The 55,712-nt window shown below is 61.3% G+C and carries 56 protein-coding genes, 1 tRNA gene and 3 pseudogenes (1 of these 60 running past the window's edge); 43 read left to right on the plus strand and 17 right to left on the minus strand.

What is annotated here, in order from left to right; translation table 11 throughout:
- Positions 1-217: 217 nt before the first annotated feature.
- A tRNA-Pro gene (locus tag ACUXUR_RS00005) sits at positions 218-295 on the plus strand.
- A gap of 74 nt (positions 296-369) precedes the next feature.
- Here ACUXUR_RS00005 and ACUXUR_RS00010 read toward each other — a convergent pair.
- Positions 370-552 (minus strand): hypothetical protein, encoded by a 183-nt coding sequence (locus tag ACUXUR_RS00010; RefSeq protein ID WP_445500227.1) that lies wholly within the window; start codon positions 550-552, stop codon positions 370-372.
- A 166-nt stretch (positions 553-718) separates the two neighbouring features.
- Here ACUXUR_RS00010 and ACUXUR_RS00015 point away from each other — a divergent pair, with 166 nt between their 5' ends.
- From ACUXUR_RS00015 to ACUXUR_RS00060, 10 genes and pseudogenes are all read left to right on the plus strand, one after another.
- Positions 719-847, plus strand: a complete 129-nt coding sequence (locus tag ACUXUR_RS00015) for a hypothetical protein (protein WP_445500229.1) — start codon at positions 719-721, stop codon at positions 845-847.
- A gap of 30 nt (positions 848-877) precedes the next feature.
- On the plus strand, positions 878-1,285 hold the full coding sequence (locus ACUXUR_RS00020; RefSeq protein WP_445500230.1) for a CopD family protein: 408 nt from the start codon (positions 878-880) through the stop codon (positions 1,283-1,285).
- 513 nt (positions 1,286-1,798) lie between these two features.
- Complete coding sequence (locus tag ACUXUR_RS00025; protein ID WP_445500232.1) at positions 1,799-2,866, plus strand: ABC transporter ATP-binding protein; 1,068 nt, start codon at positions 1,799-1,801, stop codon at positions 2,864-2,866.
- 17 nt (positions 2,867-2,883) lie between these two features.
- Entirely contained in the window at positions 2,884-4,020 is a 1,137-nt protein-coding gene (locus ACUXUR_RS00030; RefSeq protein WP_445500233.1) for an ABC transporter substrate-binding protein, read from the plus strand.
- 98 nt (positions 4,021-4,118) lie between these two features.
- Positions 4,119-4,952 (plus strand): ABC transporter permease, encoded by an 834-nt coding sequence (locus ACUXUR_RS00035; RefSeq protein ID WP_445500234.1) that lies wholly within the window; start codon positions 4,119-4,121, stop codon positions 4,950-4,952.
- Positions 4,949-5,830, plus strand: a complete 882-nt coding sequence (locus ACUXUR_RS00040) for an ABC transporter permease (RefSeq protein ID WP_445500235.1) — start codon at positions 4,949-4,951, stop codon at positions 5,828-5,830. Before ACUXUR_RS00035 ends, ACUXUR_RS00040 begins: the two co-directional genes overlap by 4 nt.
- A gap of 15 nt (positions 5,831-5,845) precedes the next feature.
- Complete coding sequence (locus ACUXUR_RS00045; protein WP_445500236.1) at positions 5,846-6,688, plus strand: endonuclease/exonuclease/phosphatase family protein; 843 nt, start codon at positions 5,846-5,848, stop codon at positions 6,686-6,688.
- A 352-nt stretch (positions 6,689-7,040) separates the two neighbouring features.
- Positions 7,041-7,397: pseudogene (locus tag ACUXUR_RS00050) on the plus strand (transposase); the annotation flags it as partial.
- 1,003 nt (positions 7,398-8,400) lie between these two features.
- Positions 8,401-8,607, plus strand: a complete 207-nt coding sequence (locus ACUXUR_RS00055; RefSeq protein WP_445500237.1) for a hypothetical protein — start codon at positions 8,401-8,403, stop codon at positions 8,605-8,607.
- A 379-nt stretch (positions 8,608-8,986) separates the two neighbouring features.
- Positions 8,987-9,205 (plus strand): annotated as a pseudogene (locus tag ACUXUR_RS00060) (IS5/IS1182 family transposase); the annotation flags it as partial.
- Between the two features lie 116 nt (positions 9,206-9,321).
- On the opposite strand, the gene ACUXUR_RS00065 reads toward ACUXUR_RS00060, so the two are convergent.
- From ACUXUR_RS00065 to ACUXUR_RS00075, 3 genes are all read right to left on the minus strand, one after another.
- A complete protein-coding gene (locus tag ACUXUR_RS00065) occupies positions 9,322-10,332 on the minus strand; it encodes an inorganic phosphate transporter (RefSeq protein WP_445500238.1) in 1,011 nt (336 codons plus the stop codon).
- A 13-nt stretch (positions 10,333-10,345) separates the two neighbouring features.
- Positions 10,346-10,990: a DUF47 domain-containing protein gene (locus ACUXUR_RS00070; RefSeq protein WP_445500239.1), complete on the minus strand. Its 645-nt coding sequence runs from the start codon at positions 10,988-10,990 to the stop codon at positions 10,346-10,348.
- A gap of 112 nt (positions 10,991-11,102) precedes the next feature.
- Positions 11,103-11,519, minus strand: coding sequence for an MgtC/SapB family protein (locus ACUXUR_RS00075; RefSeq protein ID WP_445500240.1), 417 nt, complete (start codon positions 11,517-11,519; stop codon positions 11,103-11,105).
- A gap of 414 nt (positions 11,520-11,933) precedes the next feature.
- On the opposite strand from ACUXUR_RS00075, the gene ACUXUR_RS00080 reads away from it, so the two are divergent.
- Positions 11,934-12,392, plus strand: coding sequence for an inositol monophosphatase family protein (locus ACUXUR_RS00080; protein ID WP_445500241.1), 459 nt, complete (start codon positions 11,934-11,936; stop codon positions 12,390-12,392).
- Positions 12,393-12,480: 88 nt separating this feature from the next.
- Here the strand turns inward: ACUXUR_RS00080 and ACUXUR_RS00085 are convergent, their stop codons facing one another.
- Positions 12,481-14,133, minus strand: a complete 1,653-nt coding sequence (locus ACUXUR_RS00085; protein WP_445500242.1) for an ABC transporter permease — start codon at positions 14,131-14,133, stop codon at positions 12,481-12,483.
- On the minus strand, positions 14,130-15,206 hold the full coding sequence (locus ACUXUR_RS00090; protein WP_445500243.1) for an ABC transporter ATP-binding protein: 1,077 nt from the start codon (positions 15,204-15,206) through the stop codon (positions 14,130-14,132). The genes ACUXUR_RS00085 and ACUXUR_RS00090 overlap by 4 nt, the downstream gene beginning before the upstream one ends.
- A gap of 111 nt (positions 15,207-15,317) precedes the next feature.
- Between ACUXUR_RS00090 and ACUXUR_RS00095 the strand changes: the two genes are divergently transcribed.
- The 5 genes and pseudogenes from ACUXUR_RS00095 (at position 15,318) to ACUXUR_RS00115 (ending at position 20,180) form a co-directional block, all read left to right on the plus strand.
- Positions 15,318-16,289 (plus strand): extracellular solute-binding protein, encoded by a 972-nt coding sequence (locus ACUXUR_RS00095; protein WP_445500244.1) that lies wholly within the window; start codon positions 15,318-15,320, stop codon positions 16,287-16,289.
- 28 nt (positions 16,290-16,317) lie between these two features.
- Positions 16,318-17,310, plus strand: a complete 993-nt coding sequence (locus ACUXUR_RS00100) for a hypothetical protein (protein ID WP_445500245.1) — start codon at positions 16,318-16,320, stop codon at positions 17,308-17,310.
- A gap of 430 nt (positions 17,311-17,740) precedes the next feature.
- Positions 17,741-17,845: pseudogene (locus ACUXUR_RS00105) on the plus strand (sulfurtransferase); the annotation flags it as partial.
- A 119-nt stretch (positions 17,846-17,964) separates the two neighbouring features.
- Entirely contained in the window at positions 17,965-18,885 is a 921-nt protein-coding gene (locus ACUXUR_RS00110) for a DUF1259 domain-containing protein (protein ID WP_445500247.1), read from the plus strand.
- A gap of 29 nt (positions 18,886-18,914) precedes the next feature.
- Positions 18,915-20,180: an MFS transporter gene (locus ACUXUR_RS00115; RefSeq protein ID WP_445500248.1), complete on the plus strand. Its 1,266-nt coding sequence runs from the start codon at positions 18,915-18,917 to the stop codon at positions 20,178-20,180.
- 15 nt (positions 20,181-20,195) lie between these two features.
- On the opposite strand, the gene ACUXUR_RS00120 is transcribed toward ACUXUR_RS00115, so the two are convergent.
- The gene (locus ACUXUR_RS00120; protein ID WP_445500249.1) at positions 20,196-20,525 is read right to left on the minus strand and encodes a hypothetical protein; all 330 of its coding nucleotides are present in this window, start codon (positions 20,523-20,525) and stop codon (positions 20,196-20,198) included.
- A 179-nt stretch (positions 20,526-20,704) separates the two neighbouring features.
- Here ACUXUR_RS00120 and ACUXUR_RS00125 point away from each other — a divergent pair, with 179 nt between their 5' ends.
- The 3 genes from ACUXUR_RS00125 to ACUXUR_RS00135 all read left to right on the plus strand — a co-directional run bounded on the left by ACUXUR_RS00125 (position 20,705) and on the right by ACUXUR_RS00135 (position 22,737).
- On the plus strand, positions 20,705-21,388 hold the full coding sequence (locus ACUXUR_RS00125) for an RNA polymerase sigma factor (protein WP_445500250.1): 684 nt from the start codon (positions 20,705-20,707) through the stop codon (positions 21,386-21,388).
- A 34-nt stretch (positions 21,389-21,422) separates the two neighbouring features.
- The gene (locus ACUXUR_RS00130; protein WP_445500251.1) at positions 21,423-22,301 is read left to right on the plus strand and encodes a ferritin-like domain-containing protein; all 879 of its coding nucleotides are present in this window, start codon (positions 21,423-21,425) and stop codon (positions 22,299-22,301) included.
- Between the two features lie 79 nt (positions 22,302-22,380).
- On the plus strand, positions 22,381-22,737 hold the full coding sequence (locus ACUXUR_RS00135; RefSeq protein WP_445500252.1) for a twin-arginine translocation signal domain-containing protein: 357 nt from the start codon (positions 22,381-22,383) through the stop codon (positions 22,735-22,737).
- A 623-nt stretch (positions 22,738-23,360) separates the two neighbouring features.
- On the opposite strand, the gene ACUXUR_RS00140 is transcribed toward ACUXUR_RS00135, so the two are convergent.
- The 3 genes from ACUXUR_RS00140 to ACUXUR_RS00150 are packed head-to-tail and all read right to left on the minus strand — an operon-like array spanning position 23,361 to position 26,941.
- Complete coding sequence (locus ACUXUR_RS00140) at positions 23,361-24,929, minus strand: putative N-acetylmannosamine-6-phosphate 2-epimerase (protein ID WP_445500253.1); 1,569 nt, start codon at positions 24,927-24,929, stop codon at positions 23,361-23,363.
- A gap of 42 nt (positions 24,930-24,971) precedes the next feature.
- Positions 24,972-25,973: a Gfo/Idh/MocA family protein gene (locus ACUXUR_RS00145; RefSeq protein ID WP_445500254.1), complete on the minus strand. Its 1,002-nt coding sequence runs from the start codon at positions 25,971-25,973 to the stop codon at positions 24,972-24,974.
- The gene (locus ACUXUR_RS00150) at positions 25,970-26,941 is read right to left on the minus strand and encodes a Gfo/Idh/MocA family protein (RefSeq protein ID WP_445500256.1); all 972 of its coding nucleotides are present in this window, start codon (positions 26,939-26,941) and stop codon (positions 25,970-25,972) included. Before ACUXUR_RS00150 ends, ACUXUR_RS00145 begins: the two co-directional genes overlap by 4 nt.
- A 118-nt stretch (positions 26,942-27,059) precedes the next feature.
- On the opposite strand from ACUXUR_RS00150, the gene ACUXUR_RS00155 reads away from it, so the two are divergent.
- The 14 genes from ACUXUR_RS00155 to phnE (ACUXUR_RS00220) all read left to right on the plus strand — a co-directional run bounded on the left by ACUXUR_RS00155 (position 27,060) and on the right by phnE (ACUXUR_RS00220) (position 40,925).
- Positions 27,060-27,782, plus strand: a complete 723-nt coding sequence (locus tag ACUXUR_RS00155) for a FadR/GntR family transcriptional regulator (protein ID WP_445500257.1) — start codon at positions 27,060-27,062, stop codon at positions 27,780-27,782.
- A 12-nt stretch (positions 27,783-27,794) separates the two neighbouring features.
- A complete protein-coding gene (locus ACUXUR_RS00160) occupies positions 27,795-29,378 on the plus strand; it encodes an ABC transporter substrate-binding protein (RefSeq protein ID WP_445500258.1) in 1,584 nt (527 codons plus the stop codon).
- Positions 29,379-29,453: 75 nt separating this feature from the next.
- A complete protein-coding gene (locus tag ACUXUR_RS00165; RefSeq protein ID WP_445500259.1) occupies positions 29,454-30,413 on the plus strand; it encodes an ABC transporter permease in 960 nt (319 codons plus the stop codon).
- A 2-nt stretch (positions 30,414-30,415) separates the two neighbouring features.
- On the plus strand, positions 30,416-31,303 hold the full coding sequence (locus ACUXUR_RS00170; protein ID WP_445500260.1) for an ABC transporter permease: 888 nt from the start codon (positions 30,416-30,418) through the stop codon (positions 31,301-31,303).
- Positions 31,304-31,321: 18 nt separating this feature from the next.
- Positions 31,322-32,239 (plus strand): dihydrodipicolinate synthase family protein, encoded by a 918-nt coding sequence (locus tag ACUXUR_RS00175; RefSeq protein WP_445500261.1) that lies wholly within the window; start codon positions 31,322-31,324, stop codon positions 32,237-32,239.
- 4 nt (positions 32,240-32,243) lie between these two features.
- Positions 32,244-33,254, plus strand: coding sequence for an ABC transporter ATP-binding protein (locus tag ACUXUR_RS00180; RefSeq protein ID WP_445500262.1), 1,011 nt, complete (start codon positions 32,244-32,246; stop codon positions 33,252-33,254).
- Between the two features lies 1 nt (position 33,255).
- Entirely contained in the window at positions 33,256-34,224 is a 969-nt protein-coding gene (locus ACUXUR_RS00185) for an ABC transporter ATP-binding protein (RefSeq protein WP_445500264.1), read from the plus strand.
- Positions 34,225-34,444: 220 nt separating this feature from the next.
- Complete coding sequence (locus tag ACUXUR_RS00190) at positions 34,445-35,428, plus strand: dihydrodipicolinate synthase family protein (protein ID WP_445500265.1); 984 nt, start codon at positions 34,445-34,447, stop codon at positions 35,426-35,428.
- A gap of 490 nt (positions 35,429-35,918) precedes the next feature.
- A complete protein-coding gene (locus ACUXUR_RS00195) occupies positions 35,919-36,614 on the plus strand; it encodes a DUF1045 domain-containing protein (RefSeq protein WP_445500266.1) in 696 nt (231 codons plus the stop codon).
- Positions 36,614-37,237 carry an LbetaH domain-containing protein gene (locus ACUXUR_RS00200; protein ID WP_445500267.1) on the plus strand — a complete coding sequence of 208 codons (624 nt, stop codon included), beginning with the start codon at positions 36,614-36,616 and terminating at the stop codon, positions 37,235-37,237. The genes ACUXUR_RS00195 and ACUXUR_RS00200 overlap by 1 nt, the downstream gene beginning before the upstream one ends.
- A gap of 83 nt (positions 37,238-37,320) precedes the next feature.
- A complete protein-coding gene (phnC, locus tag ACUXUR_RS00205; protein WP_445500268.1) occupies positions 37,321-38,124 on the plus strand; it encodes a phosphonate ABC transporter ATP-binding protein in 804 nt (267 codons plus the stop codon).
- A gap of 71 nt (positions 38,125-38,195) precedes the next feature.
- Positions 38,196-39,098 carry a phosphonate ABC transporter substrate-binding protein gene (phnD, locus tag ACUXUR_RS00210; protein ID WP_445500269.1) on the plus strand — a complete coding sequence of 301 codons (903 nt, stop codon included), beginning with the start codon at positions 38,196-38,198 and terminating at the stop codon, positions 39,096-39,098.
- Between the two features lie 64 nt (positions 39,099-39,162).
- Positions 39,163-40,059: a phosphonate ABC transporter, permease protein PhnE gene (phnE, locus tag ACUXUR_RS00215; protein ID WP_445500270.1), complete on the plus strand. Its 897-nt coding sequence runs from the start codon at positions 39,163-39,165 to the stop codon at positions 40,057-40,059.
- Positions 40,056-40,925 (plus strand): phosphonate ABC transporter, permease protein PhnE, encoded by an 870-nt coding sequence (gene phnE / locus ACUXUR_RS00220; RefSeq protein ID WP_445500271.1) that lies wholly within the window; start codon positions 40,056-40,058, stop codon positions 40,923-40,925. The genes phnE (ACUXUR_RS00215) and phnE (ACUXUR_RS00220) overlap by 4 nt, the downstream gene beginning before the upstream one ends.
- A gap of 5 nt (positions 40,926-40,930) precedes the next feature.
- On the opposite strand, the gene phnF is transcribed toward phnE (ACUXUR_RS00220), so the two are convergent.
- Entirely contained in the window at positions 40,931-41,689 is a 759-nt protein-coding gene (gene phnF, locus ACUXUR_RS00225; RefSeq protein WP_445500272.1) for a phosphonate metabolism transcriptional regulator PhnF, read from the minus strand.
- Between the two features lie 74 nt (positions 41,690-41,763).
- Here phnF and phnG point away from each other — a divergent pair, with 74 nt between their 5' ends.
- From phnG to phnN, 8 genes are read left to right on the plus strand one after another with little or no spacing between them, the layout of a single operon-like run.
- Entirely contained in the window at positions 41,764-42,255 is a 492-nt protein-coding gene (gene phnG, locus ACUXUR_RS00230; protein ID WP_445500273.1) for a phosphonate C-P lyase system protein PhnG, read from the plus strand.
- A complete protein-coding gene (gene phnH, locus ACUXUR_RS00235; RefSeq protein ID WP_445500274.1) occupies positions 42,252-42,848 on the plus strand; it encodes a phosphonate C-P lyase system protein PhnH in 597 nt (198 codons plus the stop codon). The genes phnG and phnH overlap by 4 nt, the downstream gene beginning before the upstream one ends.
- A 2-nt stretch (positions 42,849-42,850) precedes the next feature.
- Complete coding sequence (locus ACUXUR_RS00240; protein WP_445500275.1) at positions 42,851-43,963, plus strand: carbon-phosphorus lyase complex subunit; 1,113 nt, start codon at positions 42,851-42,853, stop codon at positions 43,961-43,963.
- A gap of 23 nt (positions 43,964-43,986) precedes the next feature.
- Complete coding sequence (locus tag ACUXUR_RS00245; protein WP_445500848.1) at positions 43,987-44,883, plus strand: alpha-D-ribose 1-methylphosphonate 5-phosphate C-P-lyase PhnJ; 897 nt, start codon at positions 43,987-43,989, stop codon at positions 44,881-44,883.
- The gene (phnK, locus tag ACUXUR_RS00250; RefSeq protein WP_445500276.1) at positions 44,876-45,652 is read left to right on the plus strand and encodes a phosphonate C-P lyase system protein PhnK; all 777 of its coding nucleotides are present in this window, start codon (positions 44,876-44,878) and stop codon (positions 45,650-45,652) included. Before ACUXUR_RS00245 ends, phnK begins: the two co-directional genes overlap by 8 nt.
- Positions 45,653-45,654: 2 nt before the next feature.
- Entirely contained in the window at positions 45,655-46,356 is a 702-nt protein-coding gene (phnL, locus tag ACUXUR_RS00255; RefSeq protein WP_445500277.1) for a phosphonate C-P lyase system protein PhnL, read from the plus strand.
- Positions 46,357-46,376: 20 nt separating this feature from the next.
- The gene (locus tag ACUXUR_RS00260) at positions 46,377-47,519 is read left to right on the plus strand and encodes an alpha-D-ribose 1-methylphosphonate 5-triphosphate diphosphatase (RefSeq protein WP_445500278.1); all 1,143 of its coding nucleotides are present in this window, start codon (positions 46,377-46,379) and stop codon (positions 47,517-47,519) included.
- A gap of 2 nt (positions 47,520-47,521) precedes the next feature.
- Positions 47,522-48,085, plus strand: coding sequence for a phosphonate metabolism protein/1,5-bisphosphokinase (PRPP-forming) PhnN (phnN, locus tag ACUXUR_RS00265; RefSeq protein WP_445500280.1), 564 nt, complete (start codon positions 47,522-47,524; stop codon positions 48,083-48,085).
- Positions 48,086-48,539: 454 nt separating this feature from the next.
- Here phnN and ACUXUR_RS00270 read toward each other — a convergent pair whose 3' ends face one another.
- From ACUXUR_RS00270 to ACUXUR_RS00290, 5 genes are read right to left on the minus strand one after another with little or no spacing between them, the layout of a single operon-like run.
- Positions 48,540-49,718, minus strand: coding sequence for a M20 aminoacylase family protein (locus ACUXUR_RS00270; RefSeq protein WP_445500281.1), 1,179 nt, complete (start codon positions 49,716-49,718; stop codon positions 48,540-48,542).
- Between the two features lie 59 nt (positions 49,719-49,777).
- The gene (locus tag ACUXUR_RS00275) at positions 49,778-50,539 is read right to left on the minus strand and encodes an amino acid ABC transporter ATP-binding protein (protein ID WP_445500849.1); all 762 of its coding nucleotides are present in this window, start codon (positions 50,537-50,539) and stop codon (positions 49,778-49,780) included.
- Between the two features lie 14 nt (positions 50,540-50,553).
- Positions 50,554-51,489, minus strand: a complete 936-nt coding sequence (locus ACUXUR_RS00280) for an amino acid ABC transporter permease (protein WP_445500282.1) — start codon at positions 51,487-51,489, stop codon at positions 50,554-50,556.
- Positions 51,486-52,376, minus strand: coding sequence for an ABC transporter substrate-binding protein (locus tag ACUXUR_RS00285; RefSeq protein ID WP_445500283.1), 891 nt, complete (start codon positions 52,374-52,376; stop codon positions 51,486-51,488). Before ACUXUR_RS00285 ends, ACUXUR_RS00280 begins: the two co-directional genes overlap by 4 nt.
- Positions 52,377-52,429: 53 nt before the next feature.
- Complete coding sequence (locus tag ACUXUR_RS00290; RefSeq protein ID WP_445500284.1) at positions 52,430-53,404, minus strand: substrate-binding domain-containing protein; 975 nt, start codon at positions 53,402-53,404, stop codon at positions 52,430-52,432.
- A gap of 100 nt (positions 53,405-53,504) precedes the next feature.
- Here ACUXUR_RS00290 and ACUXUR_RS00295 point away from each other — a divergent pair, with 100 nt between their 5' ends.
- Positions 53,505-54,830, plus strand: coding sequence for an aminotransferase-like domain-containing protein (locus tag ACUXUR_RS00295; RefSeq protein ID WP_445500285.1), 1,326 nt, complete (start codon positions 53,505-53,507; stop codon positions 54,828-54,830).
- A gap of 361 nt (positions 54,831-55,191) precedes the next feature.
- Here the strand turns inward: ACUXUR_RS00295 and ACUXUR_RS00300 are convergent, their stop codons facing one another.
- On the minus strand, positions 55,192-55,712 hold the end of the coding sequence (locus tag ACUXUR_RS00300) for an aspartate aminotransferase family protein (RefSeq protein WP_445500286.1). Its footprint extends 871 nt past the window's final position; only the last 521 of its 1,392 coding nucleotides appear in the window; the start codon falls outside the window, past its right edge — the gene reads right to left on this strand; its stop codon occupies positions 55,192-55,194.

Genomic DNA, 55,712 nt, shown 5'->3' on the forward strand with positions numbered 1-55,712 from the left:
GGCCGCGCCGGCGCGGAGAGGAGCCCGCTCGGCAGGCGACTGGTCCTGATCGGCAATCGCGTTGACGTCACCTTGACACAACCTTGAATTTGCATGTGAACGTGGGGCTTTCGATCCCATCGCACTCCACCGGCTCCGATTTGTTCCGATTTGTAGAAAATGGGGGTTGCGCCGTCAGGGTCGATTCTGTAGGTGAAACGGACCCTTTGGGGAGAGTCGGAGCGTAGCGCAGCCCGGTTAGCGCACTAGTCTGGGGGACTAGGGGTCGTGGGTTCAAATCCCGCCGCTCCGACCATTGATCTTATTGAGTGTTTTGCCTCTAAACCCCTCCGGGCCAGGGTCATTCTGCAAAATGGAAGCGGAATGGATTCACCTCCTGTTCCGGCGCTGCTCATCCAGCTTTGCAATCGCCGATTCGGTCGGCGCCGCCCGCGTGCGGGCCAGATAGCGGTCCAAAATCTTCTGCGCATGGGCCTGGGTGTGGCCGGTGATGGTCGCAATCTCCGGCGCGGTGCAGCCGGCCTCCGCCAGCATCGGAGTCGCCGCTGCCATTCTGTCGGTCGGCCTCCAAGGACTCGATGCCCTGGGTGAGCCGCTCTCCGCAATCCCGTTGCCGCACCCCTGACATGAGGGGATCGGGACATCCTATGGCCTCACGGCTGGAACAGCCATCCTCGCGCTGACTTGCGCCAGGATCGCCCTGCGCGCCGACATAAAGTTGGTTGCCTTGATAGGCCTCGGCGGAACCGGTCTTGCCCTGGCGCTGAGCGGGCATGCCAGCGCAGCCCCGCCGCAATGGCTCACCCGCCCGTCGGTGTTCGTCCACGGCATGGCCGCCGCATTCTGAGTCGGCTCACTGGTGCCGCTCGCGCTCGTCGTGCGGGACCTTCGCGGCGCGTCGCGGCCCGTCGTCCGGCGGTTCTCTGCGATCGCCGTTCCGGCCGTTGGCTTGATGGTGCTGGCGGGGCTGGTCCTGAGCATCGTGCAACTCGGAAGCCCCGCGGCGTTGCGGACCTTGGCCTATGGCCGGATCTTCGCGGCCAGGATGGTGGCGGTCGCCCGCCTGCTCGCCTTGGCGACACTCAATCGGCAGCTCCTAACCTCGATGCTGACCAAGGAAGCTGGCGCCCGCCATCTGGTGCGCTCCATCGTGATCCTCGGGCTGGTGGCAACCTGGCGCTTCATCCCGCGGTGGCTAAGATCCGCCTCCATCCACACGTTAGCCGGGGCTGTCTCGCTGCCTAGAGCATCGGACCCAAAAGTGGACTTGCACTTTTGGGCTTGATCCGATGCTCATTCTTGAGAGCAGCGCATCGTTTGGAGCGGAAAACCGGGTCCACTTTTCGCTGACGCGGCCCTTCGGGTCCGCACGATGCGCTAGAAGCCTCAGCGCCTGGCACTTCTCGGAAGTAAGCCAAATGTCTGCTTAGGGATGCAACAGGAGACGTTGCTGAAGGGCAGGGGACCTTCAGCGTCTGACCGAGGGGGTGTCGAATGTGGACGGGCCGCTCAGCGGGGAAACTTAATTCTTTGCAAGCCCGGATCGACAGGGAAATCCCCGTTATGGGAGCATGAACTTGTACAAATGGTTCAGCGAGGCCGGGCTTGCTCGGGTTTTGACACACCCTCAACCCAGAGCAGACCTGCCTGTCCCCAGCTCGAATGTGGATCAAGGACGTGAGAACCTTCGTCACTTCATGCACAGTTCCCTTAAGATATTCTTTCCACTGACATTCAACTGTGATTTTCTAAGTAAACAAGAGACGCGAAAAGCGCATTCAGGGAGGGTGTCGGGACCATGGACAGTTCTGTCTTGGCCGCGATTGATGTCGATCACCTTCAGGTCTGCTATGGCAGGCAGCCGGTGCTGCATGGGGTCAGCCTCTCGGTCGCGCCCGGCGAGTTCATCGCCATTCTAGGTTCGTCCGGATGCGGGAAGACCACGCTGCTGCGAACCATCGCCGGATTCCAGAAAGCCGCAGGGGGAGCCATCCGCCTGTTCGGCCGGGATGTCGTGAACACGCCGCCCGAGAAGCGCGACATGGCCATGATGTTCCAGTCCTATGCCCTCTGGCCGCACATGACCGTGCTCGGCAATGTGGGTTACGGCCTGCGCTTGCGGGGTATGCCGAAGAATGAGATCCGCACCCGCGTTGCCGGCGTGCTGAAAATGCTGAACCTTTCCGGCCTGGAGGAACGGAAGGTGACAGATCTTTCCGGCGGACAGCGTCAGCGCGTGGCCTTGGGCCGGGCCCTGGCCATCGAGCCGGAAATCCTGCTGCTCGACGAACCCCTGTCCAATCTCGACGCCAAAGTGCGCATCCAGCTCCGATCGGAGATCAAGACTCTCCAGCACCGCCTCGGCTTCACGGCGATCCATGTCACTCACGACCGGGAGGAAGCCATGACCATGGCCGACCGGATCGTGGTGATGGATGCCGGCCGGATCGCGCAGATTGGAGCGCCGAAGGAGGTGTACGATCATCCGAACTCGCCCTTCGTGGCGAGCTTCATGGGAGCGGAGAACACGCTCAACCTCGATGTTCGACCCTCCGGATCCGGAGTCGAGGTCAAGGCTCATGACTGCAGCACGGCCATCTATGCCGGGGACGTGCCTGTCGGGCTCGTAACCGCTTATTTTCGCGACGATATCGCTTCGCTCGTCGATCCGAATGCACGGATCGACGGATCGATCGTTCTTCCGGGAAAAATCACGCAGAGAACGTATCCGGGAGGACACTACAGGTACGTGGTCGCGATCGGCGACCGTCATTTCACTGTGACGGACGATCGCTACCACGAGCTCGATCGCCCGGTAGGCCTGCGCCTGCCGCTGGCGTCGTTGCACCTGTTTCCCAATGCCTAGAATTAAGGGAGGATAGCATGCGTAAAGGCTTCATCGCTGCGGGTTTCGCAGCCCTTCTGATGAGCAGTACGGCGAGCGCTCAAACGCTCAATGTCGCGACTGCTGGCGACCAGAATATGGTCGATTACATCAAGGACTATCTCGGCCCGCTCTTCGAGAAGAGCCATCCGGGTGTGAAGGTCGTTGCCGTCGGCACGGGCCCGGGCGACGGCGGTTCGCAGAAGATCTACGAGAAACTCGACGCCCAGAAGAAGGCCAATGCGCCTTCGGACTTCGACGTCGTCGTCATTCACCAGAAGGCCGCAGGCACGATGGTGAAAGAGGACCTGCTCAAGAAGTATCGTGACCAGATTCCGACCGGAAATCTGGTCACGCGCGAGACGGCGGCCAATGCGCTCGGCGCCGATGTCTCGGGTTACGTCATGCCTATGTTCCATTCACAGACGGCGATTGCCTACAATCCGGATCTCATCAAGAACCCGCCCAACAGCTATCCCGAGCTGCGCGAATGGGTGAAGAAGAACCCGAAGCAGTTCGGCTATAACGGCATCAAGGGCGGCATGTCCGGTGTCGCCTTCGTGACGGGCTGGATCTCGGCTTTTGGCGGCGGCGATGCGGCGAAGCTGGAAAAGGGTCCCTACGATCCCGCCGTGAAGGCGACGTGGGACAAGGCGATGGCGGATCTCAAGGAGTTCAACCAGAATGTCGTCATTACCCCTGGCAACGCCGGCACGCTCGACATGCTCAATCGCGGCGAGATCGCCATGGGTCCCGTCTGGGTCGACATGTTCTATACGTGGAAGGCCGACGGCAAGCTGCCGCCGAACATGCGTCTGAAGCTCGTCTCGCCCGGCATGCCCGGCCAGCCGATGTACTATGCGATTCCCTCCAAGACAGCGCAGGAGAAGCTCGCGGCCGAGTTCATCGCGCTTGCGACGAGCCCGGAAGTGCAGGCCGACGGCATCGTGAAGCGCTTCAACTGGTATCCCGGCATTGACGCCAAGAATCTGGAAGGCAAACTCGATCAGGCGGCCTGGAACCAGCTCTTTGCCGATATTCCGCCGGACACGCTTGCGACGAATGGCAAACCGTTCCCGATCAGCCCGTACTTCAACGATATTCTCGAGAGTTACGAGAGGAAGGTGGCGAACTAACCCTTCGAGTGACCCGGAAGCGGGCGGCACGCTCAGCAGGCCGCCCGCGTCTCTATTCCGTGACACGTCTTTCGGCAGGGCCGGGACAGTACCAGACCATGGCGAGACCTTCATTCTTCGGCCTTCTGCTCATCGCGCCAGCTCTGGCGATGATCGGAGCCTTGTTTCTCTATCCGCTCGGGTTCTCGCTGGCGGCAGCCTTCACGGAACCGGGCGGCGCCCTATCGCTCATGCACTTCCAGAAGGCTTATGAACTCTACTCGACCGATATCCTTTTCACTCTCTTCATCGTCATCGTATCGACGCTTCTGACGGGCCTGTTCTCGATTGCGGTCGCGGGCATCCTGACACTTGGGGAAACCCCGTGGCTTATCGCGATTCTGCGTAATCTTTACCGTTGGCCGCTCTTCATTCCGTTCATCGTCGCAGCGCAATGCATGCGCACTTTTCTCGCGAAGAACGGCCTCATGAATAATTCCTTCGTGGCGCTCGGGCTCATGGAGCCGATCCAGGCCACGAGCTTCCTCGACTGGCGCGGCATCATCATCACCTTCGTATGGAAGCAGGTGCCCTTCGTGACGCTCATGCTCGCCGGAGCCATGGCGTCCATTGATCGCGCCACCATCGAGGCTGGACGCAATCTTGGAGCCTCGCGGGTGCGCGTCCTGATCGAACTCGTTCTGCCGCAAGTGGCGCAGACGCTTCTCGTTGGTCTTGTTCTGTCCTTCGTCACCATGCTGTCCGTGCTGTCGGTGCCGATGATGGTCGCGGGCTCGCAGCCTACCATGCTCACTGTCGATATGGCCTTCCGCATCAACTCCTACGGCGATTACGCCACTGCCAATGCACTCGGCGTCATCTCCTATGCCATCGCCGGAACAGTGGCGTGGATCTATCTGCGCCACAATGTGAAGCGTGAGGTGCAGGCATGAGCGTCAAGACGCAAGTTTCCCCGGCGCTCTCCCTTGCCGACAGATCCGCTCCATCCGAAACCGGTGCCCGGTTCTGGGTCTTCGGTTCCACGATCCTTAAAATTCTGGGCCTCGCAGCCTTCGCCTTCCTCCTCTTTGGACCTTTGGCCAATCTGGTTTTATGGTCGGTGGCGGAGCGGTGGTATACGCCGTTCAAGCTCCCGGTCTCCTATGGCCTGCGCTACTGGGAGGTGGTCTTTCGCCCGACGGGAGACGCCATGTCGTCGCTCATGACGAGCGTTAGCATCGCCTGTCTGACGGTCGTGGTGGCGCTCGCCGTTTCGGTCCCGGCGGCCTATGCCTTGGCCCGCCTCAAGCTGCCCTGGCGGACGGCCCTGATGATCCTGTTCCTACTGCCCCAGGCTTTTCCATCGGTAGCGATCTACATCAACGTCGCGCGGGTCTTCTACAGCATCGGTCTCACCGGAACGATCACCGGTGTCGTGCTCGTTCATGCGGCCCACGGCCTCGTCTATTCGGTCTGGATTGCCGCTGCCGCTTTCGCCGCAGTGGACCGAGATCTGGAGCTGGCCGCACGCAACATCGGCGCATCGCCGCTGCGTGCGTTTTTCACAGTAACATTGCCGCTTGCCGCACCTGGCATCATGGCGAGTGCGATCTTCGTCTTCCTGGAATCGTTGGATGAGTTCACCGGCACCTTCTTCGTCGGCGTGCCCCAGGTCACGACTCTGCCGCTTCTCCTCTACAATGCGAGCATGGGCGGCAATTACCAGATTGCCTCCATCACGGCTCTCATCCTGCTCGTGCCGTCCATCGTGTTCATGGTCGTCATCGAACGCTTTCTGAAAGCCGACGTGCTGAGTAAAGTCGGCCAGTAACACATTGCGGACGACATGATTAGAATCATTACCTGGAACATCCAATGGGGCTTAGGCGTCGATGGAACTGTCGATCTCAAGCGCTTGGTTAGCGAAGCGCGAGACCTCGCGGATTTCGATGTCCTCTGCCTCCAGGAGGTCTCGGACAACTTTTCCGACTTGAAGGGCAATAGCGGGACCAACCAGTTTGCTGAACTGGCAGGGCTCCTGCCGGGCTACACTGCCATTGAGGGCGTGGCGCTCGACATCCCGGATGGGACAGGGGGGCGCCGCCGTTTCGGCAATATGCTCCTGTCTCGCCTTTCCGTTGCACAGGTGCTGCGCTACACCCTGCCATGGGAGGCCGCTGCGACCCGCAACATGCCGCGCCTCCTTCTTGAGGCGGTTGTCGAGACACCATCCGGTCCTCTCCGGGTCATGACCACTCATCTGGAATACTCGTCCGACAAGCTGCGGCGAGCCCAGGTCGAAGGCATTCGCGAGGCTCACCGCACGGCATACGAACGGATGGTCACGCTGCGCGAGGACGGCCCCGGTACCTATGCCCTGTTCCCAACCTCACGTTCGGCTGTTTTGACGGGGGATTTCAACATGCGGCCGGACGATCCAGTAAAGCAGCGGATCTCGGAGCCCTTTGGCAACGACGCGCCGGCCCTTTTGGATGCATGGCAAGTCGCCCATGGCTCAAGACCGCATCCACACTCGTTCTGCCTTTATGATCAATCCAACGGGGCTCCGCATTGCTGTGACTTCGTTTTCGTGACGGGGGACCTTGCCGACCGAGTCAGGCGGATCGATTATGATCAAGAGAAACAGGCCTCAGATCATCAGCCTGTGCTACTCGAGCTCGATATGTGAGGCTCGAGTCAGAAGATCTAACCCATATTGACACGTCGTATTGGGACGAATTCCTGAGAGCTCTCGTGAGGAGGGACCGCCTCCGGTCGCGCAATCTCGAACGGCACCCAAGCCTGAATGGCCTCTATTGGCGCATCCCGGATATTGCATTTTGGTCAGCTTGTGAGCGGATATCATTGAAAAGCTCCTCGTGATTGGTGGCGGATCGTGATTCCCTGATGAAGGCATTCTCAGCGGAGGATCGAGCCATGATGGGCGAGCGTCTCGTGATGCAGGAGAGCCTGTCCTATGAGTTCCGGCTTGAGGATCATGTGAGAGCAAGATCCTGACGACCAGTGGCCCGATTGTGAACGAGGGCACCACGCGCATCTACCGGGGCAGCACGTTCGATTGCGGTTCCTGTCACCTCAAGGAGAAGTGCTGTCCCAACACGCCGGCCTGCAAGATCCCGCGCAGCATCGACGAGTACGCAAGAGAAGTCGCCCGAGCGCTGGCCGGCACGCCAGCCTTCGAGCAGTCGCGGCAAGGTCGCAAGCGAGTTGAGATGCAGTTTGCGCATCTCAAGCGGATCCTGAAGATGGGACGTCTGCGGCTGCGCGGCCCATATGGAGCCCAAGATGAGTTCCTGCTGGCAGCCACGGCTCAGAACCTGGGAAAGCTTGCCAAACTGGTCACTTCATCAGGGCCTCAGATCACCCAAGCGACCTGAAGAGGTCCAAAGCACAACCTCATGTGCTTCTGACTTCTGCAGGCGAAGTCCCGCAAACGTCTCACCCAACCTGAGTGCCGATTTTTTCAACGAAATCGGCACAAAGCGGAAGTGCGCCGAACGTCTCCTTCGGACGGAGAAGTCGGCGTTCCCGAAAGACAGGGGAATTTCATGGCCTCACCCCTAGCAAACTTCGAACGTCAGAAGGGTGGGCTCTAAACGGGATCAGCGGTCGGTAGGGATCACTTCGTCTTTCGTGCCTGCTCGCTCATATTCTCGATCTCCGACGTGAATGGAGCTTGTTCGCCTTCTCTTCATGGCGCAAACGGCCCGCAACCGCCGCATCATCAGCGCCGGTCGCATAGAGTTCTGTCAGACACCGTTGCGGGTGATAGATCGGGCAGGGCGTTTCCGCACTTGAACCTGAAGCCCTGGCGGGCCCCCGGTCGGCCGGTGGTCTCCCTCCCCCCGCTGGGGGCCACCACCTTGCGGTGGTGCGCGTTCTCAATTTTTCTTGAGATAGACGTGGTGCGTCCTGGATCGTTCTTGAGCCTGATCCCGCCGTGATGGAATCAGCGGAATGCCAGTTTCAGTAGGGGGCAGGCTCCCTGACACCTGCCTTTCCGGCGAGGAACGGGGTGAGGGTGTCAAGGCCGTAGCGTCGAGGACTGGGAGGAACTCGGCGATGTATGCGAAATGTGCGAAGTAGCTCAGATCCCCTTCGTCCCTCATATGCACCACCCGGACTATCCGGATACCCTCTCATGGTTTCTGCCCCAGGGGCTCCGGACCTTGGCCCGGTCTACTCAGCGAAGTGGAAGTGACCGTGGAACGAGGCTGTCCGTAGCAATAGCTAGCGGTTGGGCTCGGGAGGGGCGCCGATCGCAATCGGTGCGGACGTAGAGCTCCGCGTCCAGTAGAACGTATGGTCTAGGCCATCAGGCATAAGGAAATAAACAGTCCGGTAGGAGTTTAAGGCTCAGAGAAGCAACTCAGAGGAGCCATGATGGGTCTGGACCAGCAAATCGAGCATGTTGCTCGCGCATTCTACGGCGTCGAAAACGATGAGCAAACTTGGGATCGCGCGCCGGAAGACCTCAAGGAAGAGTTCCGCAGCCTTGCACTTGATGCAATCGCCATGGTCTCCGGCTGCCGTGAGGGCAGTATGGCTCCATCATCCACGGGCGCTCGTGAGATGGTCTCTGCCTGAAGCCAACCTGCTGCGCACGACTTACCGTCCGCTCGCGACGGCCCCGCCCTGCATCGCCCGGCGTATGCCTCGCCGGGCAATCTCGTTAGGCTTGGTGCTCCTGAGCCCTCAGGCCGACTTCGATCGTGGCGAAGTGAAGATTGAGCGAAGGAGACGGCGCGCTCCCGGGTGGCGTCCTCGCCCGCTCCCCTGTCCCGCTGCACATGGCTGAGATGTGCCTCGAATGATCACGACTGGCCTCGAGCTCGCTCAACGGTTCTTCCCGCCTATTCAGCAGGGTGACGACAAGGACTTGCATCATGAGCTCGAGCGCAATGACGCGGGCCTGGTTGATAGGTTCGGATTCTCGTTCAATGGCCATGCCGGTTACTCCTCACAAGATGCCGCCCTCGGAGCCGCCAGCGAGGTCACGCCGAAGTTCGTCTCGCCCTCTGATCCCGCCGCACAATAGACGGGTGCTCACAAGGGGCCTGCGTTCTTCGCCTATGCCACCAACTCCCTGATCGACATCGAATACGCGCTCATCCTGGATGTGGAGGCCCCGCGCGCCATCCGGCAGGCGGAGGTGGGCGCTGCCTGCACCATGCTCGACCGCTCCGCTTAATGCCCTCCAGCAGCCGCTCCAAGGCAGTCCCATAAACGAACTTACCCGAAATCCGTCCTTGTCCCCGGAAGGTCTTTCCGGAACATAACTTCTACGGTCGCTCAACCAGTTCACACCGTGATTGAGGCCGCGACTGCATAAAAGAACGCCGAGATAATCGCGGAGGCTGGGATCGTCACAACCCAGGCCACCACGATGCCCTTGGCTACTCCCCACCTGACGGCGGAGGTTCTACGGGCGGCTCCGACCCCGATAATCGCCCCGGTGATCGTGTGGGTCGTCGAGACTGGAATGCCAAGCCAAGTTGCCATGAACAACGTGATGGCTCCCCCCGTCTCGGCACAGAAGCCCTGCATGGGCGTGAGACGTGTGATCTTCGATCCCATCGTGTGCACGATCCGCCAGCCGCCCATCAGGGTGCCCAGGCCCATGGCCGCCTGGCAGCTGATGACAACCCAGAAGGGGACGTAGAATTCGCTGCCAAGGTAGCCTTGCGAGAACAGGAGCACGGCAATGATGCCCATGGTCTTCTGGGCATCATTGCCGCCGTGCCCGAGGGAGTAGAGGGCTGCCGACAGGAATTGCATGCCGCGAAACGCCTGATCCGCCGCAAAAGGGGAAGATCGGGATGCCGACCAAGTTGTTACGAGTACGAGAAGCAGGGCGAGGCCAAATCCGATCAGGGGCGACAGAATGATCGCCAGGAGGGTGGGGCCAAGGCCACTCCATACGACTGCTCCCAGACCTGCCTTGGCCATGCCTGCGCCCACGAGGCCGCCGACCAGAGCATGGGAGCTGCTGGAGGGAATGCCGCCCGCCCAGGTGATGACGTTCCAGATGATCGCCCCCATGAGGGCGCCGAAGATTACCGCCGCATCGATGACAAAGGCAGAAACGATGCCACTGCCAAGAGTTGTGGCGACATGGAGCCCAAAGAACAGGAAGGCAATGAAGTTGAAGAACGCAGCCCAAACGACGGCGAATTGCGGCCTCAGGACTCGGGTTGAGACAATGGTTGCGATGGAATTGGCCGCGTCATGAAGCCCGTTGATGAAGTCGAACAACAAAGCGACGACGATGAGACCTACGAGCAGCGGTAGGGAGACGGAGGCGGCATCCATTCTGCAGTGCTCCTCAGACGTGCTCGATCACGATGCTGTGGACCTCGTGGACCACATCCTCCAGGCGGTCCATCACCCGTTCGAGATGATCAAGAATCTCGGACGCGACCCAAAAGTCGAGAGCGTGAGCGGATCCCATGGCTTGGAACATGCGACTCCGGGCAGCGTCATGAAGATCATCCGTCTGCCCTTCGATCTGCGTCATGTGCTCCGACAGGGTGCTGATCCGCCCCGCATTCGTGCCGACGGAGCGCAGCATCGGAATGACCTCCTGGACGATCTGGGCGCCTTGGACGATGCAGTCCGCCATCTGGATCATCTCAGGTTCGAACCGGGTAACCTTGAAGAGAGCCACCGATTTGACGGTTTTGCGCATCTGATCGATCGCATCGTCCATCGAGGTGATAAGGTCCTTGATATCGCCCCGGTCGAAAGGCGTGATAAAGGATCGCCGGATGGCCGCGAGTACTTCTCCAGTGATCCTATCTGCATCATCCTCGCGGTTCATCACATTTGTGATGTTCTGCTCGATGTCGGGTCCGCCCGCCAAGGTCGCCCGAAGGGCCTCTGCGCCGGCCAGAACCGTTCTCGAATGCTCCTCGAACAAGTGGAAGAACTGATCTTCCTTGGGCATCAGCGTACGGAACAATCGAAGCATGAATCATCTCCTCATGAGGGCAGGGAACACACTTCAGCAATCATGAGCAATCTCTCCGAAGGGGTGTCGCCGCCCAGAAGGAAACTCGTGATAAGCCGCAGCACGGATACGATCAGCATCGCGAGAATATCAAACCCGCGAGAGTGATCTTGTACATGCCAGCTCCGGCCGCCATGCCGATCAAGCTTGTCATCCAAAGGCTTGCCGCAGTGGTCACACCATAGACGCTGCCCCGCGCTACAAAGTTAATTCCGGTGCAGAGAAAGCCGATCTCTTGCGCCAAGCCCTGGATGGCGCGGGTTGGGTCCGGGTCGGCTTTGCCATGGGCGGAAATCTCCTCGTACAGCTCAAGTGCGATCAGCTTTGTCTTTGCGGAACTGAGTGCGACAGGCATGTGGGTTCGGACACCGGCCGAGATACTACGAGCCTCCCGGTTCAACCCCGGCGACAGACCGAATGCGGAGGCAATGCCAACGCGCCAGAGGAACTCGTTGAAGGGGATGATCGATTGAACCAGCGGGTGCTCCACCTCTGCTCTCCCTTCGTAGATCCGAGCGGATCCACTATATTGCTGGCTATCTGTAAAAGAACTTGGCTGTTAGAGGGAGGTTCCAGACGGATGTCATGACTGCATAGCGCCTACTGGGTGGAGACAGAGCATTACACGCTCAAAAACAGGATGTCCCCATCCTTTGAACCATTCTGATCCTTCGCGAGAGGGCTTCCTCAGGTCATGCCTGAAACATGCGCCGATTGGATGGGCTGGAACCGGGAAGGCAGGATCAGCCCCTGCTTCATCGCCGGGAGGTCTCCTCATTTCAATCCGGCAACCACCGGTGAAAAGGCCATTCATAGGCGTGGGAGCGGCGCCAAGACCATCGTTGGCGATCAAGCTTTATGCGGTACCGCTGGTCGTGAGAAGTGACTCTGCTCTTCGGATGACGTGCTTCCGTTCCGGTTCATCGGCTGCTTCTGCTGGGTCAACCACCGTAAGCCGTTGCCCCTTTTCCAGCCAGCGCTTGCGCTGACTTTTCACCTCAAGCGGGAAGACCTCCACCTGACAGGGGACCACCTCTCCGCTCTTGAGCCGTTTACCGTAGCGAAGCGAGCCAATAGGCACCTTCTTCGCCGACCGAAGCAGCCTTCTCCAGAGCCTCAAGCGCTGCCGAGGCATGGGTCTGCGGATCGTGCCTTCCTGGTCGATCCGGTAGACGGCACCAAGAATTTCGCTTCGGGTCTCCCGTTGTTTGGGGTGATGGTGGCGGCCGTGGTCCGAGGAGAGGTCATGGCCGGTTGGATCCATGACCCGGTCGGGAACGATACGGCGATAACCGTTCGCCGGGAGGGGGCCTGGATCGAGCATCCCAATGGTAAACGTGCCGATCTCCGGATTGCGCCATAGCCCCCCGACCGAGCTATAAGACCGGTTAAGAAGGCTACACGCCTATCACGGACAAGGTCCGCTCCTATTGAGAAAGCCAATAACGAATCTAGAGAAGTGCACTCTCCCTCCTACCTGAGAGGTGGAAGGCAGCGTAGACGGCGATAACCGTCAACGTCAGGAGAATGGTCGAGAGGGCCGATGCGGTTCCATATTCGCCGTCCATCACCGAGAGATAGATACGGACCGGCATCGTGATCGTGCTGCCCACATAGAGCACCAGAGAGGACGAGAGTTCGTTCATGGCCGTGACGAAACTCATGAGCGCGCCTGCCAGAATACCGGGAAGAATGAGCGGCACCGTCACTTTCAGGAAGGCCTTGCCAGGGGAATAGCCGAGACTGATGGCCGCGTCCTCCAGACTGGGACTGACCTGCTTCAACGCAGCGGCGACCGATCGCGCCGAATAGGGAAGGCGCCGGATGAAAACAGCCATGACGATGATCAGGCCTGTTCCGGTCAGCGCAAGCGGTGGATCGTTGAAGCGGGTGATGAAGGCAATTCCCATCACGATACCGGGCACCACATAAGGCACCATGAGAATGGCATCGAGCGTTCCCGTGGCGATGCTGGGGCGCCGTGAGATCAGATAGCCGATCAGAGTGCCTGTGATGACGATGGCAACGACCGCCGCGGAGGAGAACATCAGCGTGTTCCAGATCGGGTCCGAGACCGTCGAGATGACACGCTCATAGCTCTGCAGGCTCACGCCGGGCTGGAACACGGGCCCGCTCGTGCGGCGGAACGAGAACAGCACCACGATGATGGCGGGCAGCGCACCGATGAGTACGATGGCATAGGCCAAAGCGTGCAGTCCCACGGCTCTGAGGCCTTTGGCCTGCCTGCGTTCCGGCTTCTTGATAAGGTTGCTGTAATAGACGTTCTTGCGCAGAACCCACCGCTGCCCGAGCACGATCATCATCGACAGAAGGATCAGCACGATACTGAGTGCCGAGGCCATTCCGGGGTTTCCGCCAACCTCGCTGCCATAGAGGTTGAAAGCCTCCGTCGCCAGCACGTTGAAATCGCGGCCGATGATCCGTGGTGTGCCGAAATCGGCGATCGACAGAACGAAGGTGAGAAGAGCGCTTGCAGAAATCGCCGGCAGGATCAACGGAAACGTGGTCGTGAAGAGCCGCTTCGTTGGAGAGACACCGAGGCTTTCCGCCGCCTCTTCCACGGAGCGGTTGATGGAGGCGAGCGCTCCTGATGTGATCAGGAAGACGTGAGGGAAGAACTTGAACGCGAAAACGAGGATCACGCCTGCAGCGCCGTAGAGCGGCGGAATGGAAATGCCAATGGACGCGAGCCCCTTGCGGACAACGCCGCTCGCACCAAACAGCACGATCCACGCATAGGCGCCGATGAAGGGTGGCGACACCAATGCCACCACGGCGAGCGTTTGAATGAGGGCTCGCCCGTAGATGCGAAATCGGGTCATGACGAAGGCGAGAGACACGCCAAGAATGAGAGCCCCGGTCATGCCGCCGAACCCGGCGAGGAGTGTATTGCTGACGGCCCGTTGGTAGGCCTTGATGGTGGCGATCTGAACATAATGGACGAGGGAGAAGCCTCCCGTGTCATTGTCGATCAGGCTGGCGCGCAAAACCGACGAGAGCGGCCAGATCAGAAGGGCGATGAGGATGATCCAGGCTGCGATAAGCACGAAGGTCCAGATGTCGAAGCGGATCCGCCTTTTCATGATGCCTGCTCCGCATCGATCACATCGCCGCTCTCTCGGAAGAGAACGATCTTCTGAAGAGGCAGACGCACGTCCACCTGGCGTCCCTCCATTTCGATGAAGTCCTGGGCCGGATCAGCCACTTGAGCCACGATCTCACCGGCCTCGGTCCTGAGAGTGTAATGAGCCTCGCGGCCGAGGAACGTGACCTTCTGCACGGTCCCCTTCAGGCCGATCGTCCTGCTCTCAGAGGCCATGCCGGCGAGCAGCACGTTCTCTGGGCGAATGGCCACCTCGACGGGCCCCGACGCGGTCGCAGGGTAGGTTATGGCTTGGCCGCCTACAAGGAGGCGCCCATTCTCAAGCTGTCCCGGCATGAAGTTCATGGTGCCGACGAAGGACGCTGCGAAGCGCCGCAGCGGTCTCCGGTAGATCTCGAAAGGCGTGCCGATCTGCTCCACATTGCCCTTGTTCATCACGCAAATGCGGTCGGAAACGGCAAGGGCCTCCTCCTGATCGTGGGTGACGTAGATGGTCGTGATGCCCAGCCGCCGCTGGATGTCGCGGATATCCTCGCGCAACTCGATGCGCAGCTTCGCATCCAGATTCGAGAGCGGCTCGTCCATGAGCAGAAGGGTGGGGCGGATCGCCATCGCACGGGCAAGGCCGATGCGCTGTTGCTGACCGCCCGACATCTCCGCCGGGAGGCGGTTGTGATAGCCGTCGAGGCGCACCATCTTGAGGCTCTCGGCGACGCGCGCCTCGATCTCCCCTTTGGGAAGAGCGCGCGCCTTAAGGCCGAAGGCGACGTTGTCTGCGACCGTGAGATGAGGGAAAACGGCATAGTCCTGGAATACCATGCCGATGTCGCGCTTGTGCGCAGGCTTGTGGTCGATGCGTTCGCCATTGACGATGATCTCGCCCCGATCCTGGTGCTGAAAACCCGCGATGGTGCGCAAAAGAGTGGTCTTGCCGCAGCCGCTCGGACCCAGAAGCGTAAAGAATTCACCTGACGCGATATCGAGATCGATGCTTTCCAGGACCCGCACGTCCTTGTAGCTCTTGGCCAGCCCCTGGATCTTCAAATCGGCCACGCTCGGCTCCCTTATTGGTTTATCCACGCCTCGGATGGCCCTGACTTTACAAAAGTTACGCCCTTCAGCAACATGCACTTACCTGGCTAACTAATTCCTTGGGAGGATTCCATGTTGAAAGTCGGATTGACCGCGGGCGTGCTGCTCGCATCCTTAACCGTTGGGGCCATGGCCCAGGATAAGACTGTCGTGGTCTATACCGCCCACAAAGCGTCCATCGTCGACGCCCTTGTCCCCAGGTTCGAGAAGGAAACGGGCATCAAGGTCGATGTGGTGAAGGCCGGCTCCGGCGACATCATCAAGCGCGTGAAGGCCGAGTCCTCATCTGCCAAGGCTGATGTGATCTGGAGCATCGGCGGCGAGCAGCTCGAGGATAACAAGGATCTGCTGACGGCCTATAAGCCGAAAGAAGATGACGTCATTCTTCCTGCCTATAAGGTGAGCCCGGAATGGATCCCCTATACGGGCATCCTGCTGGTCATGGCGGTCAACAACAAGGAACTGAAGCCTGCCGATTATCCTAAGACCTGGGCTGATCTCGGCGACCCCAAGTGGAAGGGCAAGATTTCGTCCGCCCGCGCCGATACATCAGGCTCCACCTTCCAGCAGCTGGCCACCGTTCTGATCGCGTACGGCGACGAGGGTTGGGACGTCTACAACAAGATTCTCGCGAACATCAATCTCTCCGACTCCTCAGGCGCTGTCGCTCGCTACGTCAATGACGGCGAGGCGCTCGTAGGCCTCACGCTCGAAGACAACGCTCTGGATTACGTGAAGGGCGGCGGCAATGTCGCGATCGTCTATCCGGAAGACGGATCTTCCACGATTGCAGATGGTGTCGCGCTCGTGAAGGGCGCGCCGCATGCGGACAACGGCAAGATCTTCATCGACTGGCTTCTCTCGAAACCCGTTCAGGAGCAACTCGTCTCCGAGATCGGACGTCGCTCAGTCCGTAAGGACGTCACCGGTGCTGGCCTCAAGCCGATGAGCGAGATCAAGCTCGTCGATTACGATATCAAGAAGGTAGCCCAGAACCGCAACGACTGGATCGCCAAGTGGAAGACGGCTCTGCAGAACCGCTGAGTAGATATTCCTCAAGATCATCGCTGTCATGCTGATCGAAGCATTCACCGAGGCGAAGGATCCGTCCGCGCCCCACACCAACGAGGATCGGCTCGTGATCCTGCCGGGCCGCGCCTACGCGGTCATCGACGGGGTCACGGACCGCCTCGGAACGCGCTACGACGGAATGCTCTCCGGCCAGTACGCAGCCGTGACGGTCCAGCGCGCGCTTGAGCATATGCTGAGCGCGCCCGATAATCCTGAAGACCCGATAGCGATAGTTCGGGCTCTGACGGCGACCATCGCTTCCGCCTATGAAGCACATGGCATGGCCGAGAAGGTGCAGTCCGACTGGAACCTGCGCATCTCGGCCGCGCTGGCCCTGGTGCTCGTCCGGCACGAGACCGTGGATGTGATCCTCGTGGGCGACAGCGGCGTTCGCATCAATGGCGATCACATTCTTCGGGTCGAGAAGGATCTCGACCTGATCACCTCGATCCTGCGCCGGGAGGCTTGGCCTGTCATCGGACGGAAGGTGTCCGATCCTGAAAAGCAGGAGCAGGTATCCCGCAGAGTCACTTGGCACGGTACGCGCCAGCCGCTCGATGCCGTGGCAGATACCCTCGACGCGGGCGACATGGACTTCATCGAAAACCGCGCCATCGCAGCCAATCTGGAAGCCCTGCCGCACGTGCAAAGGGCCGATATCGAGAACCTCGTGCGTGGGGGCATCGTCAATGCGCAGGGTGGCTATCAGAACAATGCCTCTCTGCAGCTGGGCTATCCTTGCCTCGATGGATTCGAGGTGCCGCAGCACATGATTGAGATCCAGCGTCTTCCACGCTCCGAGGTCAGGACGGTCGAGATCTACTCGGATGGCTATTTCAAGCCCGGAGACGCGTTCGGCGTGGCCGCTTGGGAGAAGGCCTTTGCGGAGGCAGAGCGCGATGACCCAGCGAAGGTCCTGCTATATCCCTCCCCGAAAGGATCGACGGCCTCCCTTTGGGCGGACGACCGGACCTATCTTGGCGTCAGATTCTGAAGGGGCAGAGATCGCTCCAACCTTAAAGAAGTCCAGGCGCTGTGTGGCTGAGGCGGATCTCCAGGACATTGGAGAAACGCCCCGGATCAGCAGTAAGGCGTTCATAATGCAGGCAGCTCCGAGCGAGCCTTACGGAGTTCTAAATCAGGCTTGTAAAGGACGACGTCATCGGACAGATCTATATCCAGGCAGAGCGCGATGTTCAGGAGGAAAGTCTACCAAATCATCGCATTTCCACACAGCCTCGACCCGGAGCCGACGTTCAGAGAGCCGTACTTCTGAATGATCCGCTGGTTCTGTGACTCAGCTTGAGGCTGTTGACAAAGGCTGTTCGCTGGCACTTACTTTGCTCCATGGGGGCTGCGATCCCCTCATGAGGCGACATGCCCAAGCATCGCGTCCAGCTCACCTTCAGCGAGGACGCATCGCCATGCCGTCAATCAACACCATCTCAATTGAAAAGCTCGCCCGTCTGATCGGAACGCCCAGGTGGTCGGCTCTCGTCGATGTTCATACTGATGAGGACTTTGCCGCCCCAAGCTCCTCCTGAGGAAGGAGGGTACCCTACGAAAGCCGCACAAACGGCAATGAGAGCCTGCGAAGGCGCAATCCGCCTATGATCGGAAGAAGCGGGGGCGATATAGGGAGAGCACGATGCGGATCCTGACCACCGTTGCAGTTCTGAGTCTCGCGTTCGGCACGCCCGCCTTGGGGGCGGACGAATGGCAGCAGCAAGTCGCCAGCGGCCTCGGCAAGCAAGGCACCGAGATGCCGGGCGGCATCTATCGCGTGAGCCTGCCCCGAACCGATCTCGAGATCACGATCGATGGCGTCACCATCAAGCCGGCCTTGGCGCTCGGATCGTGGCTCGCATTTAAGCCCATGGGCGACGAGGTCATGGTCATGGGCGACCTTGTGCTGACCGAGGACGAGATCAATCCAGTCCTGACCCGGCTGGAGCAGGGCGGGGTGGAGATCACGGCCCTCCACAACCACCTCCTGCGCGCCTCGCCCACGACGATGTACATGCATGTCCACGGGCAGGGTGATCCGACCAAGCTCGCCACGACGCTGAAAGTAGCACTCGGAGCGAGCAAGACACCATTCGGCGCCGAGACCGCCGCCATCCCGCCGCAAGCCGCGACACAGGCGACGACGGCTGCACCTCCCGACCAGAAGCTCGATCTCGACACGGACGCCGTCGATCAGACGCTCGGGCGCAAGGGCAAGATCAACGGCGGTGTGTATCAGGTGAGCGTGCCCCGGGCGGAGCCCGTCAAGGACGGCGGCATGGAGGTGCCGGAGGCCATGGGCTCGGCGATTGCCATCAACTTCCAGCCGACCGGATCAGGCAGGGCGGCGATTACCGGGGACTTCGTGCTCACGGCCGACGAGGTGAACCCGGTCGTCAAGGCCCTGCGGGCGAACGGGATCGAGGTGACGGCGGTGCACAATCACATGCTTGCCGATGAGCCGCGCCTGTTCTTCATGCACTTCTGGGCCAATGATGACGTCCAAAAGCTTGCGAAAGGGCTGCGCGCCGCCCTCGATCAGGTGAAGGTGACCAAGAGTTGACCATCCTGCCGGGGCCAGAAGTCAAGGGGATGGAGCAAGGCACGATCCCGGAGCGGGAGAACGATTTCGCCCAGGTTCCGGTCGGGCGTGCCTGGAGCAAGGGACGGCCGCCCGACGTCACGCGCGTTCTCCTGGCGCGGTCCTTGCGCGCCTTCGGCGACGGCTACGTGGCGATCCTGCTGCCGGTGCATCTTTCGCGCCTCGGTTATGATGCCTTCGGCATCGGCCTCATCTCGACCGCAACATTGTTGGGCTCTGCCCTCTTGACCCTTGCCCTCGGGCTGGTCGCCTACCGCATCCCACGGCGTCCGGCTCTGCGGGCTGCTGCCCTCCTGATGGGGGCGACCGGGCTGGGATTCGCCGGGATCGATGGGTTCTGGCCGCTGCTCGTGATCGCCTTCGTCGGCACGCTCAATCCGTCCGGCGGTGATGTCAGCGTCTTCCTGCCCCTCGAGCACACTGTCGTGTCCCATGTCGTCGCCGACGAGAACCGGACGGCGGCGTTCGCCCGCTATAGCTTCGTCGGAGCCTTCTTCGGCGCACTGGGGGCGCTCTCGGTCGGCGTGGTCGACTGGCTCGCGCCGGTCATCGCGCCATCGACGACGATTGCGGCTCTCTTCGCGCTCTACGGTGCCCTCGGGCTGCTCACGTTCCTGCTCTACCGCCACCTGTCGCCCCGTGTGGAAGCTGGCACGGACGCCCCGCCGGCTCCCCTCGGGCCGTCGCGCGGGATCGTCTACCGTCTGGCGGCCCTGTTCTCGATCGACGCATTCGGCGGCGGGCTCGTCATCAACGCCCTGTTGGCGCTTTGGCTCAGCGAACGCTTTGACATCGGCGTCTCGACTATCGGGGCGATCTTCTTCGTGACCGGCCTGTGCTCGGCCGTCTCGTACTTCGCGGCGGTGCCGCTGGCGAAACGGTTCGGCCTGGTCAACACGATGGTGTTCACGCATCTGCCATCGAGCCTTTTCCTGATCCTGACCGCCTTCGCCCCGACGGTCTGGATCGCCTTTGGGCTTCTGATCCTGCGGAGTCTGCTGTCCCAGATGGACGTCCCGACCCGGTCGTCCTATGTCATGGCGGTGGTCCGGCCGGAGGAGAGGCCCGCCGCCGCGAGCGTGACGGCCGTGCCTCGCAGCCTCGCATCCGCCGTCGCACCGCTGCTGTCCGGATGGCTGCTGACCGCATCGCCCTTCGGCTGGCCGCTGGTGCTCGCAGGCACTCTCAAGGCGGCCTACGACCTCACGCTGCTGCGGCAGTTCTCGGCTATCAAGCCGCCAGAAGAACGTGGATGAAGTTCGGCGCCGGGCTCACTCCATCGCCGCTGATATTGTTTGCCATGTTCTTGCCTCGGCTCGGGGCGTGCGTGGCCGCCGCTGGCCCATGCGAAAGCCCGCGGGCCACGAGCCCTCGAACATGCGGCCGCTCAGGCCGGCAGCACGGGACCATAGACCCGCCCGGCCTCCGGCTCCTCGATGAACGGGCAGAGCGCCGGACTCACTGACCCAGGCCTGATTTTGATCTTCTGAAAAAGTAATCGCGGTCGGGAAGTTTAAGCCAGTTGCGAGAGGTTGCAGGGAAAAGCCTTCGAGGACGAGTACGCCATCACCATTGGAGGCGTTCTGGCGGATATCTGCCATGGCTGCCTCCTCTGATAGCAGAGAGAGAGAGAGAAGCCGCGGCATCACCAGAGTGGGGCCGCAAGGTGTCAGCCTGGCAGTGGCAGCACTCCTTGCAGGAGGTGCAAAATAGTCGGGAACCTTTCGGTCTGTGCTCCTGTCTAATCGGCATGCCAGAGCAACCCGCATCTGAGTTGGAGTTGCTTGTCGATGCCGAACTCGTGCGCCTCGCGCGTGGGGGAAGCGTGTCTGCGCTGCGCCTGATCGTCCGCCGCTACAACCAACGGCTCTATCGCGTCGCGCGGGCCATCGTCCGGGACGACACCGAAGCCGAAGACGTGCTGCAGGAGGCCTATCTGAGTGCGTTTTGCAAACTCACGCAGTTTCGCGCGGATGCGAGCCTTGCGACCTGGCTGACGCGCATCGTGGTGAACAAGGCAATCGACCGTCGCGAACGAGCGGACATCATGCTGCCATTGGCTGCCCTCGACGATATCGAGCGGCCGGACGTCGCCGCCATGCCCGATCTCGCGTCAGCGGCCGATCCGGAGATGACCGCAGCTCGGAGCCAGATCCGTGCCCTGCTGGAGCACGCGATCGACAACCTGCCCGAGCCGTTTCGTGTGGTGTTCGTGATGCGCATGGTCGAGCAGCTCGACACCAAGGAGACGGCCTGCTCGCTCGGCCTTCGCGAAGAGACGGTAAAAACGCGTCTCCATCGCGCCAAGGCGCTCATGCGCGAGCAGCTTCACACAACACTCGCCTCGGCCCTGACCGACACATTCCCCTTTCAGGATCCCCGCTGCGCCGCGTTCACCGACGCGCTGCTGACCCGATTTATCGAAGGGAGCGAGCCGACCAATCGGTCACGCCAGCATCGCTGAAGCAGTGACCATCCACGATGCCATGGAGGAGACCATGACCTGCCCTCATATTCCAAAACTCTCACGTCGCGAGTCGCTGAGAACCCTTGCTACCGCAGGCCTATGTGCCACTGCCGGGCTGCATTGGCCGACCCCAGCACTCGCTCAGGCAGTTTCCCCGTCAGACCCCAAGGACGAGGACATCTTCCAGTTCGCCCTCAATCTCGAATACATGGAGGCCGAGTATTACCTGCGCGCAACCACAGGCAAAGGCATTGACACAGCCGATCTCGGCTCCGATCCCGGTGAGGTCAAGGGCGGCCGCAAAGTGTCGTTTCAGGATAGGGCGATTCGCGAATTCGCCGACGAGCTTGCCGAGAACGAACTCGCGCATGTCCGCTTCTATCGCAAGACATTGGGGCGCCAAGCGGTGGACCGTCCCATGATCGACTTCGAGGCCGGCTTTGCGGCCGTCGGCAAGGCGGCCGGCCTGCCGGATTTCGATCCCTTCGCCAGTGACATGAACTTCCTGCTTGGTGGCATGCTGTTCGAGGATGTCGGCGTGACCGCCTATGCCGGTGCGGCGCCCCTGCTCCAGAAAAAAGAGTTCGTCGAAGCGGCCGCTGCCATCTTGGCGGTCGAGGCATATCACATGGGCATGGCCCGCTCGCAGCTCTACCAGATGGGCGCGAAGGCCCAGAAGGCAGCGAATGCTGTGTCCGCCGCTCGGGACAAGATCGACGGACCCGAGGACAAGGATCAGGGTATCGAGCGCAACGGCAAGGCCAATTTCGTCCCATCGACAGCGGAGGGCATGGTCTTCCGCCGGACGCCACAGGAGGTGCTGCATATCGTCTATCTGACCGACAAGGCGGACGTGGATAAGGGCGGGTTCTATCCCAAGGGCATGAACGGAACGCTTAAGAGCACCTAGACGCTTGATCGACGCAGGTGGCGCGAGCGCGTCACGTCTGCCAAGTGGGGGCTTCGGCTACTCTTGAGGGAGGGTTACGATGTCTGAGAAGCGAAATCGCATCACATTGATTGGTCCGAACGGCCCTGTCTGTTCCCGCCGCGCCTTCCTGCGGGGCACCCTGATCGGCGCAGCTGCGGCTGGTGCCGGAACGCTCTCGGCCTGCATGCCAATGATGCCGCCGCAAGCGGCCGCACCTGCGCCAGCAGCGCCTCCCATGGTGGCCCGCGGGCTGCCCCGGAACGTACCCAAGGCCGTTGCGCGCTACCAGGATCGCCCGAACGGAGGCCAGCGCTGCGGGCGGTGCATGCACTTCATTCAGCCGAATGGCTGCGAGATTGTGACCGGGCAGATCAGTCCGCAGGGCTGGTGTCGCTATTTCGAAGCCATGGCGTGAATGGCGGTTTCATTGGCCTCTTGCTCACTCGAGGCGCTCGATATGTGCGGAAGCCCAGGCGCCAGGGCGTAGGGTTTCCGCAAATCAATTCTGGGTATCTTGCATATGGGCTTTCAATACTGCCTGGCCGGTCCTGGAACCTCGCCCGGCTCTACCCCGGGCGGGGTTTCTTTTTGCTGCCGTTGATGCGGGCCTTGAGAATTGCAGAGGGATTGAACGTGATGAACCGGTGCGGCTCGATGGGCACCTGTTCTCCCGCACGGTGAACGTGCCGAAGCCCGACAGCTTCACGATATGCTGATCCGGCCTCCCCCAAATGGTGGAGGAGCAAGGCGCCGACGAACCTTTTCATGACCGAGCCTGCATCGGCGCAAGCGAGGTCCGGATGCCGGGGCACGATCGCCGTGGTCTCCTCTCGGACAATTGACGAGCGAGAGGGGAGCACATGCCCTGTGGGCGGTCGACGATGAATCTGTTTCAGGAACCTGCCGTCCCGGCACGATTATTCATCGACAGAGCCGGCCGTGATCTGTGCGGCTCGATAGCCATCGATCTTCCATTCGGGACAGAACGCTTGGGGCAGTCGCTGTTCGGGCCCACAAGGGTCTTCCGCCCGCCGGATGTCATTCCGCCATCGTCTGCCGGGTCAAAAGGTCTGCTGCTCCGAGGAGGCCGGCATCGGCACCGAGACGAGCCGGCATCAGGGATGGCCGGAGAATCGCGGGGAAGCACGACAGAGCTTTCTCGAGGCGGGAAAGATAGCCCGGCGCGAGGCCCACGCCACCACCGATAACGATGACTTGGGGATCAATGACAGCCTGCAACCCTGGGAGACATGCGGCAAGATGGTTGACCGTGCTGTCAATGATATCCTCCGCCCAACTCTCGCCTGCTGCAGCGGCAGCAAAAACGCCTCTGGCATCCGCCTCATGCCCGGCTTTATGAGCGGCGGCTGCTATGGCAAAGCCGGAAGCTACCTCTTCCAAGGGACGATATTGCGTCCCTGACGTCGGCGCGGGCATCTGACCGACATGTCCAGCAAGGCCGCTCGATCCGTGCAGGAGCTGCCCGCCGGTTACGATGCCCCCACCAATCCCGCTTGATATGGTGAGAAAAAGGAGATCGCGCCCTTGGCCGGCACCAAAGCGATATTCGCCCCATGCCGCTGCCTGGGCGTCGTTCACGGCCACGACGGATCCGGAAAAGAGCTCTTTCAATCGCGAAGCCAAATCGAAGCCTGCCGGGACGGGCAGCGTTGCCGGATTGACGGCAAACCATCGCCCTTCGCGCACGAGCCCGGTGACGGCGGCCGCAACACCGCCATATTGCCCGCGCCAGTCCTGCGCCACGTCGGAGGCGGATTGCAGCCATGCCTCCACCCCGTCGGCTGGCCTTGTCGGGACCTGTCGCCGTGCGATGACGCGGTTTCCACGGATCAGCGCGACGGCCGTCTTGCTGCCGCCGATATCGATCGCGAGGACCGGTTGAGCATCCGCGGTCTCGGCGGCTATGGCATCCACGAACCAGCGCGTGATGTGCTCCGGCCGTGTAATCGCAGAGCCGACGACGACAGCCATCGCGCCCGCTCGAATAGCAGCCGCCGCGAGACGCGGCTCGTTGTAGCGGCCTTCCGCTATGACAGGCTTGCCGAGATCTCGGGCCTGGGTCACGAGATGCACATCAGGTGTCCGAGGTGGCGGCTCCATGTCGGTATAGCCCGACATCGTGGTACCGATGATGTCGGCACCGAGCCCTGCTGCATTCCTGGCTTCGGCCACCGTTGCGATGTCGGCCATTGCACAGCAATCTTGAGCATGCACAGCTTCGATCAGATCCTTGATGGGAACGGGCCGTGTTCGATCTGTGGCATCGAAGGCAATGATTGTGGCGCCCGCCTCGGCGAGCGCTTTGACGTCCTCAATCCAAGGAGTGATCCGGACTGGCGTATCGGCGAGGTCTCGCTTCACGAGACCGATGATCGGAAGCGAGCAGACAGCGGCGACAGCAGCGACGTTTGGGACGCCTTCTATGCGTAGGGCCTTGGCACCGGCGTCCCGTGCCGCCAGCGCGAAGCGCACAACGGAGTCGGGATCATCAAACGGCCCACCCGGCACCGGTTGGCACGATACGATGAGACTGCCTCGTACTGCGTCGATGAACGCGGCTCGCGAGGCCGCAAGATGCGATGTCATGATAGGGTCCGATCATCAATTCTGGCGCTGTCGGAAGACGCTCTATTCGAAGCGCGCACTGGGGAGTTGGACTTCGCGTCGCTCAATGCTGGCCTGATAGGCAGCCTCGATGCACGCGATGACATGACGTCCATAGCTTCCGCTAACGGGAGAAGGCGTGTCGTTCATGATGCTGGCGGCCAATGCCTGCCACTCGCGCGCAACGGCCTTTTCCATCCAGTCCGTCTCGATCGAGTCGGGAATCGGAGCCCAGGCCGCGCCCCGGCCCAGGGAGACACCGTGATCGAAATCGATCCGGATGATGCCTTTCTCGCACACAAGGTCCATGGCGAATGACACGGCGCCATCGCGGTAGCCGACACTCGCAACTTGGCCGATCCGGTCATCGGCGAAGCGTAATCCGATCAGCGCCGAGTCGTCAGCCTCTTGGTCGTGAAAGTAGGTACCGGTCATTGCGGTCACCCCGATCACGGGCTGTCCCATCAGCCAGATCAAGCGATCGAGCGCGTGAATGCCCGCAGTCATCAGCATGCCGCCGCCTGAAGCTCGATTGAGATGCCAGGATCGGCGATTGCTCTCCATCCAGAGCTTGATCATCCAGCTCGACCCTAGGACCGGCGCACCAAGCGTGCCGGAAACGACAATCTCCTTTGCTTTGAGACAGGGCAGGGCGAAATGCATGACATGCCCGATCATGAGCTTGACGTTGTTCGCATCGGCGGCCGCCTGGATTCTGTCGCAGGCGGCCAGGCTTGGCGCCATCGGCTTCTCGAGCAGGATGTGCTTGCCCGCTTGTGCCGCGCCGACGGCAATCTCCTCATGCAGGTGATGTGGCGTCGCGATCACAACGGCATCGACCTCCGGATCTTCGAGCAGGGCTCGCCAGTCGCAATAGCTCTTGCCCCCATGTTCAGCCGCGAAGGCAGCTGCAGTGGATCTGCCTCCCCGACAAGAGGCAACGAGCCGTACCTCCTTCACCTTCGCCATGGCGCGTGCGTGGACAGCACCGAAATGGCCCGCCCCGATAATGCCTACTCCGATCATGAACTTGCCTTTTCATATGCCATGTCGATGAGCTGCATGGTCGAATGATAATCCTGAAGGCTGACCGCCGGTGCTGCACCGGCGCGTATCCTGTCAAAGGTATCGGCCATGAACAGCCGGTAGCGCATGCCGGGGGGCTCGGGTGGCAACGCACGCACGCTCCCGTCATCCAGGGTTGCGCATTGAGCCGCTTCCCCCCGATCGATCAGGTAGGCATTGCTGGTGGCGACGCGCCACTCGAAATCTCCGCCGGGAGCCATCGAGGCGTAGGTGTAGCCAGCCTCGACCGTGAAAAGCGTTCCTGCCTCGTCGAGCAGCGAGACATGGGCATGATCCTCGACATGCTCGCGATGGATGCGGTTCCCGATCGAGGCCGAGACCACGCGCAATGCTCCCTGCGCAAGAGTGAGGGCAGCGTCGATGCCGTGAATGCCGAGATTGCGCAGCGCTCCGCCTCCACTAATGGTAGGGTCTAGCATCCAGCCGACACTGTCGTCGCGGTAGCGTTGCGGCGGACCATTGACGATCCGGAAATGGCCATGCGCGGGCTTTCCAAGGCGACCTTGCTTCTCAAGCTCGGCCATTTCCCGGAAGATCGGTCCGAAGCGGTTTGGGAGAGGCACGCCGACAAAGCTGCCGCGTCTGAGAGCCTCCTCGACAACCGGTGCCAAGCCGTCAGTCGTGCTGGATGCCGGCTTCTCAAGGATCATGGGCATGTCGGCGGCCATGACCTCTAAGGCGACCTGCGGCACGTATTGGGGAGAGCCCATCAGAATCACAAGATCAGGCCTTGCGGCGAGGGCCTGTCCCACGCTCCGACAAGCGGAAGGCCCATGTGTCGCAGCAAAGGTCGCTCCGGCATCAGCGTTCCAATCCCAGGTCGCGATGACCTCGCCGCCGGAAAACCGGACCGCGTCCAAGTGCATTTGGGCGTGCCAGTGGCTGACACCCAACAACGCTACTCGCATGGAACACACCTCGTCTGCATCTGTATTGAAGGATATCCTACAAGCTGATATGCTACAAGCAAGATGGAAGCTCGTCTGTCGGATGTAGGGTGCGTGTCACGACGAGCAGGAGCAACTGATGTCCCGGCTGAAAGCCATAAAACCCCTGAGCAGGCCCCCTTCGCTGCATGTGACCGTGCAGGAGAGTCTGCGCAGCTACATTGAGGAAAATAAGCTCAAAGCCGGTGATCCTCTGCCTCCCGAGTCCTTCCTCGCCCAGCAGCTCGGCGTCAGCCGGAACTCGGTTCGGGAAGCTATCAAGGCGCTCGAGTCCATCGGGATTCTTGAGACCCGGCGAGGCATCGGCGTGTTCGTGAAGGAATTTTCCTTCCAGCCGCTGCTCGACAATCTCGCCTACGGCCTCGGCGATACTTTGCGCGATGTCGAGGAGCTTCGCGAATTGCGCCGCGTCCTCGAGGTGGGCCTCATTCATAAGACCGTCGAGATGATCGGCGAGGAGGATCTCGCGGCTCTGCGCGAAGTCACCGAGCGGATGCGCCAGCGCGCCGAGCGCAATGAGAGCTTCGCCGAGGAGGACGAGCAGTTTCACCGGCTGCTGTTCCGTTGCCAGAACAACCGGATGCTGACCGGACTCATCGAGATCTTCTGGCGTGCATTCTACAAGGCCTCCAACTTCGCCAATCTCGCCAATTCAGATCCGCTCTCCACGTGGCGGGATCACCACGAAATCGTCGAGGCCGTTGCGGCACGCGACGTCGAAAGAGCCCGCAAGAGGCTCGATGAACATTACGAGGGAATTCTTCAGGTCATCGACAAGAACAGGCGGTCGATCACTGCCTAATGGGAGGAAACGATGCAATTGAGAGCATTAACACGGGCCTTCGCCGCTGCGGCGCTCCTTGGAGCGACTGCGCTGACATCTCCAGCGGCAGCCCAGGAGCAGAAGACGATCACGGGCGGCTTCGACGTCGGTCCGGGCGGCTTCCAAGGCAACTTCAATCCGCTGGCAGCAACGGGCGGCTTTACCTGGCTCAATGTCTATTTCGAGCCATTGGTAAACTACAATGCTGATCTGACGGCGATCGAAGGGGCCTTGGCAACAGAGTATTCCATCAATCCGGACAAGACCGAGTACACGTTCAAGCTTGCCAAGGAGACCTGGCACGATGGCAAGCCGTTCACCTCCAAGGATGTGAAGTTCACCGTCGACCTTGCCAAGAACGGCGAAACCGGAACTGTCTTCGCGGCCCGCCTCAATGCCATCTCGTCAGTCGAAACACCCGACGAGCGCACCGCTATCATCAAGCTCTCGCGCCCCGATGCCGGCCTTCTAGCGACGCTGACCAAGCTCATGATCCTGCCGGAGCATGCTCTTTCGGGCTTCACACCGAAAGAAATCGCGACCAGCACCTGGTGGGCGACAAATCCAATTGGCACCGGCCCATTCAAATTCAAGCAATACGTGACCGACCAATATGTCGAATTGGTTGCCGATGAGGATTATCGCCTCGGCCGCCCGAAGACCGACCGACTGATCAATCGCTACTTCAAGAACACGGCCGCCGCCGTCGCCGCCCTGCGCGCCGGTGAGATCCAGTTCACCTACGTCGAGTCCGATGACGTCCCGACTTTCAAGAACAACAACGCCGTTCGGGTGATCGAGGGCCAGTCCTTTGTCGTCAATTACCTTGGCTTCAACCAGCAAGTTCCGCTCTGGAAGGATGTCCGCGTCCGCCAAGCTGTAATGCATGCCATCGACCGTCAGGCGATTATCGATAGCCTCTATGGCGGCGCTGCCACCGTGGCCAATTGCGGTTACGTCGCCAAGCATCTCGTTCCGGAAGAACTCGATCACTACAAATACGATCCTGCCAAGGCCAAGGCCCTGCTCGCGGAAGCCGGTTGGGACAAGATCAACGGCACTAAGCCGATTACCTGGCTGACCTACTACAACACGCCGCAGGCCGCCAACGTCATGGCCGCCGTGCAAGCCATGCTCGCGCAAGTCGGCATCAACGTGGTTCCGCGGGCGGTCGACACGCCGACCTACAACGGCATCATCTACGCCGCGAATCCGGACTTCAGCCAGTTCCCGCTGGTTTATGCCGGACTTCAGAACGGGCCCGATCCATCGGGTCTCAACATCGGCCTGAATGCGGCGCAGAAGCCCCCCGCAGGAGCGAACTTCCTGCGTATCGACATGCCGGAGCTGACCAAGGCGCTGGATGCTGCGCTCGCCGAAACCAATCCGCAGCAACTCAACACCCGCTACCAGGAGGTCTGCAAGGCGATGAATGCCAATCTCCCCTGGGCCACGATGTGGGTCGCCAATCGTTACGGCGTCGCTTCGACGAAGCTGAAGGACTTCGTCTGGGTGCCTGCCCCGGCTGGCGGACCGTACAATGCCCATCCGGAGAAGTGGTCGATCGACAAGTAAGCGAGACCCGGTGACACACTTGAGAAGGTGGCTCTGGCGAGGCCTGGCTACCTTCTTCATTCAGTGAGCATGCCCATGCTGACATACATCGCACGACGCCTTGCCACCGGCCTGCTGATGCTCGTCGCCTTGAGCATGCTCGTCTTCATTCTGCTGCGTCTGACCCCGGGCGACCCGATTAGCGCCTATATCAATCCCAACGTTGCCATGTCCCAGGCCGAGATGAACGCGGTGCGTGCGCGTTTAGGCCTCGACCAGCCCCTTCCGATCCAGTATCTCGCGTGGCTGCGGGCCGCCGCCGGCGGAGATCTGGGCTTCTCGATTCAGCGCAACGGCGTGAAAGTCCTCCCTCTTGTGCTCGAGCGCATCGGGCCAACCGTCTTGCTGATGGCGGCCGGACTTGCGATCGCGATCGTGGTCGGCATCACGGCCGGTATAATCACTGCCGTTCGGCGGAATTCTCCGACCGATATAGGATTTTCCATCGCCGCCTTTTTCGGCATTTCGAGCCCCGCCTTTCTGACGGCGATCCTCGGGCTTTATCTGTTCTCTGTGGTTCTCCGCTGGGCCCCTTCCGGAGGCATGCTGACGCCCGGCGCTCCATTTTCCACCGGCGACCTCCTCGCCCATCTCATCCTGCCCGCCTTCCTTCTGTCGATCGGCCATGCGGCGCTGATCATGCGGTACATGCGCGCGTCGCTGCTCGAGGTTCTGAATCAGGATTACGTGCGCACCGCGCGCGCCAAGGGCGTCAAGGAGTTCTGGGTCATCATGAAGCACGCCGTGCGCAATGCCCTTCTCCCGGTCGTGACACTCATCGGATCGACCATCGGCATTGCAGTGGGCGGCGCCATCTTCATCGAAAGCGTCTTCAACTGGCCCGGCATGGGCCTGCTCCTGATCAATGCCGTCGATACCCGTGACTATCCGGTCATCATGGGAGCGACCTTGATCGTCGGAGCCTGCGTGATCGTGGTCAATCTCCTCACCGACATCGCTTATGCAGCGATCGACCCGCGCATTCAGGTGGCCTGACGATGAGTGCTTCCGTCGCCACTGCATCCGCTGCCTCCCGCAAAGGGCCGATCTTGCGAGCCCTGAGCCGGTTCGTCATGAATCACGTGGCCGTAATAGGGCTCGTTATTCTTCTCATTATCCTTCTGGCAGTCCTGACCTATCCGCTCTGGTGGACTTATTCCCCTAATCAAATCGACTTGCGGGCCCTCAACAAGGGGCCCGGCGCAAGCCACTGGTTCGGTACGGACGGCGTCGGACGCGACATCCTCGCGCGGCTGATGCAGGGCGGACGCATCTCGCTTCTTGTCGCGGTCACCTCGGTTGCGATCTCGATGGCCATAGGTTTCCTCGTCGGTGCCGTGTCATCCTTTGGCGGCCCTATTGTCGATGGCACCGTCATGCGCCTCGTCGACCTCGCCATGACGCTGCCGCCAGTAATCTTCCTTCTCGTTCTCGCCTCGATCGCCGGCACGGGCATTCTGCCGACGATCCTTGTCATTTCGCTCCTGTCGTGGCCCGTTCTGTCGCGCATGGTGCGTGCTCGCCTTCTCGAACTGCGCGAGCGCGACTTCGTGATCGCCTCCCGCGGCATGGGAGCGGGCATGACCCATCTGCTCTTCCGCCATGGCCTGCCGAACTGCATCGACATTCTCGTGGTCTATGCGACTCTTCAGGTCGCCAACGCCATTCTGCTGGAAGCTGGCCTGTCCTTCCTCGGGCTCGGCATCCCTCCGCCGGAAGCGAGCTGGGGCAACATGCTCAACGCGGCGCGATCGACGATCGTGATCGAGCAATATGCCTGGCAGTGGATGTTCCCGGGTGCGGCTCTCGTCATCACCGTACTTGCAATCAACTTCGTCGGAGACGGCTTGCGTGATGCGTTCGACCCTCGCTCCGATCTTCAATAACTCAACAGAAGGCCCGCTATGACCAACCTCCACGGTGTCGTTCCTCCCGTCGTGACTCCTCTCACCGAGAGTTTCGAGGTCGATTATCAGTCCTATACCCAAGTTCTCGAGCACCTGATTGCAGGCGGCGTGCACGGTCTTTTCGTGCTCGGTTCGACAAGCGAAGTGATCTTCCACGGCGAAGCCACCCGGCGCAAAATTCTCGAACACACGATCAAGGTGGTGAATGGGCGCCTGCCGATCCTGGCCGGCGTCATCGACCCGACGACCGACCGGGTCATCAGCCACGCAAAAATTGCGCAGTCGATCGGCGTCGATGCGGTCGTCGTCACGGCTCCCTTCTATACCAGAACGAGCCAGCCGGAGATCGTGGACCATTTCCGTTACGTGCGCGAGGCGCTCGACATTCCGGTGATCGCCTACGACATCCCCGTCTGCGTTCACACCAAGCTCGAGCGTCAGACCACGGTGGCGCTGGCTCGGGAAGGCACCATCGCCGGGCTCAAGGACTCGAGCGGCGATGACGGCAACTTCCGTTATTGCCTGCTCGACCTTGCCGACAAGCCCGACGTTTTTCTCATGACTGGTTCGGAAATCGTCGTCGACAACGCCCTCCAGATGGGGGCGCATGGCGTCGTTCCGGGTCTGGCCAACGTGGATCCCCACGGCTATGTGCGTTTGTGGAACCATGCCCGGGCAGGTGATTGGGACGCAGCACGCCGGGAGCAGGAACGTCTCTGTCGGCTGTTCGAAATGGTCTGGGTTTCCCTGCCCCGCACCAGTGCCGGTTCTGCGGGGGTAGGGGCCTTTAAGACCGCGATGCGCCGCCTCGGCGTCATCGCGAGCAATACGATGGCCCGGCCGCAGCGTACGCTCAATGCTGAGGAAGCCGCGAGAATTGACGAAATCATTCGCGCCGTTGGGCTTCTGAACTGACGCCATGCATACCGCCCCGGTCCTCGATATCTCCGGTCTCAAAACGGTTTTCCGTATCGGCAACCGCCAAGTGGCGGCCGTGCAGGACCTGGATCTGACTATTGCGCCGGGTGAAACCCTGGCGCTGGTGGGAGAATCCGGATCGGGCAAATCCGTCACCAGCCTCTCGATCATGGGCCTTCTGCCGAGGAAGGTGGGGCAGGTGACGGAAGGCAGCATTCTGTTTCGCGGCAAGTCGGGTCAGGCACAGGATCTCACTCGGCTCGACGATGAGGACCTGCGGCGCATTCGGGGCCACGACATCGCCATGGTGTTTCAGGAGCCAATGACGAGTCTCAACCCGGTTTACACCATAGGCGAGCAGATTGCGGAGCCCATGCGGATCCATCTGGGGCGCAGTCACAAGGAAGCGGCTGCCGCTGCGATCGAACTTCTGTCGGATGTCGGCATCCCTGATCCTAAGCGCCGCGCCAGGCAATATCCTCATGAGCTTTCGGGCGGGATGCGCCAGCGCGCCACCATTGCCATGGCGCTCGCCTGCGATCCGGTGCTGCTCATTGCCGACGAGCCGACGACCGCGCTCGATGTAACGATTCAGGCCCAGATCCTCGATCTCCTGCAGAAGCTGCAGGACGAGCGGGGTATGGGCATTCTATTCGTCACTCATAACCTGGGGGTCGTGGCGGAGATTGCTGACCGGGTGGCCGTCATGTATGCGGGCCGCATCGTCGAGACCGGCACCGTCTCCAATGTCTTCGCCCATCCGCGCCATCCCTACACGGTCGGGTTGATGCGCTCCGTTCCCAAGTTGGGGGAGGCAACGGAGTTGAGACGCCGAGGCGTTCCGCTGCCGACCATTGCGGGCTCCGTGCCGAGCCTTGTGCATCTGCCCACAGGCTGCTCCTTTGCTCCACGCTGCCCGTTGGTGATCGACGCGTGCCGGGCTGGCGTGCCGCCCTTGTATGACACCGGCGATGGCCGAAAGAGCCGCTGCATCAGATGGCAGGAGGTCTAGCATGGTAGAGCCGCTGCTCTCCGTCAGAGAGCTGACCAAGCATTTCAAGCCGGCGAGTTTTTCCCATGGTCCTGTCGTGCGTGCGCTCGAGAACGTTTCCTTCGATGTCGCGCGTGGCGAGGTCGTCGGCCTCGTTGGAGAATCAGGCAGCGGCAAGACCACCATCGGACGCTCCGTGCTGCGCCTCATCGAACCGACGTCGGGCGAGGTGCGCTTCAATGGCGTCGATCTCACCAAGCTGCCGGCCGCCGAGATGCGTCGGCAGCGCAAGCACATGCAATATATCTTCCAGGACCCCTTCGCGAGTCTGTCACCGCGTATGACCATCGGACAGATTCTGACGGAGGGTCTTCACATTCAACGCGTTGGAACGCGGGAAGACAGAGAACGTCGGGCCCGGGCAGCGCTTGAAGCGGTGGATCTGCCCGCCGATGCCTTCGACCGCTATGCTCATGAATTTTCCGGCGGCCAGCGTCAGCGCATCGGCATCGCCCGTGCCTTGGCGCTCGAGCCGCAGCTGATCGTAGCCGACGAGCCTGTCTCGGCACTCGATGTTTCGATCCAGGCCCAGATCATCAATCTGCTGCGCAACTTGCAGAAGCGCCTCGGATTGACCATGCTTTTCATTTCACACGACTTGGCGGTTGTCGAATATATCTGCGACACGGTCATTGTGCTTTATCTCGGGCGCATCATGGAGGTCGCGCCGAGCGAAGCTCTGTATGCCGATCCACGGCACCCTTATACGCGCGCGCTGCTCTCTGCGATTCCGGACCCGGATCCTGCCAAGTCCCGCACCCGGCAGATCCTGAAGGGCGATATTCCAAGTCCGGCAAACCCACCTTCGGGTTGCGTTTTCCGCACGCGATGCCCCTACGCGGTCGATCGATGCGCGATGGTGGTGCCTCCCCTCGAGGAGGTTTCGCCAGGACACTTCAAGGCCTGCATCCGGCATGAGATTAGCGGGTGAGGGTGTGAGTGAAAGTTGGATCAATCAACCGACTGATCGCTCATCCATGAGTGGTGCTTCGGCACTTCGCGCAGATTGTGAATGTAGAACTAAGCCGTCCTAGCGCATCCATGCTCGAAAGAACCCAGCCTTGGCCCGCACGGAAAAGATGAACACTCGTATCTTCTATGACGCATTGCATCATGCGGCCCCACAATCTGACACTCGGAAGGTCTGAGCTATGCAGGCGACAGCTCCCCAAACAGGCCCTTTGACGCGGCAATCTTCAGGAAATGGCGCGATATCGCGTTTACGGGGTAATTGGGCGACGCTCCTGCTTCCAATCAATGCTGACGAATCGATCGACTTCGGCCGGCTCGAGATTGAGATCGAGGCATTAATCGAGGCGAGAGTTGATGGTGTTTATTCGAACGGAACGGCTGGTGAATTCCACAACCAAACGGAGGCTGAGTATGAGAAGATCCAAGAGCTTCTTGCAGATCGGTGCATCTCGGCCGGAGTCCCCTTCGTCATCGGTGCCTGTCATCCGGATCCTTCGGTTTCATGCGGCCGGATTCGCCGAGCCGCACGGCTTGCTCCCGATGCCATTCAAGTGATCCTGCCAGACTGGGTGCCAGTTACTGATCCCGAGGCCGTAGATTTCCTCGCAATAGCCGCCGATGCCGCATCGGGAATACCACTGGTATTGTATAATCCGCCTCACGCCAAACGAGTGTTGACTCCGGCAGAACTCGGAGCAGTGCTTCGACAGGCCGGTCCTGCTGTCCATGGAGTCAAACTTGCCGACGGGGGTGCGCTCTGGTACTCCGCAGCGCGACAGCATCTCGCCGATTGGGCCGTCTTTGTGCCGGGCCACCATCTTGCGACAGGTATCAGTGAGGGGGTTGCAGCAGGTGCCTTCTCCAACATCGCTTGCCTCAGTCCTCGTGGCGCTCAACTCTGGACCGATGGGATGTCGTCCAATCTTCCCGCCGCCCTCGAGCTCGAACGCAGGATCCGTGTGTTTCTGGACACATACATACTGCCGTATCGTATCGGCAGCGGCTACTCCAATGCTGCGCTCGATAAGCTGCTGGCCGGTATCGGCAATTGGGCGCCGATCGGGACCCGCTTGCGCCGCCCGTATCGTTGGATCGCAGAGGCAGAGGCTGACCGTCTGAGATCAGTTGCGCGTGCAAGCATTCCCGAATTATTTCAGGGTTAAGACATGAGTACCACAGATCCCGATGGGGGGCTCCGAACGGCCGGCGTGAGGTGTCGCCCAAGCTCCCTGCACTCTACGCGGCACTGGCCGAAACCCGGGAGACGGGATCCCTTTTGAGGGATCAAGCGGACCTTGCACCGCTGGTCACAAAGACCGCCTTTGACCCGCAGCAGGCCTTCGGATTTGTGCCTCAAGGTTTCTGACCGTCAGGCGAATGGATCTGCCGCTGGCCGGCCTCAGGAGCATGACGCTCGACAAAATGACAGTATCGCAAGCCGTGGGACGGCCGGTGTCTCAATACGTCATGCCGGTGTCACCAAAGCTTCAGATATCCGTCATCAGGCTGGCCTAAGGAGCCAACCCCATCGGCGGGCATCATGGTCCAATCGACCTGATTCCCGTCTTGCTTGCGATCAGTTGTGATCCTGCTTGTCCCGTCATTCCAAAGTTTTCTCCTGCCCTCTGTTACTGCCGTCACCTTGTCGAAACGATGACCAGCTCTGCACGATATGCGCTCTACTATGTTCCTGCAGTCGATTCCGATCTTGCCCGCCTCGGTGCCGCTCTCCTCGGATACGATTGCCATACCGGAGCCGAGATTGCTCAACCTGCCCTGGAAGGCATCGCACCCGAAGACATGCGGTCCCTGACGGCGGAACCGCGCCGCTACGGATTCCATGGAACTCTCAAGGCACCGTTCGCGCTTGATGCCAGTGTCTCACCAGATAGCTTGAAGGATGCGGTTCGGGTTTTTGCGGCGGAACGCCCACCTCTTGAGGTGGGTACAATGTCGCTGCGGCGCCTCGGGCACTTCATCGCATTGACGCCTGACGCTCCGTCCATGGAACTGTCGCTCTTCGCAGCGGAGTGCGTCGCAGCCTTCGACCGCTTTCGTGCGCCGATCACCGAAAAGGACCGTCAGCGCCGTGGTGCCAGCCGCCTCCCGCCACGACATCGGGCGCTGTTCGAGCGGTGGGGCTATCCTTACGTGTTCGACGAATTCCGTTTTCACATGACGCTGACCGGCCCCCTGCCGGAGGAGAGTCAAGACGCGTGGATGGCAGGTCTCGGGCGCTATGTCGGCGGTCCGAAGACCCTCGTCGTCGATGCACTCACCCTCGTGATGCAGCCGAGTCCTGAAGCGCGGTTCCAAGTGATCGGACGTTACCGACTGGAGGGGCAGTGATGAGCGCGAAGACACTTTCGGAAAACCCGACGGTCGATCCTTCGACGACGCTTCGCGATTGTCGCCTCGGACGTTACACGGAGGTCGGTGCAAGGACGTCGATGATCGAGACGATCCTCGACGATTATTCCTACATCGTGCACGATGGCGAGGTTGCGTATACCACCATCGGCAAGTTCTGCTCGATCGCTTCCCATGTGAGGATCAATCCCGGTAACCACCCGATGTGGCGGGCGAGCCAGGCGCATTTCACCTACCGCTCCCGCCAATACTGGCCGGAAGAGGACGACGACGAGGCCTTCTTCCATTGGCGACGCTCGCATCCGGTCGTGATCGGGCATGACGTGTGGATCGGACACGGCGCCGTGATCCTTCCGGGTAGGAGCGTTGGCACCGGCGCGATCGTCGGAGCGGGAGCCATCGTGACCCGCGACGTCGCACCCTATGCCATCGTGGGCGGCAACCCTGCCAGAGTTATTCGTCGCCGTTTCGACGAGAGAATCGCGCAGAGGCTACAGGCCCTGGCCTGGTGGGATTGGGATCACGGGCGCCTCCGTCATGCGCTTCGCGACTTTCGTGATCTCTCGGTCGAGGCGTTTCTCGATCGGTATGAGACAGAGTAGCGAATGTCATTCGACCGTCGCATAAGGGTCATCGCGCCTTCATTTTGCAGAGCTAAACGGGCTTCAACACACGAGGTGAAGCCATGCTCGTCATCGAGGGCCTGTCGCGACGGTTCGGCCACAAGACTGCGGTCGATCAGGTCAGTCTGACCATTCAGCCCGGTTCATTCGTCGGGGTCATCGGACGCTCGGGTGCCGGCAAGTCGACTCTCCTGCGTCTGGTCAACCGGCTGATCGATCCATCTTCCGGCCGGATCGCCTATGATGGGGTCGACGTGACCGATCTTAGCGGAAAGGATCTGCGGGACTGGCGCGCACGCTGTGCCATGATCTTCCAGCAGTTCAACCTGGTCGGCCGCCTTGATGTGCTGACCAACGTCCTGATGGGGCGGCTCAATCGCACCCCGAGCCATCGTTCCCTCCTGAAGCTTTGGAGCGAGGAGGACAAGGCCATCGCCCTGTCCGCTCTCGAGCAGTTCGACATGGCGGGGCTTGCGTCGCAGCGGGCGGAACAGCTCTCGGGCGGTCAGCAGCAGCGTGTCGCGATCGCGCGGGCCCTGGTGCAGCAGCCTGACATCATTCTCGCCGACGAGCCGATCGCATCGCTCGATCCGCGCAATACACGTCTTGTGATGGATGCGCTCGCGCGCATCAACCGCGAATACGGCATCACGGTCCTGTGCAATCTTCATTCCCTCGACCTGGCGCGTGCCTATTGCGACCGCCTCGTCGGCATGGCGGAGGGGCGGGTGATTTTCGACGGCGGGCCATGCGACCTCACAGACGATGCGAGCCGTCGGCTTTACGGCCTGGAGGCGGGTGACGTCGTCGATGTGGATGTCGATGCCGCACTGCTCCGCGGCCGGGTTGCAGCCCGAGCCGCCTGAATGGCAGTCGCGCGGCAGCGCGGGGCCGTTCCATCTCATCCTGAAAAACAAACACCAAGGAGACATCTGTCATGATCACACGTCGCCTCATCCTCGGCGCGGCCGCAGCGCTCGCCCTCACGGGTGCAGCACAGGCCCAGGACTGGAAGGCCAAGTACCCGGAAATCGTCTACGCCATCATCCCGTCCGAGAATGCCTCCGGCGTGACCGATCGCTGGACGCCTTTCGTGAGCTATCTCTCGAAGGAACTCGGCACGAAGGTGACGCTGCGCATCGCCAACGATTACGCGGCGGTCATCGAGGGGCAGCGCTCCGGCAACATCCACATCGCCCAGTACGGCCCGGCCTCCTATGCCCGCGCCTATGTGACCGGTGTAAAGACCGAGCCCTTCGCCATCGAGACCAATCTGGATGGTACCAAGGGCTACTACTCGGTCCTGTGGGTCAAGGCCAACTCGCCTTACCAGAAGATCGAGGATCTCAAGGGCAAGAACCTGTGTCTCGTCGACCCCAATTCGACTTCGGGCAACAACGTGCCGCGCTTCGCCATGAACAAGCTGGGCATCACCCCTGAGCAGTTCTTCGGCAAGGTCGTTTACGCCGGCAGCCACGAGAACGCGGTTCTCGGCGTACAGCAGGGCACCTGCGACGCGGCCTTCAACTGGTGGAACGACGAGAAGGAATCGAACCTTCTGCGGATGGCCAGCAAGAGCATGGTCAAGGCCGAGGACTTCCGCATGATCTTCAAGTCCGACCAGATCGTGAACTCGCCATTCGCCTATCTCAGCGATCTCCCGGCCGATCTGAAGGCCAAGATCAAGCAGGCCGTTCTCGACATGCCCAAGAAGGATCCCGAGGCATTCAAGAAGATCTACGATGGCAAGCAGGGTGTGTGGGAGCCGATCGACCACAAGGCCTATGAGCCGGTCGTCGAACTCATCGGCTTCGTCGACTCGCTGCGCAAGAAGTCCTGACGCCTCCTTGAGTTGCAAAGCAGCCCGCTCACGCGAGCGGGTTGCGTTTTTCTGATTGATTTCCATGGCCACAGCAATTTCACGTCTGCCGGACGAAAAGCTCTCGGCGTACGTCCAGGCCTATGACGGCGCCAACAGGAAGAAGCGCACTCGGACGGTGCTCTTTCTGGGAATCGTCGCAGGGCTGATCCTCCTGTCCGGCACGGTCGCCGAAGTCGATCTTTCCAAGTTGTTCGGCAATTTCGGAAAATTCTTCGGCTATTTCGATCGTATCTTCACCTTCGACAGCGGGCCGATGATGGGTCGGCGGGTCTGGACCGACCCGGTGGAGTGGTTCTGGGGCTTTAGCAAGTGGCTGGGGCTTCTCGGCGATACGATCCTGATCGCCTATCTCGGCACCGTCCTCGGTGCGGTCGGAGCGTTTCTGCTTTGCTTCTCCGCGTCTGCCAACATGATGCCGAATGTCTGGTTGCGCGGCTTCGTGAAGCGCATGCTCGAATTCTGCCGCACGGTTCCTGAGATCGTCTTCGCTTTGATCTTCATCATCGCATTCGGACTGGGGCCCGTGCCCGGCGTCCTCGCAATCGCCATTCATACGACGGGTGCACTCGGCAAGCTCTTTGCCGAGGTCGTCGAGAACATCGACATGAAGCCGGTCGAAGGCTGCACGGCAACGGGAGCCAGCTTCAGCGATACGATCCGTTTCGCGGTCGTGCCTCAGGTTCTGTCGAATTTCGCGAGCTATACGCTTCTGCGGTTCGAGATCAACGTCCGTGGCGCGTCCGTCATGGGCTTCGTCGGCGCCGGCGGCATCGGGCAGGATCTGCTCGAGGCCATTCGGAAGTTCTATTATGCGGACGTGTCAGCGCTCCTTCTCCTGATCATTCTCACCGTGGTGCTGATCGACCTCGGTACCGAACGCCTGCGCCATGCCCTGATCAGCCGGGAGGAAGGGCCATGAATCATTCCTCGAAGCTGGCCCCGTGCGACGTGCAGGCTCTGAAATCTCGCCATGCGGAGGTCTTCGCTCCGTCATGGGCGAACCGCGCCGCGACCTTTGGAATTGTTGCCTTCTTGGCGGGGCTGTTCGTCTTCGGCTTCTGGCGCCTGGAATTCTCGTTCACGAAAGTCCTGTCGGGAATTGGACAATTGGGGGTCCTGGTCTGGATGATGCTGCCGCCTGATCCCGGCAGTTGGGCACGCTTTCTCATTTTCCTGAACGCGCTTGCCGAGACGGTTGCCATCGCCTTCCTCGGGACTCTGCTGGCTGCACTCATCGCCTTCCCGATAGGATTCGTCGCGGCGCGCAATACGACGGTCAACCGGCTTGTCCGGTTCGCGTCGCGCCGGCTTCTCGACGGAATCCGCGGCGTCGATACGCTGATCTGGGCCCTTCTGTGGATCAACGTGGTCGGGCTTGGTCCTTTCGCGGGCGTGCTCGCCATCATGACCGGCGATATCGGCACCCTCGGCAAGCTGTTCTCGGAAGCCATCGAAGCTGCGGACCGGAAGCCGGTGGAGGCTATCGTCTCGACTGGCGGCACACGCCTGCAGCAGATCCGGTTCGGCGTTCTGCCGCAGGTCCTTCCGGTGATCGCCGGCCAGGTTCTCTACTTCTTCGAATCGAATACCCGCTCCAGCACGATCATCGGTATCGTCGGCGCAGGCGGCATCGGTCTGCACTTGGCGGAGCAGATTCGTACGCTCGAATGGCAAGCGGTTTCCGTTCTCGTGATCATGATCCTCATCATGGTTGCGGTCATCGATGCGGTTTCGATACGCTTGCGCACGGCCTTCATCGGGCACTCGCAACGGCCCGCTAAGTGAGGCGGTTACGGCTCGATGACGAGATCGACCCGATCGGCGGCAAAAAGCGAGCGTGTGGCCTGAATCCGCCAGCCATGCTGATCCACGTTGATGCTGTCGATCACGAGCACGACGCGACCGGCGGCGAGATCGAGCTGGAGAGCCTCGTCAGGACTTGCGGTTCGGGCCGATATACGCGTCGAGAGACGGGAATAGTCGGAGACCGCATGGCGGGCATAGGCCCGGGTGAGCGAGCCGGTCTGCCGGTAAGTCGCATCGAGACCCTCGAAGCGCGGGAGCGGCAGCCATGTCTGCGCCATCGAGATCGGAACGTCGTCCGCCCGATTGAGGGTCACGAGTTGAAGAACCGGTGCACCAACCGCCATGTCGAGGGCCTCGGCGATTTCGGCATTCGCCGTGGTCTCAGAGGAGCGGATCAACTCGCCCCGAGCCTCGCGCCCTGCGCGAGCCATGGCTTCCGAGAACCGGGTCTTGGGGCCGATCGGATAGGGCAGGGGCTTGGCTTCCACATAAGTTCCGCCGCCCTGCGTCGCCCGCACCAGCCCGCGTTCGGCCAGGGCGGCGAGAGCGCGTCGCACCGTGTGGCGATTGACGCCGAAGCGTTCCGCGAACTGGACCTCACTCGGCAGCCTCTCGCCCGGCCTGAACGTGCCCTCACGGATGGCTCCCTCGACGCTGTCGGCAATCTGCCGCCAGGCGGTGAGGCCTTCCCCGCGCTGAAGTGGCGGAAGGCGCTGCGGGTCCAAGTCTGGTCTGCCTGTCATAAAAGTTTCACCGGCGTGTGTTGTATAGATGTCTATACAACTTGATCAGCAATTCGCCAATGAGGATCATCCCCATGGCTCCATCGCCAAATACCGCATCACCGCCTGATCCGCCCCAAGACGCCATAATCGCGCGCCGTCAGAGAACCATTGCCCTTTGTGCCGAGGCCGGCCCCGGCGATCTGGAGGCGATCTTGGACGGCTTGGCCTATGAGGGCGCCGTGGAGGACCTTCGCCGCCCCGAGACCGGGCTGGTCATGGTCCGTGGCCGCATGGGCGGCGACGGCAGCCCATTCAATTTCGGTGAGGCGACCGTCACCCGTGCGGCCGTACGGCTGGGAAGCGGAGAGACGGGCTTTGCCTATCAGCTCGGCCGCGATGCGGGGAAAGCCAGGGCGGCTGCGATCCTCGACGCATTGCTGCAGAACCCGCTTTACGGCCATCGCGTGGAAGGTGCGATGAAGCCGCTTCGCGCACGCCTTGCCGATCAGCGCGCGGCCCGAGAGCGTCGCACCGCAGCGACGCGGGTCAATTTCTTCACCATGGTGCGCGGAGAGGACCAATGACGGCGCTCGCTCACGGTTTTGCCAACCCGGTGACGGAGGCGCAGCAGGTCTTTCATGCGGCAATGAATGCGCTTGCCCATCCTGGCCGTCTCCAGCGCCTCCAGAGCGGCCTCATGCCGCCGCGTCCGCTGACGCCGGAGCTTGCCGCCATTGCCCTTGCGCTGGCCGATCACGAAGCTCCGATCTGGCTTGATGCCGATCTCGCGGCTGCGCCAGGCGTCGCCGATTTTCTGCGCTTCCATACGGGCGCGGCTGTGACAGCCGATCCCGGTCGCGCTGCCTTCGCGCTCATCTCGGCCCCCGAGAGGCCTTTGCCCGTCGATGCCTTCGCTCTGGGAACGGCAGAGTTTCCGGACCGCTCGACGACCCTCGTGATCGCTGTGTCCGAACTCTCCGATCGGGATGGCCGGCTTCTGCGTGGTCCCGGGATCGACGAGCGCCAGAACCTGCGGGCATCGCCATGGCCGCACGATTTTGCCGACATCATCCGGCGGAACGGCGCGATCTTCCCGCGCGGGCTTGATGTCCTGCTCGTAGCGCCGGGATCTATCGTTGGCCTGCCGCGCTCCACGCGCTTCGTCGAGGAGGCCTGATCATGTATGTTGCGGTCAAAGGCGGTGAAGCCGCCATCGAAAATGCCCATCGGCTGCTTGCCCATGAGCGGCGGGGCGATCCGTCCGTCCCTGAACTCTCCGTTTCGCAGATCTCCGGGCAACTCGGTCTGCTCGTCGACCGGGTCATGACGGAGGGCTCTCTTTACGATCGGAACCTCGCGGCGCTTGCTCTCAAGCAGGCGCGCGGCGACCTGATCGAAGCCGTGTTCCTCGTGCGTGCATTCCGCACGACGCTTCCGCGCCTCGGCTATTCCGAACCGGTCGACACGGCCCGCATGGAAATCCGTCGCCGGATCTCGGCTACCTACAAGGACTTGCCCGGCGGGCAGGTTCTGGGCCCGACCTTCGACTACACCCACCGCCTGCTCGACTTCATGCTCGCCGCCAACGGTGAGCATCCGCAGCCGCCGGCGGAAGCCGAGATCGAGAGTGACGAAAGTCACACGCCACGCGTGACCGATCTTCTCGACGCGGAAGGCCTGATCGAACCTTCATGCATGCCGGAGCACGACGGCGCGGATGTAGGCGATCTCACCCGCGAGCCGCTGACCTTCCCGGCCGATCGCGATCTACGCCTGCAGGCGCTGGCCCGAGGCGATGAAGGATTTGTTCTGGCGCTCGGCTATTCGACCCAGCGCGGCTACGGCCGCACCCACCCCTTCGTCAGCGAAGTTCGGGTGGGAGAAGTCGAGGTCGAACTTGTGCCCGAAGAGATCGGATTCGCGGTGCCGCTCGGTCGCATCACCGTGACGGAATGCCAGATGGTCAACCAGTTCAAGGGATCTGCGGAAACGCCGCCGCAATTCACCCGCGGTTACGGGCTCGTCTTCGGTCAGAGCGAACGCAAGGCCATGGCTATGTCGTTGGTCGACCGCAGCCTGCGGGCCCGCGAACTCGGTGAGGATGTCGTGGCTCCCGCGCAGGACGAGGAATTCGTGCTCTCCCATGCCGACAACCTGCAGGCGACGGGCTTTGTGGAGCACCTCAAGCTGCCGCACTACGTCGACTTCCAGGCGGAGCTCGATCTCGTGCGCCGCATGCGTGCCGAGCACAAGGCAAACCAGCCCTATTCCCTTTCGGAGGCCGCAGAATGACCGCGCCATTGGCAGCATCCGCCATGTCCGATACCGGCTACAACTTCGCCTATCTGGACGAGCAGACCAAGCGCATGATCCGACGGGCGATCCTGAAGGCGATCGCCATCCCCGGATACCAGGTTCCCTTCGCATCGCGCGAAATGCCCATGCCCTATGGCTGGGGCACCGGCGGCGTGCAGGTGACGGCTTCGATCCTGGGCCCGGACGATGTTCTCAAAGTGATCGATCAAGGCTCGGACGACACCACCAACGCAGTCTCGATCCGGAAATTCTTCAAGCGCACGGCGGGCATCAGAACCACCACCCGCACGGGCGAGGCGACCGTGATCCAGACCCGCCATCGCATTCCGGAACAGACGCTCGGCGAAGGACAGGTGATCGTCTATCAGGTGCCGATCCCGGAGCCGCTCCGTTTCCTCGAACCGCGGGAGACCGAAACGCGCAAGCTCCATGCGCTTGCGGAGTACGGCCTCATGCATGTGAAGCTGTACGAGGACATCGCCAGGCACGGCCATATTGCCACGACCTACGCCTATCCGGTCGAAGTCGCGGGTCGCTACATCATGGACCCGTCGCCGACACCGAAATTCGACAATCCGAAAATGCACATGATGGCCGCCCTGCAGCTCTTCGGCGCGGGCCGCGAGAAGCGCATCTACGCCGTCCCACCCTACACGCAGGTCCGGAGCCTCGACTTCGAGGATCATCCTTTCCGAATCCAGACCTTCGGTCAGCCCTGCGCCCTCTGCGCGGCGGAAGGGGTCTATCTCGACGAGGTCGTCATGGACGATCACGGCGGGCGCATGTTCGTCTGCTCCGACACCGATTTCTGCGAGGAGCGTCGGGAAAAGGGACATCGCGGCGCCATGCTTGCCGATGCTCCCGCTGCTCTTACCGGGGAGAACTCCCATGCCTGATGCACCTCTGCTCTCGGTCTCGGGACTGACCAAGCACTACGGCCAGCGCATCGGCTGTGCCAACGTCTCCTTCAACCTCTACGAGGGCGAGGTGCTCGCCATCGTGGGCGAATCCGGCTCGGGCAAGTCCACGCTTCTCAATCTTCTCGCCAGCGAACTGGAGCCGACCGCAGGTAGCATCCGCTACCGCATGCGAGACGGCGCGGTGCGGGACCTTCTTGCGATGGGGGAGGCGGAGCGGCGCTTCCTGCTCCGCACCGATTGGGGCTTTGTCCGGCAGGATGCGACGCAAGGGCTACGCATGAACGTATCCGCAGGCGGCAACGTGGGCGAGCGCCTCATGGCTGTCGGCCAGCGCCATTACGGGCGGATCCGCGGCACCGCCATCGACTGGCTTGATCGTGTCGAGATCGAGACGGACCGGATCGATGATACGCCCAAGGCCTTCTCGGGCGGCATGCGCCAGCGGCTTCAGATCGCCCGCAATCTCGTCACCCATCCCCGGCTGGTGTTCATGGACGAGCCGACCTCGGGTCTCGACGTCTCCGTGCAGGCGCGCCTGCTCGATCTCATCCGCGGCCTCGTCAGTGAGCTCGGGCTGGCGGTGGTGATCGTGACCCATGATCTCGCCGTCGCACGGCTTCTGTCGCATCGCATGATGGTGATGAAAGGCGGATGCGTGATCGAAACGGGGTTGACCGATCAGGTCCTCGACGATCCGCGTGAAAACTACACCCAACTTCTCGTCTCCTCGGTTCTGGTGGTCTAGCCATGCGCCCGCGCCTCAAATTGGAACGCGTTTCGAAATCCTTCACCCTGCATCTTCACGGCGGCGCCATGTTGGAGGTGGTGTCCGACGTAAGCGTCTCGGCCTTCCCGGGCGAATGCATCGTCCTCGGCGGCCCCTCAGGCGCCGGCAAGTCGTCGCTCCTGAAGATCATCTACGGAAACTACCGCTGCGATTCCGGACATGTGTGGGTGCAGGACGGCGACGAGACGGTCGATGTGGCTGCCGCCGAACCCCGCCGCATCCTCGCCCTTCGCCGGTCGGTGATGGGATATGTCAGCCAGTTCCTGCGGGTGATCCCCCGGGTGGGTGCCCTCGACATCGTGGTCAGTGCCGGCCGGGAGGGCGGGCTCGACGCCGGAACGGCCGCGGAGCGGGCAGGGGAGCTGCTTACGGTGCTGAACGTCCCGGAGCGGCTTTGGAAGCTCCCTCCTGCAACATTTTCGGGTGGCGAGCAGCAGCGCATCAACATCGCGCGTGGCTTGATCGCCGATCGGCCGTTGCTGCTGCTCGATGAGCCGACGGCCTCCCTCGATGCCCGGAACCGCGCTGTGGTTACCGGCCTGATCGAGCGAAAGAAGCGCAGCGGCACTGCGATCGTTGGAATCTTTCACGACGATGAAGTTCGCGAGGCTCTGGCCACGAGTGTCGTCGATGTGACGCAGTTTGCCGCTAAGGCTGCGTGACAGGAACTGGGGAATAGAAAATGGATCCTGTCATTGTCATTGAGAACGCTGAGCTCGTTCTGGCTGACCGCATCGTGCGCGGATGGCTCGCCATCGAGGATGGCTGCATTGCGGAGATCGGTGAGGGAAGAGCGCCGGAACGCGGCGTCGATCTCGACGGCGACTATCTCATTCCAGGGCTGATCGAATTGCATACGGATCATCTGGAAAGTCACTATGCGCCACGGCCGAAGGTGCGTTGGCACCCGCTCGGCGCCGTGCTCGCCTACGATGCGCAGATCGCATCGTCCGGAATCACGACAGTCTTCGACAGCCTGCGTGCCGGCGTCGACGTGGATGGCGGCGGGCTCGGTGCGGAACTCGTCGAACTCGCGGAGGCCATCGACGAGGCGCGGCGCCATCGCCTGTTCCGCTGCGAGCATCTGACCCATCTCCGCTGCGAAATTCCGTCGCCGGACGTGGTCGAGACGGTCGAGAACTTCGTTTCCCGCTATCCGGTCGGCCTGATGTCGCTCATGGATCACACGCCCGGTCAGCGCCAGTTCCGAGACCTCGGCAAGTACTTCAACTACTACGGCGGCAAGACCGGCAAGACGGCCGACGAGATCAACGCGGCGGTTGCCGAGAAGCAGCGCGTGAACGGCGAGCGCGCTGCCGTCAATCGCCCCATGCTCGTCGATCTGGCGCGGGCGCGCGGAATCCCGCTCGCGAGCCACGACGACACGACTCTCGACGAAGTCGGCCAGTCGGTCGAGGAGGGCGTCGTGCTGGCGGAATTCCCCACGACCCTCGAGGCCGCCAGGGCGAGCCATGGCCACGGCATCACGGTCATGATGGGTGCACCGAACCTCATCCGGGGCGGCTCGCATTCCGGGAACGTTGCCGCCGAGACCCTTGCCCAGGAGGGGGTACTCGACATCCTGTCGTCCGATTACGTCCCGGCGAGCCTGCTGATGGCCGCCTTCGAACTTCCACGCCGTGTTCCGACAGTCTCCCTGCCGGAGGCGATCCGCACCGTCACGAAAAATCCCGCTCAGGCCACCGGTCTGACCGACCGGGGAGAGATTGATGCGGGCAAGCGCGCGGACCTGGTGCGCGTGCGTGTGACGGGCGAGACGCCCGTGGTACGCCAAGTGTGGCGTGGTGGGATCAGGATCGCGTGACCATGACGGGAGGATTTGTCTTCGTCGTCGGGCCGAGCGGGGCCGGAAAGGATACTCTCCTCGGCCTTGCCAAGTCGGAGTTGTCCCAGGATGCCCGCTTTCTCTTCCCGCGCCGGTTGGTGACCCGCTCGTCATCCGTATGGGAGGACCATGACACGATGACGGACGAGGAGTTCGAAGCGGGGCAGGCTGATGGCCGCTTTGCGTTGTCGTGGCGGGCCCACGGGCACGGCTATGCCCTTCCTCGGTCGTGCCTGGAGGCCGCTCTGACGGGACGCATTGTCGTCTGCAATATCTCGCGAGCTCTGGTCGAAGACGCGCGCCGGCGTCTGCCCCATGTGGCCGTCGTCGTAGTCACAGCGCCCCGCGAGGTTCTTGCAGCGCGGCTGGCGCAGAGGAACAGGAGAGAGGATGCGAGTCTTGAATCTCGCCTCGCCCGATCGAGCGAGATCGGACCGATCCGCGCCGATCTGACCGTTGTGAACGATCGCAGCCCGCAGGAGGGAGCCGGTCAACTTGTCGAGTTTCTATTTGGCCGGATCCACGAATCCGCGGATCGGGAATAGGCGCGTATCGGCGCCGGTCTAGGACATCAGCCGAACTTCCGCACTGGCCGGGTAGACGGACCTTTACAGCATCGCGCTTGAAGACCGTGTTTGATCCTCAGCCGATGTTCGGGACAGAAGGGACCGCCGTGTCCACAGGCTGTAGTGGGTGTACGGCTTCCAGCGACCTGTGACATCATCGCTCCCGCGGGTATGCAGGACCGGTAGCGGTCAAGATGGAAGCTTCGAGGAATGACGTGACTCCCATCCCATTCGAACCGCTCTCAGATCAAGATACAGGAACGCGAACTTAGGGCACGAATCTGGCCAGACGGATTGCTAGAGCGTCGGACGAGAAAAGTGAAATCCACTTTTGGAACCCATCCGATGCTCCCTTGTTTAGCGGCGCATCGTCTTAGACGGAAAAACCGGAATCACTTTTCGCTGACGCGGCCCTTCGGTTCCGCACGATGCGCTAGATGAGATAACGCTCTACCAAACGGGCCCAAAGTGCGGCTCCAGTGGCTAGACTGCCGTCGGCGAAGTCGTATTTGGAGCTGTGCAGAATAGCGGAATTCGTGCCGTTGCCGAGGCGCAGGAAACTCCCCGGCTTATGTTCGAGGAAGTAGGCGAAGTCCTCACTGCCTGGAATCAGGGGGCAGGTTGCAACTCTGTCGGCTCCGATCAGCTCCTCTGCCACGACGCGGGCGAAGGTCGTCTCCGCTTCGGAGTTGACGACGACCGGATAACCCCGCTCATAGTCGATCTCGACTGTGGCGCCGTAGCCTTCGACGACAGACTGCGTCAGTTTGACGATGCGCCCCTGCAGGAGATCACGAATCTTCGGATCGAAGGACCGGACACTGAGTGCGAGCTTCGCATATTCAGGGATGACGTTGACGGCATTGCCGGCGTGGATCGATCCGACGGTGACGACCGCTGTCTGGGTCGGATCAATATTGCGCGACACGATGGTCTGCAGCGAGACGACAAGATTGCAGGCGACGACCACCGGATCAACGGTGAGATGGGGCCGCGAGGCATGACCGCCGATGCCTCTGATGGTGATGTTGACGGTATCGGATGAGGCCATCATTGGTCCGGAGCGCAGAAGGATGTTGCCTTCCGGCGCGCCGGGATGATTGTGCAGGCCGAAGATCGCATCGAAGGGAAAGCGCTCGAAAAGACCGTCGGCGATCATCGCTTGAGCGCCGCTGAATTTTCCGGCCTCTTCGGCCGGCTGAAAAATCAGCGTTACGGTGCCGTTGAAACGACGGGTCCGAGCAAGATACTCGGCTGCGCCCAGCAGAACGGTCGTATGTCCGTCATGGCCGCAGGCATGCATCTTGCCAGGGGATTGGCTTGCATAGGTCAGCCCGGTTTCTTCCATGATCGGGAGAGCGTCCATGTCGGCGCGAATGGCAATGCCCTTGTTTCCGTCGCCGACGCTCAGGCGTGCCACGACGCCGTGGCCGCCGACGTTGCGGGTCACCTCATAGCCCCAGCCCTCGAGCTTCTCGGCGACGAAACGTGCTGTTTCGGCCTCCTCGAAGGAGAGTTCCGGAGTGGCGTGGAGATGATGGCGAATGCCGATGAGCTCCGCTTTCATGGCTTCGAAGTCCGAGACCCGGGCAAAAACGTTGTCGTTGAGCATGAAATTCATCCGAATGACGGTCGAAGACCGGCTTCAAAGGGGAAGAGGGTTGTCGATGATCAAAGAAAGCGCGACAGGAAGGCCTTCGTTCGAGGATGTTGCGGATTGCCGATCACAGCCTCCGGGCTGCCCATCTCGACGATCTTGCCGCCGTCCATGAAGACCACCCGGTCGGCCGCCTCGCGGGCAAAGCCGATCTCGTGGGTGACGACGATCATGGTCAGTCCCTGCCTGGCAAGATCGCGCATGGTCGCCAGCACTTCGCCGACCAGTTCGGGGTCCAGCGCCGATGTCGGCTCATCGAACAGCATCAGTTTGGGCTTGATCGCCAAGGCACGGGCGATTGCGACGCGCTGCTGCTGGCCACCGGAGAGCTGGCGGGGATAGCTGCCCGCCTTTTCCGACAGTCCGACCCGCTCCAGGAGCGCCAAGGCGTTCCGTGTCGCTTCCTGGCGGCTTTCGCCGTGGATGCCCACAGGCGCCTCGATGATGTTCTGCAGCACCGTCATATGCGGGTAGAGATTGAACTGCTGGAACACCATGCCGATCTTCCGGCGCTGACGGGCGATGCCGTTCGCGGACAGCTTTTCCAAACGATCCTTGCGGAGCCGATAGCCGATCTGCTCGCCGTCGACTGCAATGAAGCCCTTGTTGATGGCCTCCAGGTGGTTGATGCAGCGCAGGAAGGTCGATTTCCCGGAGCCGGACGGGCCGAGGATCACGACGACCTCTCCCGGCATGATGTCGAGATCGATGCCCTTCAGCACTTCGAGCTGGTCGAAGGACTTGTGAACGTCACGGACCTGGACGAGGGGGTTCATGGACTGGACGGCACTCAATGGCTTGCCTCCTGCACAGCGGCCCCGGCAAGAGTCGGTTTCTCGGCAGCTCCGTTTCGGCGTTCGCTGCGGCCGTAATAGGCCTCGATGTAGCTCTGGCCGACGTTGAGGATCGACGTGATGAGCAGGTACCAGATGACCGCTACGAGCAGCATCGGGACGATCTCGAAGGTGCGGTTGTAGATCGACTGCACGGAATAGAGCAGATCGGCCATCGCGATCACGCTGACGAGGGAAGTAGCCTTGATCATGCTGATGAGCTGGTTGCCGGTCGGAGGGACGATGGAGCGCATGGCCTGCGGAATGATGATGCGCCACAGGGCACGCGCCCTCGTCATTCCGAAGGCTTCAGCCGTTTCGGTCTGGCCACGATCCACGGAGAGAAGGCCGCCGCGGATGATTTCCGCCATGTAGGCTGCTTCGTTCAGCGCCAATCCGACGATTGCCGCCGTCATCGGCGTGATCACCGAATTCGTATCCCAGCTTGCAAGCGTCGGGCCGAAGGGGATCGCAATCGAGAGCCGCGGGAACAGCGTGGAGAGATTGTACCAGAAGATCAGCTGAACGAGCAGCGGCGTGCCTCGGAAGAACCAGATGAAAAGGCCTGCAAAAGAGTTTGCCAGCCGATCCTTGGACATGCGGGCGATAGCGAGCCCCAGTCCGAGGATCGTGCCGAGCGCCATGGCAACGACGGTCAATCCAAGGCTGACATAGAGGCCGCTGACAACTGTCGGATCGAAGAAATAAGCAACGACGACGGGCCAGCCGAAGTTCTCGTTATGGGCGACGATCCAGGCGAAATCCACGGCAACGAGGATGATGACGGCCCAGAGGATCAGTCGGCCCATGCGGAAGGGGGCGTGGGCCGTCGCCACGTCCCGAAAGGGCGCAACGCCGGAGGGCGATGCGCTGGTCAGATCAAGCTGGCTCATTTCGGGAGGGTTCCACCGAGATTGATACCGGGCTGCTTGATCATGTTGTTCTCAAGGCCCCACTTCTTCATGATTGCGGCATAGGTTCCGTTCTCCATCAGGAGCTTGATGGTATCGAGAAGCAGCGGCCCGAGCGGCGAGCCCTTGGGCACGACAGCACCTTGATAGAGATCCTCGAAGCCATTCTTCTGACCGACGCCGGTCAGTTCAAGCTGGCCGTTGGCTTGAGCGACGAAATAGGTGAGGGGGGCCTGGGAGGAGAAGAAAGCGTCGGCGCGCTTCGAGCGAACGGAGAGGATCGAACTCGGCTGGTCCGTATATGATTGAACCGTGAGTGGCTCCTTGCCGTCGGCCTTGCACTTGTCCGCCTGAACTTGGATCACGCGTTCGGCGGAGCCACCGGCCATGACAGCGATGCGATTGCCGCAGGCGGTATCCAGCGAGGTGATACCCTTGGGATTGCCTTTCTGAACGGCGAAGACGACGAACTCCTGAACCCAGTCGACGAAATCATTCGACTCTTCGCGGCTCTTGAAGTCGCCAATGGGACCAAACGCGAACTGGTAGCGACCAGAATTGATGCCGGCCAGCAACGCCGGCAGGCCGCCAACCGTGGCATGCTCGATCTTGACGCCGAGAACCTGACCGATCGCTTCCGTCAGATCGTCGCTGGCGCCGGTCATCTCGGTGCCGGTGACGATTTCATAGGGAGGGAACGAGCCGTTATTGACAGAGATCATCTTGCCTTCAGCGCGAATATTCTCCGGCAGACGTGCCCGCAATTGCTCATTTACGGTCTGTTTCGGGATGGCAGCTTCCTGGGCGAGGACAGGGCCTGCGAGCATCAGGGCAGCGATGGTGACAGAAGCGATCAATTTCGAATGCATGTCGTATTCCCTCTTTTTGACATCACGAAAGTCATTCAGTCGACGGATAACGCCTATGAAAGGCTTTTCTTGGCCTTTGCTTGCCAAGGGAAGAGTTCAGCGGGCGTAAGCAAGCGAGGCAGTATCCTCTGCTCGTAAAGCTCATTGGCGAAGTCCGCGATCATCTTCTCGTTCGCCTCGAGCCCACTGACATTCCAAGAAGGCGAGAGGTCGGTGGCGCAACGGCGCAGTTCGTCAATCATCCACGGCGTCGTGTCCGCATACTTTTCACGCTTCTGCAGCCACATGCGCTGAGATGCGTCGATCAACTCGCTGAGCTCGTCCATGACCCATGGATGCTCCTGCACGAACTCAGCCTTGAAGCCGATCAGGTGCATTCCCGGCACATAACCGACCTCGTGGAAGTAAGCGACCTCAGCAGCCCGGAAGTCGTCAAGCACTTGGCGGAATGGCGAGTCCTGGTCGAAGAAGCCCGGCGGCATGAAGGGAGTGAAGACGGCATCCAGGCCACCATCCTTCAGAAGATCGACCATCGGCCGCTCGCCGGGAGCCGCTTCAATGCGGCCTGGGCGGCCGAAACCGTCAAGCCGCTCCGTGATGGGATGTGCTTCCGTCAGACGACCGGCATACCACATGGCATCTTCGATCCCGACGCCTTCGCGACGGATGGCGGCGCGGGTCCAGGTATTGCCGGAATCGCGCCAGCCCGTCACGCCGATCTTCTTGCCGGCGAGATCCGACAGCTTGCGGATCGGGCTCTCCTTCGTGGTGATGATGCACCGATGGCGGAAGCCGCGCATGATGAAGTTCGGCATGCCGACAACGCTGTCATCACCGTCATGCCGGAGTTGCGAATAGCGGCTGAAGGACATCTCCGCCGCTTCATAGGATGGATCGCGGGCAACGCTGGAGATGAGAGTACCAACGCGATCGACCTTGATATCGAGGCGGGGGGACCGAACGTCGCCCAGAACCAGGGGTGTCATGTAATCCCAGTCGCGGAGGGCGAGACGGAGAGTCAACGGCATCAGCATTCACTCGCAATAATCTTGTCTTCCCCGTAATTAAAATGTTCATATCGCGTTGATCAAATCCTATTATGTTATTGAACATTAAAATTGGTGCGGCATGTCTGAAAACAGAGACGCAAATTGGTTCGCCGAGAAATTGACCGACAGGACCATTCGCGGGATCGCTCTGGAAACCAGGGCCCTGATCCGTGCCGGTGCGCTGCCAGTTGGTACAAAGTTGCCTCCCATCCGCGATCTCGCCTTCGCACTCGGAATCAGCCCTGCGACCATTTCGGAGGCCTGGAGCGAGCTGCGTAGTCAGAAGATCATCAGTGGGCGAGGGCGAAACGGCACTTGGGTCAGTGGTGACCGTTTCGTTGCCAGGCCGAATCGCCTCGGAAGCTCCGGCAATTACGGTGAGGGCATCCTGAACCTGACCGCAGCTGTTCCCGATGTTCGCCTGTTGCCGCCGCTTGCCGAGGCAATGGCCTATGGTGCTTCGGCGGAAAACCTCAACAGCTACGAGCGCAATCGGATCCTGCCGGAACTGGAGGAGGAGGTCAGGAAAACATGGCCGTATGAGCCGGAGGCGTTCTTGGCGACTAACGGCGGCTATAATGCGGTCTATACGCTCGTTCATGCTCTGATCCCGCCGGGGGCATCCGTCGCGATTGAAGATCCGACTGGCATGCGCCTCCTCGATATTCTCGAAGACCGGGGTGTGCGTATCGTCCCGGTTCAATGCGACAGCGAAGGACCTCTGCCGTCGGCGCTCGAGGCGGCGCTGAAGTCTAGGCCCGCCGCTTTCATCTTCCAGCCCCGGCTGCATGCTGTCACCGGCCAGAGCGTCAGCCGAAAGCGCTTGGAAGCTCTCGCCGAGGTCCTGAGAAGCACCGATACACTCATCGTCGAGGATGACGGCATCGGAGATATCTCGGCAGCACCACGCCATTCCCTGGGTGCCCACTTTCCGAACCGGGTCATCCACATCCTTTCATTCTCGAAGACGCACGGGCCTGATCTGCGTCTTGCCGTTCTCTCGAGCTCTCGAGCAATCATCGATCAGATTCAATCGTACCGAAGCTTCAGTTCCGGTTGGACGAGCCGCATCCTGCAGGCGGCCACGGCTTGGTTATTGCGCGATCCAGCAACGCAGGCATCGATCGAACACGCCCGAACGGTTTATCAAAACCGGCGCGCGAATCTGGTCAGCGCTCTGCAAAAGAGAGGGGTCCAGGCGATGCATGGTGCGGGTTTGTGCGCCTGGGTTCCAGTGACCTCGGAGCCATTCGCGATGGTGACGCTTGCCGCCCACGGTATTGCCGTCCACCCGGGTGCCAAGTTCTCCAATTTACCCACTTTTTATTTGCGTGTCGCAACGGCCACTCTATCCGATCGCTATGAACAGGTTGCTGACTCAATTGCGTTGGCTGCCGGTACGTGAGTAAACACCGGAGTAAAGTTCTATTCCGAATCCAAAATAGTCTAATGGCGGACCAGAGCATCGGCCCCCAAAGTGGACTTGCGCTTTGAGGATTGATCCGATGCTCGTTCGTGGAACAGCGCGTTATTGGATGCGACCCGCTGGGTCCGCACAATGCGCTAGGCTCTTCCTGTCTCAGAGCATTGGCTCGACCGTGTATAGGATGAATGAGACGCGAAAGATCAACGGGTTTGCGTCGCTGATGCCATCGTTGGAAGACCCCATAGATCGGGAGGTTCGCGGCAGCTGATGTGAACTGCTTATAGACCGATGGAACTCGTGGGGCGAGCGGCCTTTGTCCTGCTCGCCCCACGAAACGCCATTATAGCGCGGCGGTCACCGTTTCGACCGCATCCTTCGTGGCGGACACGATGATATCGGCCTCGTTCCTCGTCAGGCAGAGCGGCGGAGCAAAGCCGAGGATATCGCCTTGCGGCATGGCCCGACCGATGACGCCGCGCTCCAGCAGAGCTGCCGTGATGCGCGGACCCACCTTCTCGGAAGCATCGAAGAACACGCGGTCGTCACGGTCGCGCACGAACTCGACGGCTGCCATGAGGCCTTCGCCACGCACCTCGCCCACGAAGCGGTTGGAGCCCACCGCGTCGTTGAGCGCGTTCTTGAAGTAGGCGCCGATCCCCCGAGCATTGTTGACGATGTCGAGTTCGTCGACAACTTCGAGGTTTGCGACGCCCGCCGCTGCGCAGAGCGGGTGGGACGAGTAGGTCCAGCCGTGACCGATGGGGCCGTAAGTATCAGAGCCCTGTTCCAGGACGCGCCAGACCTTTTCGGACACGATGACGCCGGAGAGCGGCGCGTAGGCCGAGGTCAGGCCCTTGGCGA

The sequence above is a fragment of the Microvirga medicaginis genome, from assembly GCF_052658925.1.

Excerpts from the sequence above, each read along its gene's own strand:
- ACUXUR_RS00010 (WP_445500227.1), bottom strand. The coding sequence starts at position 552 with ATGGCAGCGGCGACTCCGATGCTGGCGGAGGCCGGCTGCACCGCGCCG.
- ACUXUR_RS00025 (WP_445500232.1), top strand. The coding sequence starts at position 1,799 with ATGGACAGTTCTGTCTTGGCCGCGATTGATGTCGATCACCTTCAGGTC.
- ACUXUR_RS00030 (WP_445500233.1), top strand. The coding sequence starts at position 2,884 with ATGCGTAAAGGCTTCATCGCTGCGGGTTTCGCAGCCCTTCTGATGAGC.
- ACUXUR_RS00035 (WP_445500234.1), top strand. The coding sequence starts at position 4,119 with ATGGCGAGACCTTCATTCTTCGGCCTTCTGCTCATCGCGCCAGCTCTG.
- ACUXUR_RS00040 (WP_445500235.1), top strand. The coding sequence starts at position 4,949 with ATGAGCGTCAAGACGCAAGTTTCCCCGGCGCTCTCCCTTGCCGACAGA.
- ACUXUR_RS00045 (WP_445500236.1), top strand. The coding sequence starts at position 5,846 with ATGATTAGAATCATTACCTGGAACATCCAATGGGGCTTAGGCGTCGAT.
- ACUXUR_RS00055 (WP_445500237.1), top strand. The coding sequence starts at position 8,401 with ATGATGGGTCTGGACCAGCAAATCGAGCATGTTGCTCGCGCATTCTAC.
- ACUXUR_RS00065 (WP_445500238.1), bottom strand. The coding sequence starts at position 10,332 with ATGGATGCCGCCTCCGTCTCCCTACCGCTGCTCGTAGGTCTCATCGTC.
- ACUXUR_RS00070 (WP_445500239.1), bottom strand. The coding sequence starts at position 10,990 with ATGCTTCGATTGTTCCGTACGCTGATGCCCAAGGAAGATCAGTTCTTC.
- ACUXUR_RS00085 (WP_445500242.1), bottom strand. The coding sequence starts at position 14,133 with ATGAAAAGGCGGATCCGCTTCGACATCTGGACCTTCGTGCTTATCGCA.
- ACUXUR_RS00095 (WP_445500244.1), top strand. The coding sequence starts at position 15,318 with ATGTTGAAAGTCGGATTGACCGCGGGCGTGCTGCTCGCATCCTTAACC.
- ACUXUR_RS00100 (WP_445500245.1), top strand. The coding sequence starts at position 16,318 with ATGCTGATCGAAGCATTCACCGAGGCGAAGGATCCGTCCGCGCCCCAC.
- ACUXUR_RS00110 (WP_445500247.1), top strand. The coding sequence starts at position 17,965 with ATGCGGATCCTGACCACCGTTGCAGTTCTGAGTCTCGCGTTCGGCACG.
- ACUXUR_RS00115 (WP_445500248.1), top strand. The coding sequence starts at position 18,915 with ATGGAGCAAGGCACGATCCCGGAGCGGGAGAACGATTTCGCCCAGGTT.
- ACUXUR_RS00120 (WP_445500249.1), bottom strand. The coding sequence starts at position 20,525 with ATGGCAGATATCCGCCAGAACGCCTCCAATGGTGATGGCGTACTCGTC.
- ACUXUR_RS00130 (WP_445500251.1), top strand. The coding sequence starts at position 21,423 with ATGACCTGCCCTCATATTCCAAAACTCTCACGTCGCGAGTCGCTGAGA.
- ACUXUR_RS00135 (WP_445500252.1), top strand. The coding sequence starts at position 22,381 with ATGTCTGAGAAGCGAAATCGCATCACATTGATTGGTCCGAACGGCCCT.
- ACUXUR_RS00140 (WP_445500253.1), bottom strand. The coding sequence starts at position 24,929 with ATGACATCGCATCTTGCGGCCTCGCGAGCCGCGTTCATCGACGCAGTA.
- ACUXUR_RS00145 (WP_445500254.1), bottom strand. The coding sequence starts at position 25,973 with ATGATCGGAGTAGGCATTATCGGGGCGGGCCATTTCGGTGCTGTCCAC.
- ACUXUR_RS00150 (WP_445500256.1), bottom strand. The coding sequence starts at position 26,941 with ATGCGAGTAGCGTTGTTGGGTGTCAGCCACTGGCACGCCCAAATGCAC.
- ACUXUR_RS00155 (WP_445500257.1), top strand. The coding sequence starts at position 27,060 with ATGTCCCGGCTGAAAGCCATAAAACCCCTGAGCAGGCCCCCTTCGCTG.
- ACUXUR_RS00160 (WP_445500258.1), top strand. The coding sequence starts at position 27,795 with ATGCAATTGAGAGCATTAACACGGGCCTTCGCCGCTGCGGCGCTCCTT.
- ACUXUR_RS00165 (WP_445500259.1), top strand. The coding sequence starts at position 29,454 with ATGCTGACATACATCGCACGACGCCTTGCCACCGGCCTGCTGATGCTC.
- ACUXUR_RS00170 (WP_445500260.1), top strand. The coding sequence starts at position 30,416 with ATGAGTGCTTCCGTCGCCACTGCATCCGCTGCCTCCCGCAAAGGGCCG.
- ACUXUR_RS00175 (WP_445500261.1), top strand. The coding sequence starts at position 31,322 with ATGACCAACCTCCACGGTGTCGTTCCTCCCGTCGTGACTCCTCTCACC.
- ACUXUR_RS00180 (WP_445500262.1), top strand. The coding sequence starts at position 32,244 with ATGCATACCGCCCCGGTCCTCGATATCTCCGGTCTCAAAACGGTTTTC.
- ACUXUR_RS00185 (WP_445500264.1), top strand. The coding sequence starts at position 33,256 with ATGGTAGAGCCGCTGCTCTCCGTCAGAGAGCTGACCAAGCATTTCAAG.
- ACUXUR_RS00190 (WP_445500265.1), top strand. The coding sequence starts at position 34,445 with ATGCAGGCGACAGCTCCCCAAACAGGCCCTTTGACGCGGCAATCTTCA.
- ACUXUR_RS00195 (WP_445500266.1), top strand. The coding sequence starts at position 35,919 with ATGACCAGCTCTGCACGATATGCGCTCTACTATGTTCCTGCAGTCGAT.
- ACUXUR_RS00200 (WP_445500267.1), top strand. The coding sequence starts at position 36,614 with ATGAGCGCGAAGACACTTTCGGAAAACCCGACGGTCGATCCTTCGACG.
- phnC (WP_445500268.1), top strand. The coding sequence starts at position 37,321 with ATGCTCGTCATCGAGGGCCTGTCGCGACGGTTCGGCCACAAGACTGCG.
- phnD (WP_445500269.1), top strand. The coding sequence starts at position 38,196 with ATGATCACACGTCGCCTCATCCTCGGCGCGGCCGCAGCGCTCGCCCTC.
- phnE (WP_445500270.1), top strand. The coding sequence starts at position 39,163 with ATGGCCACAGCAATTTCACGTCTGCCGGACGAAAAGCTCTCGGCGTAC.
- phnE (WP_445500271.1), top strand. The coding sequence starts at position 40,056 with ATGAATCATTCCTCGAAGCTGGCCCCGTGCGACGTGCAGGCTCTGAAA.
- phnF (WP_445500272.1), bottom strand. The coding sequence starts at position 41,689 with ATGACAGGCAGACCAGACTTGGACCCGCAGCGCCTTCCGCCACTTCAG.
- phnG (WP_445500273.1), top strand. The coding sequence starts at position 41,764 with ATGGCTCCATCGCCAAATACCGCATCACCGCCTGATCCGCCCCAAGAC.
- phnH (WP_445500274.1), top strand. The coding sequence starts at position 42,252 with ATGACGGCGCTCGCTCACGGTTTTGCCAACCCGGTGACGGAGGCGCAG.
- ACUXUR_RS00240 (WP_445500275.1), top strand. The coding sequence starts at position 42,851 with ATGTATGTTGCGGTCAAAGGCGGTGAAGCCGCCATCGAAAATGCCCAT.
- ACUXUR_RS00245 (WP_445500848.1), top strand. The coding sequence starts at position 43,987 with ATGTCCGATACCGGCTACAACTTCGCCTATCTGGACGAGCAGACCAAG.
- phnK (WP_445500276.1), top strand. The coding sequence starts at position 44,876 with ATGCCTGATGCACCTCTGCTCTCGGTCTCGGGACTGACCAAGCACTAC.
- phnL (WP_445500277.1), top strand. The coding sequence starts at position 45,655 with ATGCGCCCGCGCCTCAAATTGGAACGCGTTTCGAAATCCTTCACCCTG.
- ACUXUR_RS00260 (WP_445500278.1), top strand. The coding sequence starts at position 46,377 with ATGGATCCTGTCATTGTCATTGAGAACGCTGAGCTCGTTCTGGCTGAC.
- phnN (WP_445500280.1), top strand. The coding sequence starts at position 47,522 with ATGACGGGAGGATTTGTCTTCGTCGTCGGGCCGAGCGGGGCCGGAAAG.
- ACUXUR_RS00270 (WP_445500281.1), bottom strand. The coding sequence starts at position 49,718 with ATGCTCAACGACAACGTTTTTGCCCGGGTCTCGGACTTCGAAGCCATG.
- ACUXUR_RS00275 (WP_445500849.1), bottom strand. The coding sequence starts at position 50,539 with ATGAACCCCCTCGTCCAGGTCCGTGACGTTCACAAGTCCTTCGACCAG.
- ACUXUR_RS00280 (WP_445500282.1), bottom strand. The coding sequence starts at position 51,489 with ATGAGCCAGCTTGATCTGACCAGCGCATCGCCCTCCGGCGTTGCGCCC.
- ACUXUR_RS00285 (WP_445500283.1), bottom strand. The coding sequence starts at position 52,376 with ATGCATTCGAAATTGATCGCTTCTGTCACCATCGCTGCCCTGATGCTC.
- ACUXUR_RS00290 (WP_445500284.1), bottom strand. The coding sequence starts at position 53,404 with ATGCCGTTGACTCTCCGTCTCGCCCTCCGCGACTGGGATTACATGACA.
- ACUXUR_RS00295 (WP_445500285.1), top strand. The coding sequence starts at position 53,505 with ATGTCTGAAAACAGAGACGCAAATTGGTTCGCCGAGAAATTGACCGAC.